The sequence below is a fragment of the Kitasatospora sp. NPDC059827 genome (genome assembly GCF_042731675.1).
Lineage (GTDB): Bacteria > Actinomycetota > Actinomycetes > Streptomycetales > Streptomycetaceae > Kitasatospora.
The window spans coordinates 1-41,186 of sequence record NZ_JBHWIV010000079.1 but is presented as its reverse complement, the minus strand read 5'-3'; the positions used below and the strand labels follow the sequence as shown (position 1 = coordinate 41,186).

42 protein-coding genes and 1 rRNA gene are annotated in these 41,186 nt (G+C 72.3%); 30 read left to right on the top strand and 13 right to left on the bottom strand.

The features are described 5' to 3' along the window. The 9 genes from rrf to pstB all read left to right on the top strand — a co-directional run. A 5S ribosomal RNA gene (gene rrf, locus ACFV8H_RS33360) occupies positions 1 to 83 on the top strand; the annotation flags it as partial. Positions 84 to 155: 72 nt separating this feature from the next. Beyond that, on the top strand, positions 156 to 1,160 hold the full coding sequence (gene mshD, locus ACFV8H_RS33355; RefSeq protein ID WP_380407389.1) for a mycothiol synthase: 1,005 nt from the start codon (positions 156 to 158) through the stop codon (positions 1,158 to 1,160). 368 nt (positions 1,161 to 1,528) lie between these two features. Beyond that, positions 1,529 to 3,706, top strand: a complete 2,178-nt coding sequence (locus ACFV8H_RS33350) for an RNA degradosome polyphosphate kinase (RefSeq protein ID WP_375888842.1) — start codon at positions 1,529 to 1,531, stop codon at positions 3,704 to 3,706. A gap of 121 nt (positions 3,707 to 3,827) precedes the next feature. Further along, the gene (locus tag ACFV8H_RS33345; protein WP_380407387.1) at positions 3,828 to 4,916 is read left to right on the top strand and encodes a CHAD domain-containing protein; all 1,089 of its coding nucleotides are present in this window, start codon (positions 3,828 to 3,830) and stop codon (positions 4,914 to 4,916) included. Positions 4,917 to 5,028: 112 nt separating this feature from the next. Further along, the gene (locus ACFV8H_RS33340) at positions 5,029 to 5,490 is read left to right on the top strand and encodes an NUDIX hydrolase (RefSeq protein WP_380407393.1); all 462 of its coding nucleotides are present in this window, start codon (positions 5,029 to 5,031) and stop codon (positions 5,488 to 5,490) included. A gap of 227 nt (positions 5,491 to 5,717) precedes the next feature. Then, positions 5,718 to 6,851 (top strand): phosphate ABC transporter substrate-binding protein PstS, encoded by a 1,134-nt coding sequence (gene pstS, locus ACFV8H_RS33335; RefSeq protein WP_380407385.1) that lies wholly within the window; start codon positions 5,718 to 5,720, stop codon positions 6,849 to 6,851. Between the two features lie 150 nt (positions 6,852 to 7,001). Then, positions 7,002 to 7,979 carry a phosphate ABC transporter permease subunit PstC gene (gene pstC, locus ACFV8H_RS33330; protein ID WP_375888832.1) on the top strand — a complete coding sequence of 326 codons (978 nt, stop codon included), beginning with the start codon at positions 7,002 to 7,004 and terminating at the stop codon, positions 7,977 to 7,979. Further along, the gene (pstA, locus tag ACFV8H_RS33325; protein WP_380407383.1) at positions 7,976 to 9,049 is read left to right on the top strand and encodes a phosphate ABC transporter permease PstA; all 1,074 of its coding nucleotides are present in this window, start codon (positions 7,976 to 7,978) and stop codon (positions 9,047 to 9,049) included. The genes pstC and pstA overlap by 4 nt, the downstream gene beginning before the upstream one ends. Before the next feature lie 68 nt (positions 9,050 to 9,117). Next, positions 9,118 to 9,894, top strand: a complete 777-nt coding sequence (gene pstB, locus ACFV8H_RS33320; protein ID WP_375888826.1) for a phosphate ABC transporter ATP-binding protein PstB — start codon at positions 9,118 to 9,120, stop codon at positions 9,892 to 9,894. A 121-nt stretch (positions 9,895 to 10,015) separates the two neighbouring features. Here pstB and ACFV8H_RS33315 read toward each other — a convergent pair whose 3' ends face one another. Further along, the gene (locus tag ACFV8H_RS33315) at positions 10,016 to 11,011 is read right to left on the bottom strand and encodes an anion permease (RefSeq protein ID WP_380407381.1); all 996 of its coding nucleotides are present in this window, start codon (positions 11,009 to 11,011) and stop codon (positions 10,016 to 10,018) included. 5 nt (positions 11,012 to 11,016) lie between these two features. Continuing rightward, positions 11,017 to 11,637, bottom strand: a complete 621-nt coding sequence (locus ACFV8H_RS33310) for a DUF47 family protein (protein WP_359914173.1) — start codon at positions 11,635 to 11,637, stop codon at positions 11,017 to 11,019. A 358-nt stretch (positions 11,638 to 11,995) separates the two neighbouring features. Between ACFV8H_RS33310 and ACFV8H_RS33305 the strand changes: the two genes are divergently transcribed. After that, a complete protein-coding gene (locus ACFV8H_RS33305) occupies positions 11,996 to 12,397 on the top strand; it encodes a metal-sensitive transcriptional regulator (RefSeq protein WP_380407379.1) in 402 nt (133 codons plus the stop codon). A 14-nt stretch (positions 12,398 to 12,411) separates the two neighbouring features. Here ACFV8H_RS33305 and ACFV8H_RS33300 read toward each other — a convergent pair whose 3' ends face one another. Beyond that, positions 12,412 to 12,600 (bottom strand): hypothetical protein, encoded by a 189-nt coding sequence (locus ACFV8H_RS33300; protein ID WP_375888817.1) that lies wholly within the window; start codon positions 12,598 to 12,600, stop codon positions 12,412 to 12,414. 183 nt (positions 12,601 to 12,783) lie between these two features. Further along, entirely contained in the window at positions 12,784 to 13,683 is a 900-nt protein-coding gene (locus ACFV8H_RS33295) for a hypothetical protein (protein ID WP_380407377.1), read from the bottom strand. Positions 13,684 to 13,860: 177 nt separating this feature from the next. On the opposite strand from ACFV8H_RS33295, the gene ACFV8H_RS33290 reads away from it, so the two are divergent. Beyond that, positions 13,861 to 14,052, top strand: a complete 192-nt coding sequence (locus ACFV8H_RS33290; protein WP_375888811.1) for a hypothetical protein — start codon at positions 13,861 to 13,863, stop codon at positions 14,050 to 14,052. Positions 14,053 to 14,103: 51 nt separating this feature from the next. On the opposite strand, the gene ACFV8H_RS33285 is transcribed toward ACFV8H_RS33290, so the two are convergent. Continuing rightward, positions 14,104 to 14,826, bottom strand: a complete 723-nt coding sequence (locus tag ACFV8H_RS33285; protein ID WP_375888808.1) for a phosphatase PAP2 family protein — start codon at positions 14,824 to 14,826, stop codon at positions 14,104 to 14,106. Positions 14,827 to 15,005: 179 nt separating this feature from the next. Beyond that, the gene (locus ACFV8H_RS33280; protein WP_380407374.1) at positions 15,006 to 16,163 is read right to left on the bottom strand and encodes an NlpC/P60 family protein; all 1,158 of its coding nucleotides are present in this window, start codon (positions 16,161 to 16,163) and stop codon (positions 15,006 to 15,008) included. 248 nt (positions 16,164 to 16,411) lie between these two features. On the opposite strand from ACFV8H_RS33280, the gene ACFV8H_RS33275 reads away from it, so the two are divergent. The 6 genes from ACFV8H_RS33275 to ACFV8H_RS33250 all read left to right on the top strand — a co-directional run bounded on the left by ACFV8H_RS33275 (position 16,412) and on the right by ACFV8H_RS33250 (position 24,110). Beyond that, positions 16,412 to 16,762, top strand: a complete 351-nt coding sequence (locus ACFV8H_RS33275) for a hypothetical protein (RefSeq protein ID WP_375888806.1) — start codon at positions 16,412 to 16,414, stop codon at positions 16,760 to 16,762. Positions 16,763 to 16,929: 167 nt separating this feature from the next. Then, a complete protein-coding gene (locus tag ACFV8H_RS33270; protein WP_380407373.1) occupies positions 16,930 to 17,745 on the top strand; it encodes a hypothetical protein in 816 nt (271 codons plus the stop codon). Between the two features lie 40 nt (positions 17,746 to 17,785). Beyond that, entirely contained in the window at positions 17,786 to 19,027 is a 1,242-nt protein-coding gene (locus tag ACFV8H_RS33265; RefSeq protein ID WP_380407371.1) for a hypothetical protein, read from the top strand. Between the two features lie 7 nt (positions 19,028 to 19,034). Then, positions 19,035 to 20,609, top strand: a complete 1,575-nt coding sequence (locus tag ACFV8H_RS33260; RefSeq protein WP_380407369.1) for an SCO6880 family protein — start codon at positions 19,035 to 19,037, stop codon at positions 20,607 to 20,609. 96 nt (positions 20,610 to 20,705) lie between these two features. Then, positions 20,706 to 22,055, top strand: coding sequence for an ATP-binding protein (locus ACFV8H_RS33255; protein ID WP_375888796.1), 1,350 nt, complete (start codon positions 20,706 to 20,708; stop codon positions 22,053 to 22,055). A 255-nt stretch (positions 22,056 to 22,310) separates the two neighbouring features. Further along, on the top strand, positions 22,311 to 24,110 hold the full coding sequence (locus ACFV8H_RS33250) for a bifunctional metallophosphatase/5'-nucleotidase (RefSeq protein ID WP_380407367.1): 1,800 nt from the start codon (positions 22,311 to 22,313) through the stop codon (positions 24,108 to 24,110). A gap of 88 nt (positions 24,111 to 24,198) precedes the next feature. On the opposite strand, the gene ACFV8H_RS33245 is transcribed toward ACFV8H_RS33250, so the two are convergent. The 5 genes from ACFV8H_RS33245 to ACFV8H_RS33225 form a co-directional block, all read right to left on the bottom strand. Next, entirely contained in the window at positions 24,199 to 25,572 is a 1,374-nt protein-coding gene (locus ACFV8H_RS33245; protein ID WP_380407365.1) for an ATP-binding protein, read from the bottom strand. Positions 25,573 to 25,679: 107 nt separating this feature from the next. Then, complete coding sequence (locus ACFV8H_RS33240; RefSeq protein WP_380407363.1) at positions 25,680 to 26,450, bottom strand: response regulator transcription factor; 771 nt, start codon at positions 26,448 to 26,450, stop codon at positions 25,680 to 25,682. A gap of 112 nt (positions 26,451 to 26,562) precedes the next feature. Next, entirely contained in the window at positions 26,563 to 27,771 is a 1,209-nt protein-coding gene (locus ACFV8H_RS33235; protein ID WP_380407361.1) for a S1C family serine protease, read from the bottom strand. A gap of 129 nt (positions 27,772 to 27,900) precedes the next feature. Beyond that, the gene (locus tag ACFV8H_RS33230) at positions 27,901 to 28,959 is read right to left on the bottom strand and encodes a LacI family DNA-binding transcriptional regulator (RefSeq protein WP_380407359.1); all 1,059 of its coding nucleotides are present in this window, start codon (positions 28,957 to 28,959) and stop codon (positions 27,901 to 27,903) included. Between the two features lie 137 nt (positions 28,960 to 29,096). After that, positions 29,097 to 29,828, bottom strand: a complete 732-nt coding sequence (locus ACFV8H_RS33225; protein WP_380407357.1) for a winged-helix domain-containing protein — start codon at positions 29,826 to 29,828, stop codon at positions 29,097 to 29,099. Positions 29,829 to 30,482: 654 nt separating this feature from the next. On the opposite strand from ACFV8H_RS33225, the gene ACFV8H_RS33220 reads away from it, so the two are divergent. The 7 genes from ACFV8H_RS33220 to ACFV8H_RS33190 all read left to right on the top strand — a co-directional run bounded on the left by ACFV8H_RS33220 (position 30,483) and on the right by ACFV8H_RS33190 (position 35,218). Then, positions 30,483 to 30,776 carry a MoaD/ThiS family protein gene (locus ACFV8H_RS33220; RefSeq protein WP_380407355.1) on the top strand — a complete coding sequence of 98 codons (294 nt, stop codon included), beginning with the start codon at positions 30,483 to 30,485 and terminating at the stop codon, positions 30,774 to 30,776. Positions 30,777 to 30,781: 5 nt separating this feature from the next. After that, positions 30,782 to 32,239: a hypothetical protein gene (locus ACFV8H_RS33215; RefSeq protein WP_380407353.1), complete on the top strand. Its 1,458-nt coding sequence runs from the start codon at positions 30,782 to 30,784 to the stop codon at positions 32,237 to 32,239. A gap of 132 nt (positions 32,240 to 32,371) precedes the next feature. After that, positions 32,372 to 33,094, top strand: coding sequence for a DUF2993 domain-containing protein (locus ACFV8H_RS33210; RefSeq protein ID WP_375888778.1), 723 nt, complete (start codon positions 32,372 to 32,374; stop codon positions 33,092 to 33,094). A gap of 257 nt (positions 33,095 to 33,351) precedes the next feature. Further along, positions 33,352 to 33,432: an Ms5788A family Cys-rich leader peptide gene (locus ACFV8H_RS33205; protein WP_350517234.1), complete on the top strand. Its 81-nt coding sequence runs from the start codon at positions 33,352 to 33,354 to the stop codon at positions 33,430 to 33,432. 253 nt (positions 33,433 to 33,685) lie between these two features. Then, a complete protein-coding gene (locus ACFV8H_RS33200; RefSeq protein WP_375888776.1) occupies positions 33,686 to 34,522 on the top strand; it encodes a sulfurtransferase in 837 nt (278 codons plus the stop codon). A gap of 37 nt (positions 34,523 to 34,559) precedes the next feature. Next, positions 34,560 to 34,850: a DUF1416 domain-containing protein gene (locus ACFV8H_RS33195; protein WP_030288989.1), complete on the top strand. Its 291-nt coding sequence runs from the start codon at positions 34,560 to 34,562 to the stop codon at positions 34,848 to 34,850. 101 nt (positions 34,851 to 34,951) lie between these two features. Then, complete coding sequence (locus tag ACFV8H_RS33190; protein WP_380407391.1) at positions 34,952 to 35,218, top strand: hypothetical protein; 267 nt, start codon at positions 34,952 to 34,954, stop codon at positions 35,216 to 35,218. Positions 35,219 to 35,222: 4 nt separating this feature from the next. On the opposite strand, the gene ACFV8H_RS33185 is transcribed toward ACFV8H_RS33190, so the two are convergent. Then, the gene (locus ACFV8H_RS33185) at positions 35,223 to 35,585 is read right to left on the bottom strand and encodes a DsrE family protein (RefSeq protein WP_375888771.1); all 363 of its coding nucleotides are present in this window, start codon (positions 35,583 to 35,585) and stop codon (positions 35,223 to 35,225) included. 369 nt (positions 35,586 to 35,954) lie between these two features. On the opposite strand from ACFV8H_RS33185, the gene ACFV8H_RS33180 reads away from it, so the two are divergent. The 3 genes from ACFV8H_RS33180 to ACFV8H_RS33170 all read left to right on the top strand — a co-directional run bounded on the left by ACFV8H_RS33180 (position 35,955) and on the right by ACFV8H_RS33170 (position 38,101). Beyond that, positions 35,955 to 36,557 carry an FABP family protein gene (locus tag ACFV8H_RS33180; RefSeq protein ID WP_375888866.1) on the top strand — a complete coding sequence of 201 codons (603 nt, stop codon included), beginning with the start codon at positions 35,955 to 35,957 and terminating at the stop codon, positions 36,555 to 36,557. Positions 36,558 to 36,636: 79 nt separating this feature from the next. Next, positions 36,637 to 37,119 carry a Fur family transcriptional regulator gene (locus ACFV8H_RS33175; RefSeq protein ID WP_380407351.1) on the top strand — a complete coding sequence of 161 codons (483 nt, stop codon included), beginning with the start codon at positions 36,637 to 36,639 and terminating at the stop codon, positions 37,117 to 37,119. A 19-nt stretch (positions 37,120 to 37,138) separates the two neighbouring features. After that, a complete protein-coding gene (locus tag ACFV8H_RS33170; RefSeq protein WP_375888864.1) occupies positions 37,139 to 38,101 on the top strand; it encodes a YgfZ/GcvT domain-containing protein in 963 nt (320 codons plus the stop codon). 85 nt (positions 38,102 to 38,186) lie between these two features. Here the strand turns inward: ACFV8H_RS33170 and dtd are convergent, their stop codons facing one another. After that, positions 38,187 to 38,627, bottom strand: a complete 441-nt coding sequence (gene dtd / locus ACFV8H_RS33165) for a D-aminoacyl-tRNA deacylase (protein ID WP_375888765.1) — start codon at positions 38,625 to 38,627, stop codon at positions 38,187 to 38,189. A 482-nt stretch (positions 38,628 to 39,109) separates the two neighbouring features. On the opposite strand from dtd, the gene ACFV8H_RS33160 reads away from it, so the two are divergent. From ACFV8H_RS33160 to ACFV8H_RS33150, 3 genes are all read left to right on the top strand, one after another. After that, a complete protein-coding gene (locus ACFV8H_RS33160; protein ID WP_380407350.1) occupies positions 39,110 to 39,727 on the top strand; it encodes an ABC transporter substrate-binding protein in 618 nt (205 codons plus the stop codon). 74 nt (positions 39,728 to 39,801) lie between these two features. Then, a complete protein-coding gene (locus ACFV8H_RS33155) occupies positions 39,802 to 40,761 on the top strand; it encodes an asparaginase (RefSeq protein WP_380407348.1) in 960 nt (319 codons plus the stop codon). Between the two features lie 118 nt (positions 40,762 to 40,879). Then, on the top strand, positions 40,880 to 41,089 hold the full coding sequence (locus ACFV8H_RS33150) for a dodecin (protein WP_375888757.1): 210 nt from the start codon (positions 40,880 to 40,882) through the stop codon (positions 41,087 to 41,089). The last annotated feature ends 97 nt before the right edge of the window (positions 41,090 to 41,186 follow it).

Below are 41,186 nucleotides of genomic sequence, written 5' to 3'. Positions count from 1 at the left end.
ACATTCCGAACCCGGAAGCTAAGCCTCACAGCGCCGATGGTACTGCAGGGGGGACCCTGTGGGAGAGTAGGACGCCGCCGAACAATCATTCAGAAAAGCCCCTGATCCCTTCGGATCAGGGGCTTTTCGCATTTCCGTTGACGTATCGTCAGGGCATGGACGATCAGACAGCGGTCATTGCGAGCAACGTGCTCCGCCCCGAGCAGCGCGACGGCGCCCTGCGTGTTCTGGCGGAGGCCCAGGCGGTCGACGGCCGAGCCGCGGTCTCCGAGCAGGGCCGGCTGCGGCTGCGGAACGCCGAGACTCCCCGGCCGGGCGTCACCCACCTCATCGTGACCGAGGCCGATGCCAAGACCGAGGCCGGGACCACGAGTGCGAGCGCCACCGTGGTCGGCTACGGCCAGGTGGAGGTGCCGGAGGCCGTGACGGCGAACCCGGCTGCCGAGCTGCTGGTCGACCCGGCCGCCCGCGGCCGCGGCCTGGCCCGCCCGCTGGTGGACGCCGTCCTGGAGCAGGCCCACCTGGTCGGCCGGGACGCGGTGGACTTCTGGGTGCACGGCGGTCACCCGGCAGCCCGGCACCTGGCCGGGGCCTACGGCGCCGAGCTGGTCCGGGAACTGCGGCAGATGCGCCGCACCGGTCCGCAGACCGAGGCCGTGGCCGTCCCCGAGGGGATCGAGCTCCGCACCTTCCGTCCGGGTGAGGACGACGCCGAGTGGCTGCGGCTTAACGCCCTGGCCTTCTCCCACCACCCGGAGCAGGGCTCCTGGACGCAGCAGGACCTGGCGGAGCGGATCGCCGAGCCCTGGTTCGACCCGGCCGGCTTCTTCCTCGCGACCCGGGGCGGCAAGGTCGTCGGCTTCCACTGGACCAAGGTGCACCCGGCCACCGCCACCGAGCCGGAGCTCGGCGAGGTGTACGTCGTCGGGGTGGACCCGGCCGAGCAGGGCAGTGGCCTCGGCCGCGCGCTGACCGCGGCCGGCCTATGTCACCTGACCGGGTCAGGGGCCGGTGGGCGTGGACTGGAGACGGTCCTCCTCTACGTCGACGCCGACAACCCGGCCGCCGTCCGGGTCTACGAGCGACTGGGATTCACCGTCCACGAGGTGGATCTGATGTACCGCGCCCGGTACCAGGCGGACCGGGCAGCCGACCGCTAGACCCGCAGCCGACCGCCGGACCCGCAGCCGACCGCCGGACCCACGCCCGGTCCCGCGCCGCAGGCGGCCCGGGGGTAACGGAGCGGTCGCGGGCAGGGGGCGGCGAGGCCCGCCACCCCTTGCTCCGACCGACTCAGCTTTCCTCCTGGCCATGCGGTGTTTACCGTGGATTCAATTGCTGCCGCGAAGATCACAGGATGAAGTCCGTAGTGTCTCGCTCGTGCAGAGTCGACCGCCATTCCCCGGCCGGTCCTGTACGGACCGCGCCCGGTGGGTGGGTGCTGTCCCCGGGGGCGACCCGGGGCGAGGACGACGGCCCGCAGAGCCATTCGTGTCCGGACGCCGTCCTGCTGGAGGAGCTGGAACCCATGAGCATCCCCCGCCCCGTCCCTGCCCCGCTGCCGCCCACGGCGCGGATGTCCAGTGCGCTGGGCGTCCCGCCGGAGCTGCCGGCCACGGACGAGCAGGAGTTCGAAGCACTGCCGCAGGGCCGCTTCCTGGACCGTGAGCGGAGTTGGCTCGCGTTCAACGAACGCGTCCTGGAGCTGGCCGAGGACCCGGGGATCCCGCTGCTGGAGCGGGCGAAGTTCCTGGCGATCTTCGCCAGCAACCTGGACGAGTTCTTCATGGTCCGGGTCGCCGGCCTCAAGCGCCGGATCGCCACCGGCGTGGCCCAGCGCAGCGCGTCCGGCCTCCAGCCGCGCGAGGTGCTGGACCTGATCTGGACCCGCTCGCGCGAGCTGATGGCCCGTCATGCCGCGGCCTTCCAGCAGGAGGTGCTGCCGGACCTCGCCGCCGAGGGCATCGAGGTGGTCCGCTGGCCGGAGCTGGCCGAGAAGGAGCAGGCCCGGCTGCACACCCTGTTCCGGCAGAGGATCTTCCCGGTGCTGACCCCGCTGGCGGTCGACCCGGCGCACCCCTTCCCCTACATATCGGGGCTGTCGCTCAACCTCGCCGTGGTGGTCCGCAACCCGGTGTCCGGCCACAAGCACTTCGCCCGGGTGAAGGTGCCGCAGTCGCTGGCCCGCTTCCTGGAGGCCTCGCCCCAGCGGTACGTCCCGCTGGAGGACGTCATGGGCGCGCACCTGGAGGAGCTCTTCCCGGGGATGGAGGTGCTGGCCCACCACGCCTTCCGGGTCACTCGCAACGAGGACCTGGAGGTGGAGGAGGACGACACCGAGAACATCCTCAAGGCCCTGGAGAAGGAGCTGATGCGGCGGCGCTTCGGCCCGCCGGTCCGGCTGGAGGTCGAGGAGTCGATCGACCCCTACATCCTGGACCTGCTGGTGCGGGAGCTGAACATCACCGAGGCGGAGGTCTTCCCGCTGCCCGGTCCGCTGGACCTGACCGGCCTGTTCGGGATCGCCGAGCTGGACCGGCCGGAGCTCAAGTACCCGAAGTTCGTGGCGGGTACGGCCCGCGGGCTGACCGACGTCGAGTCCGCCTCGCAGCCGGACATCTTCGCCGCGATGCGCGAGCGCGACGTGCTGCTGCACCACCCGTACGACAGCTTCTCCACCTCGGTGCAGGCCTTCCTGGAGCAGGCCGCCGCCGACCCGGACGTGCTGGCGATCAAGCAGACCCTGTACCGCACCTCCGGCGACTCGCCGATCGTGGACGCGCTGATCGACGCCGCCGAGTCCGGCAAGCAGGTGCTGGTGCTGGTCGAGATCAAGGCGCGCTTCGACGAGCAGGCCAACATCAAGTGGGCGCGCAAGCTGGAGGAGGCCGGCTGCCACGTGGTCTACGGCCTGGTCGGGCTCAAGACCCACTGCAAGCTGTCGCTGGTGGTCCGCGAGGAGGGCGACACCCTGCGCCGCTACTCGCACGTCGGTACCGGCAACTACCACCCGAAGACCGCCCGGCTGTACGAGGACCTCGGCCTGCTCACCTCCGACCCGCAGGTCGGCGCGGACCTCTCGGACCTCTTCAACCGGCTGTCCGGCTACTCGCGCCGGGAGTCCTACCGCCGGCTGCTGACCGCCCCGCGCGGCCTGCGCGACGGGCTGGTCTCCCGGATCCACAACGAGATCGCCCACCACAGGGCCGGCCGGCCCGCGTACGTGAAGATCAAGGTCAACTCGATCGTCGACGAGGCCCTGATCGACGCGCTCTACCGGGCCTCGCAGGCCGGGGTGCCGGTGGACGTCTGGGTCCGCGGCATCTGCGCGATCCGGCCGGGGGTGCCGGGGCTGAGCGAGAACATCCGGGTGCGCAGCATCCTGGGGCGCTTCCTGGAGCACTCCCGGGTCTTCGTGTTCGGCAACAACGGCGATCCCGAAGTGTGGATCGGCAGCGCCGACATGATGCACCGCAACCTGGACCGCCGGATCGAGGCGCTGCTCAGGATCACCGATCCGGCGCACCGGGCCGAGCTGTCCGGGCTGATCGACCTCGGGGTGTCGGACGAGACCGAGTCCTGGCACCTGGGCCCGGACGGTGCCTGGGAGCGCCGTTCGCAGGACGCCGAGGGCAAGCCGCTACGGCACGTCCAGGACCTGCTCATCGATTCGCGCCAGCGCCGCCGGGCCGCCACCTCGCGCTGACGCGTCCACTGATGCGAGCCGCCGGAGCAGTCGGGGCCCCCGGGGCCCCGGGGGGAGCTGCTCCGGCGGTCGGCCACCAGCCCCGGGGAAGGGCCCCGGGGGAACGGGGATCTACCACGCCATGACCGAAGCGCCGATGACGGCCCAGGCGGCCTCCACAGCGACCGCCGGGGACATCCTTTCCCGCCAACTCACCGCCCAGGCGGGCGCGTTCCTGCGCGCCCTGCCGCTCGCGGTGGGCGAGGTCGGCGCCAGACCGGGGTCGGCCGCGGCCGTTCCGGCGAGCGGCACCGCCGACCTGCTGCGGGCCGTGCGGCGGGTCGGCGGGCTGCTGCACACCTTCGGGGCCGTGTTCGAGCAGTCCTGGGCGCAGGAGTCGCGCACCGAACTGCGCTGGCTGCTCAACCTGTTGGCGCTGGAGCCCGGTTACGTCCGCCGCTCGGCCCGGCTGCTGGGCGCGGTGGACTCGCTGAGCGGCACCGACCCGGAGGGGACGGGCATGCTGGCCGGGCACGCGGGCGCCCCCAAGGCGCGGGCGCTGCTGGACCGGCAGCTGACCCTGGCCCGGACCAGGGCGCACTCCACGGTGCTCCAGGAGCTCCGCTCGGCCCGGCTGCACGCGCTGGCGGACCGGATGACCCTGCTGGTCGGCGAGGCGCCGCTGCTGGAGGCGGCCGGCGGCCGGGCGTCGGCGGTGCTGCGGCCGCAGGCGGCGGCCGCGTTCACCGCGCTGTCGGTGAGCGCCCAGCAGCTGCCGCTCCACCGGGCCGCGACCCCGTACGGCGGGGACGGGCTGCGCCGGCTGGGCGCGGTGCCGGCGGCGCGCGGGGCGGCGGACGCGGACTCCGCGCTGGCGGCCGACGACGCGCCCTGGTCGCGGCTGCGGATCCTGGTGAAGCGGGCCCGGTACGCGCTGGAGGTGTGCGCCCGGCCGTCCGCCGAGCTGGACGAGCTGGACGCGGTGCTGGCCCGGCACCAGGAGGCCGCGGACGCCGCGGTGACCGCCGCGACGGCGGCGCGCACCCCGCGGATCACCCCCGCGACCGCCTACGTGCTGGGCGTGGTGCATGCTGATCAACGACTGGAGGTCGAGGCGGCGCGGTACGCCTTCGGCCGCCGGTGGCCCGAGCTCCCGCCGTCCCCGGACGGCTGGCTGGAGCTCCCCCCTGCCGAGGGCCGGGGGCATTCCCCCGCACCACGGACGGCTTGAATTGCACGATCGCCTGCGCACCGGGCGGGCAGCGGACCCGACGGTGGGACCGGCCGTGGACCCGGCGGCGGCCCGCGCCGCGGGCCCGGCGGCCGCACCGGCCCGCGGCCCGGTGGTCCTGGCGGCGGGCGCGGTGCTCTGGCTGCCCGGCCGGCCGAAGCCCAGCGGTCGGCTGGGGCGGCCGCGGATCGCGGTGATCCACCGCCCGAAGTACGACGACTGGAGCCTGCCGAAGGGCAAGCTCGACCCGGGGGAGGGCGTGGTCGAGGCGGCGCTGCGCGAGGTGCGGGAGGAGACCGGCTTCGACTGCCTGCTCGGTCCGGAGCTGCCCGTCCAGCACTACCTGGCGCAGGGCCGTCCGAAGGAGGTCCGGTACTGGGCCGCGGTGCCGACCGTCGGGGCCTTCCGGCCCAACCGCGAGGTCGACCGCCTGGACTGGCTGCCGGCGGGCAAGGCCCGGGCGCGGCTGACCCATGACCGCGACCGGTTGCTGATCGACGCGCTGCTGGTGATCCTGGGTGCGAAGCCCGTACGGACGGGCGGGTCGGGGCCGGTGGAGGAACGGCGGAAGTGATCTCCCCGCGCCCGCGCCGTGACGCAACCGTTACTACGTGACGTAGTTTCCTGTCATCCGTTCGAGGTTCACTTCCCGTTCACTTGCGACCGGCTGTCGTGTCACTTACCCGGCCTAACTTCGGGACTACCGGCGGGCCGAACGGGCCCCGGACCACAGCAAAACCCATGCTCAGCCGTACTCCTGCGGCCTGCGCAGCGGGCAATGCCACAGAAAGGGACACCCCTGTGAAGCTCCAGCGGAACGGCCGCTCCAAGGCCCTCGCCATCGGTGCCATGGCGCTCGTCAGCTCGCTGTCGCTCGCTGCCTGCGGGTCGGACGACAACAACAAGACGGCGTCCAGCGGTTCCAGCGGCTCCTCCGCGGCCGGTGCCGCGATCAACTGTGGCAAGGCCGGCACGCTCCTGGGCGCCGGTTCGACCGCGCAGGCCCCGGCGATCGACGTGTGGAAGACCAACTTCGGTGCCTCCTGCTCCGGTACCACCGTGAACTACAGCGGCGGCGGCTCCGGTGCCGGTGTCCAGCAGTTCACCCAGGGCAAGGTCGCCTTCGCCGGCACCGACTTCGCCCTCAAGCCGGCCGACGTCGACGCCTCCAAGGCCGTCTGCACCGGTGGCAAGGCGATCGACCTGCCGATGGTGGCCGGCCTGGTCTCGCTGGTCTACAACGTCGAGAACGTCGACAACCTGGTCCTGGACGGCCCGACCGCCGCCAAGATCTTCGACTCGCAGATCACCAAGTGGAACGACCCGGCCATCGCCGCCCTGAACCCGGGCGCCAAGCTGCCGGACGCCGAGATCCAGAGCTTCCACCGCTCCGACGACTCCGGCACCACCTTCAACCTGACCTCCTACTTCGCCAAGACCGGTGGCGGCGCCTGGAGCGCCGAGCCGAACAAGGCGTGGAAGGGCAAGGGCGGCCAGTCCGCGAACGGCAGCGCCGGTGTCTCGGCCCAGATCAAGCAGGTCAAGAACTCGATCGGCTACGCCGAGCTGTCCTACGCCCAGACCAACAACCTGAAGAGCGCCCAGATCTCCACCGGTGCCGCCAAGCCGGTCGAGGCGACCGCCGCCAACGCCGCGCTCACCATCGCCTCCTCCACCGTCACGGGCACCGACGGCGACCTCGCCCTCTCCCTGGACTACGGCACCAAGGCCGACAACGCCTACCCGATCGTCCTGGTGACCTACGAGATCGCCTGCGACAAGGGCAACAAGGCCGAGACGCTGGACACCCTCAAGTCCTTCCTGAACTACACCATCAGCGACGCCGCCCAGAAGTCGATCGGCGACAAGGGCTACGTCCCGATGCCGGCCGCGATCGGCGACAAGGTGAAGGCCGCGGTCGGCACCCTCGCCTGACCCGACAGGACCCCCGGTGGGACGGCCCCGTGAGCGAGGGGGGCCGGGGCCGTCCCGCCGGAACGCACCAACCCAGCACCAACGTCCGGGGCACCGCCGCCATGGTGCCGACCCCCTACCGGGGCGGCACCACCAGACCGGAGTAGACCAATGACTTCATCCTCCCCTGCCGCCCCGCGAGGCAGGGAACGCCGACAGCGCGACAGCCGCGTCGGCGACAAGATCTTCATGAACCTCGCCCGCGGTGCGGGCATCCTGCTGCTGGTCATCATGGCCGCGATCGCCGGCTTCCTGGCCTGGCGCTCGGTCGTGGCCCTCGGCAACAACGACGGCAACTTCCTCACCACCTTCGAGTGGACGCCGGACGCCCCGAAGCCGGTCTTCGGCATCGCCGTCCTGGCCTTCGGCACGATCGTCAGCGCCGTGATCGCGATGGCGATCGCCGTCCCGGTGGCCATCGGGATCGCGCTGTTCATCTCGCACTACGCGCCGCGCCGGATCGCCCAGCCGTTCGCCTACCTGGTCGACCTGCTCGCCGCCGTCCCCAGCATCGTCTACGGCCTCTGGGGCGCGCTGTTCCTCGTCCCGCACATGGACGGGCTGACCAGCTGGCTCAACCAGTACCTGGGCTGGACGTACATCTTCGACCAGACCAGGACCGGCACCCCGCGCAACCTGTTCACCGTCGGCATCCTGCTGGCGATCATGATCCTGCCGATCATCACCGCGGTCTCCCGCGAGGTGTTCCGCCAGGTGCCGCGGATGCACGAGGAGGCGGCGCTCGCCCTCGGCGCGACCCGCTGGGAGATGATCCGCACCGCGGTGCTGCCGTTCGGCCGCCCCGGCATCATCTCGGCCTCGATGCTCGGCCTCGGCCGGGCGCTCGGCGAGACCATCGCGGTCGCGGTGGTGCTCTCCGCCAACAGCGTCCTGTCGCTGCACATCCTGGACGCCGGCGGCGGCACCTTCGCGCAGAACATCGCGCTGAAGTTCGCCGAGGCCGGCAACAACGGCCGTGACGCCCTGATGGCCTCCGGTCTCGTCCTGTTCGTGATCACCCTGCTGGTGAACGGTGCCGCGCGACTGATCATCGCCCGCCGCAAGGAGTACTCGGGGGCCAACGCATGACCACCGTCACCGTCCCCGAGGACGCCCGGCCGCAGGTCGGCCCGAAGCTCACCGCCAACCGGCTGCCCAAGTGGACCCCGCCCGTCGTCGCCGTCGGCTCGATCGCGGTCGGCTGCGGGATCGGCGCCGGCGCCGGCCTGGAGAGCCACCTCCAGTGGGGCCTGATCTCGGCCCTGCTGTTCCTGGCCGGCAGCTACCTGATCTCGGCCCAGGTCGAGGGCCGCCGACAGGCCAAGGACCGCTTCGCCACCTCGGTGGTCTGGGTCGCCTTCATCCTGGCCGTCGTCCCGCTGGCCTCGCTGACCGTCTACACGGTCCAGCAGGGCATCGGCGTGGTGAACGGGAACTTCCTGAGCCACTCGATGAAGGGCGTGATCCAGAGCGGCCCCGGCGGCGGCATCTACCACGCGCTGCTCGGCACCCTCCAGCAGGTCGGTCTGGCCACCGTGATGGCCGCCCCGCTCGGTCTGCTGACCGCCGTCTACCTGGTGGAGTACGGCCGCGGCCGGCTCGCCAAGGCGGTCACCTTCTTCGTCGACGTCATGACGGGCGTCCCGTCGATCGTCGCCGGTCTGTTCATCCTCTCGCTCTGGAACCTCGCCCTGGGGTTCAGCTACTCCGGCTTCTCGGGCAGCCTCGCGCTGGCGATCCTGATGATCCCGGTTGTGGTCCGGTCGACCGAGGAGATGCTCAAGCTCGTCCCGAACGAGCTGCGCGAGGCCTCGTACGCCCTCGGTGTGCCGAAGTGGAAGACCGTCCTGCGGATCGTCCTCCCCACCGCGATCGGCGGCATCACCACCGGTGTGATGCTCGCGGTCGCCCGCATCACGGGCGAGACCGCCCCGGTGATGATGCTGGTGTTCGGCGCCGACTACATCAACAGCAACCCGTTCGACGGACCGCAGCAGTCCCTGCCGATGTACATCTGGCAGCAGTACTCGGTGGTCAACAACGACTTCGGCTACGCCCGCGCCTGGGGCGCCGCGCTGGTGCTGATCGCCTTCGTGATGGGGCTCAACCTCATCGCCCGGGGCATCGCACGCTGGCGCTCGCCCAAGGCCGGGCACTGAGCGACCGACTGACGTACGACACAGCATTCATTAGCGGCCCCTGGCCGCGGGCGAGAGAAGCAACGATCATGGCCAAGCGCATCGACGTCAGCGGACTGTCGGCCTACTACGGCACCACCAAGGCCATCGAGGACATCTCGATGAGCATCGAGCCCCGCTCGGTGACCGCCTTCATCGGCCCCTCCGGCTGCGGGAAGTCCACCTTCCTGCGCACCCTCAACCGGATGCACGAGGTGATCCCCGGCGCCCGGGTCGAGGGCAAGGTCCTCCTGGACGACGAGAACCTGTACGCCTCCAACGTCGACCCGGTCGCCGTGCGCCGCTCGATCGGCATGGTCTTCCAGCGTCCGAACCCGTTCCCGACCATGTCGATCTACGACAACGTGGTCGCCGGGCTCAAGCTCGCCGGCGTGCGGAAGAAGGCCGTCCTGGACGAGGTGGTGGAGCGCTCGTTGAAGGGCGCCAACCTCTGGAAGGAGGTCCACACCCGACTGAACAAGCCGGGCGCCGGCCTCTCCGGCGGTCAGCAGCAGCGCCTGTGCATCGCCCGCGCGATCGCGGTCGAGCCGCAGGTCCTGCTGATGGACGAGCCCTGCTCCGCGCTCGACCCGATCTCCACCCTCGCCATCGAGGACCTGATCGGCGAGTTGAAGTCGCAGTTCACCATCGTCATCGTGACCCACAACATGCAGCAGGCGGCCCGCGTCAGCGACCGCACCGCCTTCTTCAACCTGGCCGGCGTCGGCCAGCCGGGCAAGCTGATCGAGCTGGACGACACCCAGCGGATCTTCTCCAACCCGTCGGTGCAGGCGACCGAGGACTACATCTCCGGCCGCTTCGGCTAGACCGACCCCAGCTGTCCCGCGGTGCTGCATGGCGGTGCCGCCGCGGGGCATGAAGAAGGGCCCGCCCCCGAGATGTGGGGGCGGGCCCTGTCAGTTGTCGGCCGGGGCGGAGCGTCGGCGGTCAGCCCCAGAAGAGGTGGACGAACCAGTACATCAGCGCTGCGACGACGGCGGCCGCCGGCATCGTGATGAACCAGCCGAGCACGATGTTCTTGGCGACGCCCCAGCGCACCGCGCGGATCCGCTTGGTGGCCCCCGCGCCCATGATCGCCGCGGTGATCACGTGGGTGGTGGAGATCGGCGCCTTGAAGACGAACGAGGTGATGTACATGATCACCGAGGAGGTGGCCTCGGCCGCGAAGCCCTGCGGCGGGTCCAGCTCGATGATCTTCCGGCCGAGGGTCCGCATGATCCGCCAGCCGCCCGCGTAGGTGCCCAGCGAGAGCATGGTCGCGCAGGAGATCTTCACCCAGACCGGGATGTCACCGGTGGTCTGGTGGCCGGAGATGGTGAGCGCCATGACCACGATGCCCATGGTCTTCTGGGCGTCCTGCAGACCGTGGGCCAGCGCCATCGCGGCGGCCGAGGCGGTCTGGGCGACCCGGAAGTTGCGCTTGGCCTTGTGCGGGTTGGCCCGGCGGAAGATCCACAGGATCGCCAGCATCACGATGAAGCCGCCGACCAGGCCGACCACCGGCGAGACGATCATCGGGACGACGATCTTGTCGATCACGCCGCTCCAGATCACCTTGGTGCCGCCGGCCAGGGCCGCACCCACCAGGCCGCCGAACAGCGCGTGCGAGGAGGAGGACGGCAGACCGAAGTACCAGGTCACCAGGTTCCAGGTGATCGCCCCGACCAGGGCCGCGAAGAGGATCGCCATCCCCTGGTTGCCGGTCGGCGTCTCGATGATCCCGCTGGAGACGGTGTGCGCCACCCCGCTGCCCAGGAAGGCACCGGCCAGGTTCATCACGGCGGCCATCGCGAGCGCGGCCCTCGGGGTCAGCGCCCGGGTGGAGACCGACGTGGCGATCGCGTTCGCCGAGTCGTGGAAGCCGTTGGTGTACGTGAAGAAGAACGCAACGCCGATGACGGCGATGAGTGCAGCCATGTCCACGAGGGTCAGGACTCCTTGACGGCGATGGTCTCCACCGTGTTGGCGACGTGCTCGAACGCGTCCGCCGCCTCCTCAAGGACGTCCACGACCTGCTTGAGCTTGAGGACCTCGATGGCGTCGTACTGACCGGAGAACAGGTGGGCGAGCAGCTTGCGGTGGATCTGGTCGGCCTGGTTCTCCAGCCGGTTGACCTCGATCCAGTACTCGGTCAGGTTCGACATGCTGCGCAGGTTGGGCATCGCCTCGGCGGTGAGCTCCGCGGCGCGCGCCAGCACCTCGATCTGCTGCTCGACGCCCTTCGGCAGGGTCTGGATGTCGTAGAGGACGACCAGGTCGACGGCCTCCTCCATGAAGTCCATGATGTCGTCCAGCGACGAGGCGAGGCTGTAGATGTCCTCGCGGTCGAAGGGCGTGATGAAGGAGGAGTTCAGCTGGTGGAAGACGGCATGGGTGGTGTCGTCCCCGGCGTGCTCGGCGGCGCGCATGCGCTCGACGATCTCCGCGCGGGCCGACACGTCTGATCCCAGCAGTTCGAGCAGGAGCTTCGATCCGACGACGAGGTTCTCCGCGGCGGCGGCGAACATGTCGTAGAAACTCGTCTCCTTCGGGGTCAGGCTAAAACGCACGGAATTCTCCGATGTGCGGGGTACGGACTGAACGATGCTAGGTGCAACCGAGCGCGATCGCGCAAACGGGGTGGTGACCGGGGAGGCGGAACCTCCCCTTCCGTTCGGCTGCCGCACGGGCTGTCCCGGACCGCGCCGCCAGGTGCGGACGCAAGGACTCAGTCTGACGGAACCTCGACGCGTTTGCCCCGTCCCGCGTGCGGAAGACCGGGGCGCCGCTCAGACGGGTTAACCCCGCCGCGACCCCGACCAGGCCGTTCGGCACATGCCGGGTGGGCCGTCGGAACACCACGCGGGGCCCCGGTGTTGGACACTGGAGGCCGACGCAGCCACCAGGCACCCAGACGAAGGCGGGCCGATGACCACGACGCAAGCGCGCACCGAGCCGGACCACGCGCCCGGGACCGGCCCCGGGGCCGACACCCCCGCCGGCGAGGGCCACGGCGACGCGGACCACGGCGGGCACGGCCCGCACGGCCCGCACGGCTACAGCGCGCAGAAGGACGCCCACCTCAAGCGGCTGCGCCGGATCGAGGGCCAGATCCGCGGCCTCCAGCGGATGGTGGACGAGGACGTCTACTGCATCGACGTGCTCACCCAGGTCTCGGCCGGCACCAAGGCCCTGCAGTCCTTCGCGCTCTCCCTGCTGGAGGAGCACCTGCGGCACTGCGTCGCCGCGGCCGCCGAACAGGGCGGCGCCGAGCTGGACGCCAAGGTGGCGGAGGCCTCGGCCGCGATCGGCCGACTGCTGCGCAGCTGACCCCCCCGGGGCCGTCAGCCCTCGCCCTCCCGCTCGGTCCGGGCCGGGTCCACCCGGTCCAGCAGCACCTCGTCGATCCGCTCGGTCGGCAGCCGGTCACCGGCGCTGGCCGTCGCGGCGATCATCAGCTCGCCGGCCAGCTCGATCTCGTCGAGGGCCGCGTCGTCGTGGCCGCCGCTGCGGCCGCCCGTGGACGACACCACCTGCACCACCCCTTCAGTGCCTCGCCAGCCCGGGCGGCAGCCACCCGACGTCCAGCCTAGGCACTCCGGGGCCCGTCCACATGGCACGGACGGGCCATCTCGGCGCCGCCGAAACGGGTGGCCGTCGCTCCCCGGACGGCCACCCGCGCCGGCGGCGCCCCGTTCCGCCCCGGCGTCGGGGCGCTACTTCGGGCTCTCCGTCGGCTTCATCTGGTAGATGTCCGAGGCCGGCGGCTCGGCCGCCTCGACCGGCTTGCCGAAGTCCGACAGGGCGGTGGTCGAGGTGACCTTCACCTGGTCCTTGGCCTCCTTCGAGCCGGCCACCCCGGCGAAGGTGAACACCTCCACCACCTTGTGCAGCCGCCCCTGGTCGTCCAGCCAGGCGTCGTACGGGACCTCCTTGACGGTGAAGGTCTGCCCGCCCATCCGCAGGCCGTCACCGCCCCGGCCGCCGGTGGCGTCGGCCGCCTTGGCCAGGTCCAGGGTGCCGCGGTAGTGGTGCAGCGGGGTGCCGTCCACCGTCTCGGTGCCGACCAGGTCGGCCTTCTGCACCCCGCGCAGCGCCCCCGCCGCCGTGGCCGGATCGGTGGCGCCGCTGCTGACCAGGTTGCCGTCCGGCAGCTGGCGCACGTCCAGCTTCACCCACTTGCCCTCGGGCACCTTGGCACCGCTGTTCTGCAGGTAGACGGTGCCCGGCAGGACCACCTCGACGATCTTCCCGGTGGTCGCCGCCCCGGGCGGCACCTGGACCTCCAGCCGGCCGATCCGCTTCACGTAGTCGTAGCCGCCGGTGCCGGAGAAGGACGCCTTCTTGTCCGCGGACTCCGTGACCAGCTCGGTGGCCGCGTGCGCGGAGCCGGTGCGCCCGGTGATGTCCGCCGCGCTGCGCACCGCCGCCACCGGGTCGGCGGCCAGCTGGTCGGGCGCGTTCGACTGCTGGTCGGAGGAGCCGCCACCGGAGTGGGCCGAGCACCCGGCCGCCCCCGCGGCCAGCGCGGCGGCGAGTACGGCGGCGCCGGCCGCCGCGCGCAGGCGCGGCCCCGGACGGCGCGCCGGCCGCCCGGTTCGCTGCTGGTCGGTCATCTTCATCCTCGCGACAACCCCCTCGGGACCGACTGCCCCGCCGACTGCGGCACCGGCTGGGGCGCCGGGAGGGCAGAGCTCTTTCCGGGCAAACGAGTTGGCTCGCGAAGGGTTACGGGTCCGGCGGGAACCGACGGGTGTCGCGCGCGGGTCGCCCGGCGCGTTACGGTGAATCCCGTGCACAGTGAGCTGCCGGTCGCCCCCGGCACCACCCCGATGCCCGAGCACCGCGTCGCGCTCAGCGAACGCGGTTCCTTCGCCTTCGCGACCTGCAGCTGCGGCTGGTACTCCGCCGCCCGCCGCTCCCGGGACCTGGCCCGCCGCGAGGGGGCCGACCACCTCGCCGAGTACGGGGCCGACGCACCCTAGGGGGCGTCGGCCCCGTCCGGACCGTTCGGTGCGGCGGGGTACCCCGGGCCCTCAGGCCGCGAGGTCGGACTCCGGCGGCTGCTCCTCCCGGCGCACCGCTCCCCGCCCACGGCGCCGGCCGCGCCGCTCGGTGCCCCGGCCGGCGGCGGCGCCGCGCTCCGGGGCCCGGACCAGCGGGGCCACCGCCGTCCGGGTCAGCGCGTGGCAGAACGGGACCAGCACCGCCATCGCGATCGGCGCCAGCAGCAGCACCACGGCGACGGCCAGCGCGAAGCCGCCGATCACGTCCGTCGGGTAGTGGACGCCCATGAACATCCGGCAGAAGCCCTGGAGCAGGGCCAGGCCCCCGGCGATCCAGCCCAGCTTCCGGTTCACCAGGAACAGCGCCACCGCCACGGCCATCGTCATGGTCGAGTGGTCGCTGACGAAGGAGTGGGTGCCGGCCTTGCCGTCCACCAGCACCAGCAGCCCCGGGTGGTCGACGAAGGGCCGCGGCCGGTCCACGATCGCGGCGATCGGCAGGTTGGCCAGCTCGGCGACGGCCACCGAGAGCGGCACCCAGAGCAGCCCGGCGATCGCCACCGGCGCGTCCGGGCGGCGTCTGGCCTGCAGCCAGCCCACCAGCCCGAGCAGCGCGAGGCCGATCAGGATGCCGTACTCGCCGATCCACGACACCGCGTGGTCCAGCCACTGCGGGGAGCGCTTGGCCAGGCCGTTGACGGCGTAGAGCAGACCGAGGTCGGGGTTGGTCGTGTCGGCAAGCGGCGTCGACACGCCGCACCTCCTTCTGGTCCGCTGCACCTGTTCGATCCCGCCGGGGCCCGCCCGGCGGGCGAAGCTGACGAGGGACCACCGGACCCAACGTCATCGCCGGGACCCAGCGTTCCACGGAAACGCGCGGTTATGGAAACTTGACTCAGCGTCCACAGGCCGCACACAGATCGGTGGACGACTCAGCCGGTCCCACCGGTTGCGGCGGCCCCGCCGACCCGCCCCGCGGCCGTCGGGGCGGCCGGTGCGGCGGCCGCGGGCCGGCTGGCGGGGGCGGTCGGGGCCGGGGTCGGGGCCGTCGCGCCCGGGCGGCTCGGGGCGTTGACCGCGCCGCTGGTGTTGTTGCGCGTCGGCAGCGCCTGGGCGCCGTCCGTGGTGACCCGGGTCGCCCCGATGTACTCCTTGGTGTCGATCTTGTCGTAGCGGATCACCGCCCCGGTGTGCGGCGCGTTGATCATGTAGCCGCCGCCGACGTAGATCCCCACGTGGTGGATGCTCCGCGGATCGCTCAGGTCGGTCGCGAAGAACACCAGGTCGCCCGGCCGGAGCTGATCCCGTGACGGGTGCGGTCCGGCGTACCACTGGTCGTTGGCCACCCGGGGCAGGGCGATGCCCACGGTGGCGAACGCGGCCACGGTGAGCCCGGAGCAGTCGAACCGCCCGTTCTGCCAGGCCGCCCCGTCCCCGCCCCACAGGTACGGCGTGCCGAGCTTGGTCTGCGCGAAGTAGATCGCGGCGGCCGACTGCGCGGACACCTCCACCGGCGCGGTCGGCGCGGCGAAGCTCCGGGCCATCGCCTGGATGTTCCGCACGTACCCCTGGGTCTCCCTGTACGGCGGGACGCCCCGGTTCGACGTCACCGCGTACGGGCCCGCGTTGTAGGCGGCCAGCATGTTGGCCTGCGGATCGCCCGGCACGCCGGCCACGTCCTTGGCGAGCGCGCAGTCGTAGACCGCCGCGGTGGCGATCGCGTCGTACGGGTTCCAGACGTCCTTCTTGCCGTCCCCGTCACCGTCCGTGGCGTACATCGGCCAGGTGCCCGGCATGAACTGCGCCATTCCCTGTGCCCCGACGCCGGATTGGGCCTTGGGGTCGAAACCGCTTTCCTGGTACAGCTGCGCCGCGAGCATCGGCGGGGAGATCTCCGGGCAGAGCGAGCCCCACTTCTGGATCGCGTCCTGGTAGGCCGCCGGAACGGTGCCGGGGGAGAGGGCGGAACGATTCGCCGCCAGTTGCGGTGTCCCACCCGCCGCATACGTCCCCATCGTCACCAGACCGAGGAACCCGAACGCGACAACTCCCGCCGCAGCGGCGGCCGTACCGGCCTTCCGGAGTACCATCAGCACCATCCCGACGAATCGTCAGTCGAAGTGTCCCGGAAGGCGTTGCTCACCGCAATCATCAGAGATACAAAGAGTGAGCGCTATCCTTCGTACGGTGGACATCCTCGCGTACGTGTCCGATGCCTCACGACCAATCCGCGAGAAGTAGCCAAGTCGACATCAGATCTGGCCAAGAATAGGCACCGACCCTTCGCGCGGGCGGGGTCCGGGCCCTTGAATTTGCCTGATCGGGCGGTGAGATGGAAATGAACCTGAGCAGCGTGCACACCTATGCGGTCGGCCACCTGGCCGAGGACCCTCCCAAGAAGCCGAATATCGACACCATCATCGGCGGGATCGCCCCGGACTGGGGCCCCTTCGCCAGCCTCGGGTCGGAGGCCCGGGTGATGGTCGAGGTCATCATGGCCGTCGCCATCCTCGTCTGCCTCGGCCTCGCGGTGTGGGGTGCGGCCAAACAGCGGATCGGCGCGACCGCGATGCGGGACAGCTTCGGAGCCGAACAGGGCAAGGGGCTGATCATCGCCGGGCTGACCGGCGTGTTCATCATTGGATCACTCGGCACTCTGTTCACCATTGTCTACGGCATGGCTATCTGACGATCGGACAGCAGTGACCCGGCCCGTCTGACGGCAGGTTCCCGCCCGGACCTCCCCAGTGGGCCGACCCGCCAGGAGTCCACCCCCCGTTCCCACCCCCCGTCCGCGCCCGCCCCCGGACGGAGGGCCCCCGGAGCCGCCCGGCTCCCCGCACCAGGAGGGCCGCCGTGCCGTTGTCCGACGACCAGCCGCACACCCGTACGCGGCTGCCGGTCGACGAACAGCCCTCCGCACTGCCGACCAGCCGTCAGTCCAGGCCGCTGCGCACCCTGCTGACCGTCCTCGTCGTCGTCACCCTGCTCGTCGTCGCCATCTCCGTCGCCAACCGCGGCAAACCGGACCCCGGCAGCGGCGGCAGCTCCGCCGACCGGGCGGCCCCCAGCGCCGGCTCCGGCGCCGGCCCCGCGCCCAGCGGCGACCAGCCCGTCGGCACCACCGTCAACGGCATCGCCTCCGGCTACCCGCACAGCGACCAGGGCGCCCAGTCCGCCGCCGCCAACTACGCCGTGGCGATCGGCTCCGCGGACATGTTCCGCGCCGACAGCCGCCACACCATCGTCGCCACCATCGCCGACCCGGGCTCCGCCGCGGCCCTGCAGAGCCGGTTGGACCAGGGCTTCGGCGGCGACACCGTCGCCCGCTACGGCCTCGACGCCCAGGGGCACGCGCCCAAGGGCCTCACCTTCGTCAGCCGCACCGTCCCCGTCGGCACCAAGTCGACGGCCTACGCCGACCAGGACGCCAAGGTCGAGGTGTGGTGCACCGGCCTCACCGGCCTCGCCGGCCAGAGCTCCGTCCAACCGGTGACCGCCAACTGGTTCACCCTCACGCTCTCGCTCCATTGGACGGGGAGCGACTGGAAGCTGACCGACTTCACCCGCAAGGCAGGCCCGGCCCCCATGCCAGGTGACCAGCAGGCCGCCACGGCCGACGAGATTGCCGGAACAGCAGAGCAGTTCGGAGGCTTCCGCTATGCGCGTTGACGGTGGGATAGGGCGATGGCTACCCCGGTTCGGCGGGGTCATGGCCGCCATCAGCTTCGCGCAGATGGTGGTCATCGGTATGGCTTCGCGTGCCTTCGCCGTGGATCCGACCCCGACCCCGACTCCGACCCCGACTCCGTCCGCGAGCAACAACTGCGACGTACTGCCGTTGCCCGGCAGTGACGTCTACTGCGCCTCCAAGCCTGGGGGAACGGTCCCCGGCGGCGGCGTCAGCAACGTGACCGATCCGCTCGGGTCGCTCGCCAAGGGGTGTGCCCAGGCGGCGGCGTGGGTGGTGCGGAACCTGTCGGGGGCGATCGACGGGACGACGTCGGTGGACTTCACCAACCAGTCGTTCCTGCAGCAGTACGCCGTGGTGTTCGCCGTGTCGACGGTGATCACGCTGGTGCTGTGGCTGCTGGCGGTGACCAAGCGGGCGGTGCGCGGGGCGTCGTTGACGACGGCGATCTCGGAGGCGGTCGGCTTCCTGTGGCTGACGGTGGTGGCCTCGGCGTTCACGCCGTTGATCCTGTTCACCGTGGTGAGCGTGACGGACGGGCTGACGAAGGCGATCGCGGTCGGGACGAAGTCGGACACCGGGACGTACCTGGGTGGGTTCGCCGACACCCTGGAGAAGGGGAACGTCGGCGGCGGCCCGCTGATCCTGGTGCTGGTGTCGCTGGTCGCGGTGCTGGCGGCGGCGGTGCTCTGGATCGAGCTGGTGATCCGGGCGGCGATGCTGTACGTGGGGGCGCTGCTGGGGACGGCGGTGTACGCGGGGCTGGTGGACCGGCAGTTGTGGAAGCACGTGCGCCGGTGGGCCGGGATGATGCTGGCGGTGGACCTGGCGAAGCCGATCATCGTGATCATCCTGGGTCTGGCGGGCGCGGTGGCGACCGGTGCCGGGGCCAACGACGACTTCGCCCGGGTGCTGTCCGGGCTGGCGATCCTGTTCCTGTCGATCTTCGCGAGCGCCGCGGTGTACCGCTTCGTCCCGACCTTCGGCGACGAGATGCTGAACATGCGCGGGGCCCGGGCCAGTGCGGTGCAGGCCGGTTCGGCGATGATCAACGGGACCGCGAACCTGATGAAGCAGGGCATCTCCACCCACGGCGACCGCGGTCCGCAGGGGGCCGGGGGCGGCGGGGGCGCGGGCGGCGGCTCGGTCGCGCCCGGCATCGCCGCGCACGCCGGCCGGACGCCGGCCCCGCCGCCGCAGGCCGGGCCGCCGCCGCAGGCCTCGGTTCCGAACCGCGACAGCAATCCAGCGAAGGGAGGGTGACGGGTAAGTGAGCAGCGAACCGCTCGGCCAGTACGGGGCCCAGTACGCCCAGCCGTACGTGCACCAGCGCCGCACCTACCTGATCGGCAAGGCCCGCCCGAACGCGGTGATCGGCCGCAACCGGGAGTCCGGGGAGATCATGCTGATCATCTTCGGGGCGTTCCTCGGGATGCTCTGGGGTCTGCTGATGCCGGTCCTGGCGCTGCGGATCGCCGGTCTGATCGGCCTGCCGCTGCTGGCCATCGCGGCGGTCTACGTGCCGTACCGCAAGCGGACGTTCTACCGGTGGGTGGAGATCAACCGCACCTACCGCAGGACGGTCCGCAGCGGGCGCGGGCTGTGGCGTTCGGACGCGATGGACGCGGGCACCCGGATGGACGGCCGGGAGGTGGAGGTCGGTCCGCCGCCCGGGGTGGGGCGGCTGCGCTGGCTGACCGCGCCGTTCGGGCCGGACGAGGTCGGGGTGCTGATGCACCTGGAGCGGCGGACGGTGACGGCCGCGATCGAGATCGAGGGCCCGGGCGTCGGGCTGCGCGACTCGGAGGACCAGGAGGCGCTGGTCGACCGGTTCGGCACGCTGTTGAAGCACGTCGCCAACGGGGACGGCTTCGTGACCCGGCTGCAGATCCTGGCCCGCACCCTGCCGGCCGACCCGGACGCCCACGCCAAGGACGTCGAGCGCCGCGGCGACCACGACGCGCCGCGCTGGCTGCAGGACTCGTACGACCAGCTGCAGTCGATGGTGTCGACCTCCTCGGAGCAGCACCGGGCGTACCTGGTGGCGTGCATGCACTACACCCGGGACCTGGCCGCCGAGGCGCACGCGATGGGCCGCACCGCGACCGGCGGGCGGGCCCGGGACGACGACGGGCTGGCGGCCGTGATGGCCCGCGAGCTGACCGACATCTGCGCCCGGCTGGCGGAGGCGGACATCCGGGTGCGCCAGCCGCTGGGCCAGGCCCGGCTGTCCTCGCTGCTGCACTCGATGTACGACCCGGACCACCCGATCGACCACATCCAGGCGATGTCCCGGCGCAACGCCTGGCCGGCCGAGCTGGACGCGACCCACCCCCAGTACCTGACGGCGAAGACCCGGGAGTCGGTGACCCGGGAGCCGTGGTGCCACGCCACCGCCTGGGTCAAGGAGTGGCCGCTCACCCCGGTGGGCGTCAACTTCCTGGCGCCGCTGCTGGTGCACACCCCGGACGTGATCCGGACGGTGGCGGTGACGATGGACCTGGAGCCCACCGACGTCGCGATCGAGCGGATGCTGACCGAGAAGACCAACGACGAGGCGGAGGCCAGTCGCGCGGCCAAGATGAACCGCACGGTCGACCCGCGCGACCTGGCCCACACCGGCCGGGTGGACCAGCGCGGTGACGACCTGGCCTCCGGCGCGGCCGGGGTGAACCTGGTCGGCTACATCACGGTCTCCTCGCGCAACCCCGACGCGCTGGCCCGCGACAAGCGGACCATCCGGGCCTCGGCCGGCAAGAGCTACCTCAAGCTGGAGTGGTGCGACCGCGAGCACCACCGGGCCTTCGTCAACACCCTGCCGTTCGCCACCGGCATCCGCCGCTGACTCCCGCGCCGGTCCTCCGGGACCGGGCCCGTCCGCCTGCCGCTCCCGACCACCCACCGCGCCCGACCACCCCTCGCCGGCACCAGGAGGCCACCCATGGCGATCGGCAACCTCACCGACGCGTTCACCAGCCTGATGTTCGGCAAGGTGGAGACCACCCGGCTGCCGGTGCGTACCTCCACCGGTCAGGCGCAGGCGGTCTACCTGCCCACCGCCGCACCGGGGTTGGGCGACTCGGGCGTGATCATCGGGCGCGAGGTGTACAGCGGCAAGGGGTACGTCTACGACCCCTTCCAGCTGTACGGGCAGCAGCTGCCCGCCCCGCACTGGCTGGTGCTGGGGGAGTCCGGCAACGGCAAGTCGGCGCTGGAGAAGACCTACGTGCTGCGGCAGTTGAGGTTCCGTGACCGGCAGGTCGTGGTGCTGGACGCGCAGGGCGAGGACGGCGTCGGCGAGTGGAACCTGATCGCCAACGCGCTGGGCATAAAGTCGATCCGGCTGGACCCGATGGCGGCCAGGGACGGCGGGGTGAAGCTCAACCCGCTGGATCCGGCGATCACCCAGACCGGCCAGCTGTCGCTGCTGCGCACCATCATCGAGGTGGCGATGGGGCGCGGCCTGGAGGAGCGGGCGGGCTTCGCGTTGAAGGCCGCGCACGCCCATGTGGTCGCCTCGGTGACGGACCGCCAGCCGGTGCTGGACGACATCATCGACACCCTGCGCAGCCCCGAGCTGTCCTCGGTGGAGTCGCTGGGCGTGGCGGTGGACGAGGTGCAGTCCTGGGGCCTGGACGTGGCGCTGGTGCTGGACCGGCTGGTCGACGGCGACCTGCGCGGCATGTTCGACGGCCCGACCACGGACGGCATCGACCTGGACGCGCCGCTGATCGTCTTCGACCTCTCGCACATCGACCGCAACTCGATCGCGATGCCGATCCTGATGGCGATCGTCGGGGTGTGGCTGGAGCACACCTGGATCCGGCCGGACCGGAAGAAGCGCATCTTCCTGGTCGAGGAGGCCTGGCACATCATCAACAGCCCGTTCGTGGCCCAGCTGTTCCAGCGGCTGTTGAAGTTCGGCCGCCGGCTCGGGCTCTCCTTCGTGGCGGTGGTGCACCACCTGTCGGACGTGGTGGACGGCGCGGCGGCCAAGGAGGCGTCGGCGATCCTGAAGATGGCCTCCACCCGGACGATCTACATGCAGAAGGCCGAGGAGGCGCGGGCCACCGGCCGGGTGCTGGGCCTGCCGCGCTGGGCGGTGGAGATCATCCCGACCCTGTCGCCGGGTATCGCGGTCTGGGACGTCAACGGCAACGTGCAGGTGGTGAAGCACATCATCACCGACACCGAGCGGCCGCTGGTGTACACCGACCGCGCGATGACCGAGGACGCGGTGGCCGAACGGGTCCGGGCCGAGCGGCACTTGGCGGCCGAGCCGGGGGTCTGAGCAGGCGCCGCTGCTGGGGGGCGGGCCGGGGACCGGGCCGGGCGTCGGGCGGGGTGTCGGGCGGGGCCGGGGGATCGTGTGCAGGCGGTCCGTCCCGGTCCGACGGCGGTGGTTCGTCAGCAGGTAATCCTCTCGTTACGTTCGACGTCCTGACAGCTACGCGCGTTGACCCTAGGCTGCACTCGCGCAACACATTGCCCACGCGCCGGCGCGCTCCGCCGCCCGCGTGCTCCTCCGAGGTGCAGGGGATCCCTCATGCTCACCGTCAGATCCCGACGGGCGGCGTTCGCCGTCGTCGCCGCCGCAGGTCTGTTCGGCACGGTGGTCGTGCCGACGGCCGCTCAGGCCGCCGACGCCAACGCCAAGCGTCACAAGACCGTCAACCTCCAGCTGCTGGCGATCAACGACTTCCATGGCAACCTGGAGCCCCCGGCGGGCTCCTCCGGCACGATCAAGGAGATCGACCCGGCCACCGGCAAGGAGGTCTCGACCCCGGCCGGCGGCATCGAGTACCTGGCCACCGAGCTGCGCAAGGCGCGGATCCCGGCCGACGACTCGATCACCGTCGCGGCCGGCGACATCGTCGGTGCCAGCCCGCTCACCTCGGCGCTGTTCCACGACGAGCCGACCATCGAGGCGATGGACAAGCTCGGACTGGACGTCACCTCGGTCGGCAACCACGAGTTCGACCAGGGCGCGACGGAGCTGCTGCGCAAGCAGGAGGGCGGCTGCCACCCGACCGACGGCTGCTACGAGCCCGGCCGGACCTTCAAGGGCGCCAACTTCAACTACCTGTCGGCCAACGTCACCGACGAGCAGTCCGGCAAGCCGCTGCTGCCGCCGTACTGGGTGACCAAGTCGCAGGGCGTCAAGATCGGCTTCATCGGCGTCACCCTGGAGGGCACGCCGAACATCGTCACCGCCGAGGGCGTCAAGGGCCTCAAGTTCGCCAACGAGGTCACCACGATCAACAAGTACGCCGCGGAGCTCAAGGCCAAGGGCGTCAACTCGATCGTCGCGCTGATCCACGAGGGCGGCTACCCGGCCAGCGGCGTCTACAACTACGACTGCGGCGCGGCCGGTCAGGGCATCTCCGGCCCGATCGTCGACATTGCGAAGAAGATCGACCCGGCGGTCGGCGCCATCGTCACCGGCCACACCCACAACGCGTACGCCTGCAGCATCCCCGACCCCAACGGTGTGCCGCGCTCGGTGACCAGTGCCGCCTCCTTCGGCCGGCTGTTCACCGAGATCGACATGAAGCTGGACAAGACCACCGGCGAGATCGTCCGCCCGTCGGTCAAGGCCGAGAACCACGTGGTGCGGCGCACGGTCGAGAAGGCCCCGGACATGACGGCGCTGATCGACCACTACTCCAAGCTGGCCGCCCCGAAGGCCAACCGGCCGATCGGCTACATCGCCTCGGACATCAACGGCCGGGGCAGCAGCGACCTGGAGAAGCCGCTCGGCGACGTGATCGCCGACGCGCAGCTGGAGGGTCTCGCCCCGGCCGACAAGGGCGGCGCCCAGGTGGCCTTCATGAACCCGGGCGGGCTGCGCTCCGACCTGGTCCACAAGGCCTCGGGCAGTGAGGGCGACGGCGTGGTGACCTACGGCGAGGCGTTCACCGTCCAGCCGTTCACCAACATGATGCAGGTCAAGACGCTGACCGGCGCCCAGCTGGTCCAGTTGCTGCAGCAGCAGGTGAGCGGTCTCAACGACGCGGCGCCGAAGATCCTCCAGGTCTCCTCGAACCTCCACTACACCCTGGACATGCGCAGGACCGGCGCGGCCCGGGTGGTCCTGGACTCGATCCGGCTGAACGGCGCACCGGTCGACCCGGCCGCCAAGTACCGGGTCGCCGCCAACGAGTTCCTGGCCGGCGGCGGCGACGGCTTCCCGGCCTTCGCGGCCGGCACCGACAAGCTCGTCGGCGCCTCCGACCTGGACGTCTTCACGGCCTACCTGACGGCCCACAGCTCGGCGGCCTCGCCGTTGAAGCCGCCGGCGCAGGACCGGGTCAAGGTCCTCGGCCCGGGCAGCGACATCGACTGACCGAGAGCCGGACACCGGCCCCGGTGACGGGGCCCGGGACGGGCGGGGCGCTGTCGGGGCGCCCCGCCCGTCCTGCCGTTCCCGGCGGCTACTCGGGGGCGGGGCCGCCGGGAAGTCGTACGGTCGCCAGCGCGCCGGGGCCGCCGTCCTGGGCCGGGCCCAGCGTGACCTCGCCGCCCGCCTCCCGGACGCTCTGCGCGACGATCGACAACCCCAGGCCGGAGCCTGGGAGTTGACGCGAGGACGGGGAGCGCCAGAACCGGTCGAAGACGTACTGGAGCTCGTCCGGCGGAATGCCGGGACCGTGGTCGCGGACGGTCAGCACGCCCTGCTGGAGCCGGACCTCGATGGTGCCGGCGGGCGGGCTGTACTTCACCGCGTTGTCCAGCAGGTTGATCACGGCCCGCTCCAGGCCCGCCGCGTCGCCGTGCGCGTACCAGGGCTCGACGGTCGTCTCGAAGACCAGCCCGGGGCCGCGGAGCTTCGCCCGCTCGACCGCGCGCCCGGCGATCTCGTGCAGGGCGACCACGGTCAGGTTCGGGCCGGCCTTCGGGGTGTCGGGGCGGGAGAGCTGGAGCAGGTCGCCGATCAGCACGGTGAGTTCCTGCATCTGGGCCTTCATGTTGCCCAGCAGCTTGGTCTTGGTCGCCGGGGGCAGCGGGCGGCCGGTGTCGTTGCTGCGGATCAGCAGGTCGACGTTGGTGCGCAGGGAGGTGAGCGGCGTGCGCAGCTCGTGGCCCGCGTCGGCGATCAGCCGGGTCTGGCGCTCGCGGGAGTTGGCGAGGGCGGTGCTCATCGAGTTGAAGGACGTGGACAGCCGGGCGATCTCGTCGTCCCCGTTCACCGGGATGGTGCTGCCGACTTCCTCGGTGCGGGCGATGTGCTCGACGGCGTCGGTGAGTTGGTCGACCGGCTTGAGGGAGGAGTGGGCGACCAGGCGGCCGGCGACGGCGGCGAGCAGGATGCCGCCGAGGGAGACGGCGCCGAGGAGGATGGCGAGGCCCTGGAGGGATTCCTCGATGGGCTGGGTCGGGGTCGCGACCATGGCGACGGTGGGCTGCGAGACGTGCTGCACGGAGCTGAGCCGGACGAGCGCCGGGTCGCCGTTCGTGTAGTGCCCGTCCCGGACGATGTACTGGCCGGGCTTGAGCTGAAACGCGGCGGCGTCCTCCGGCTTGATCACGATCGCCCGGTTCGAGCCGGGGGGCAGGCCCACGCCGTTCGGGGTCACGAACTGGGTGTCGCGGGGTGCCGCACCGCTGAACTCCGGTGTGCCAGGACGGGGTTGGTTGGCGGCGAGCGCGGCTTCCGGGTTCGCGTACAGGTTGAGGTTCTTCCCGACCATGGCGGGGGGTGCGCTGACCAGGTCGGTCTTGACCTGGCTGTACAGCTGCTTGTCCACGATGAACCAGCAGGCCAGCGCGGACAGCGCGATGGCCACGGCCACTGCGGCCGCGCTCATGAAGGTGAGGCGACCGCGCAGGGAGCGGGAGCGGTACCACTGGACCACGCGCTGGCGTCTGCCGGGCACCACCCGCGGCGGGGCCAGCGGCGGGGGCGGAACAGCGTTCACGCGCTGGTGCCGGCGGCCGGGCGGAGGGCGTAGCCGACGCCGCGGACGGTCTGGATGAGGCGCGGCATGCCGCCCTGCTCGGTCTTGCGGCGCAGGTACATGACGTACACGTCAAGGGAGTTGGAGGAGGGCTCGAAGTCGAAGCCCCAGACCGCCTTGAGGATCTGTTCGCGGGTGAGGACCTGCCGGGGGTGTGAGAGGAACATCTCCAGCAGCATGAACTCGGTGCGGGTGAGTTCGACGGGCTTGCCGGCCCGGGTGACCTCGCGGGTGGCGGTGTTCATCCGCAGGTCGGCGAAGGCGAGGACCTCGCTGTCGTCCTCGGCGGCGGCGCGGGCGGCGGCCTCGGTGGCGAGGGCGTTGCGGCGCAGCAGGGCGCGGACGCGGGCGAGGAGTTCGTCGAGTTCGAAGGGCTTGGCGAGGTAGTCGTCGGCGCCGACGTCGAGCCCGGTGACGCGGTCGCCGACGGCGTCGCGGGCGGTGAGCATCAGGACGGGGACGGTGTCGCCGCGGGAGCGCATCCGGCGGACGGCGGTGAGGCCGTCCATCCGCGGCATCATGATGTCCAGCAGGACGAGATCGGGCTTGTCGCGCTCGACGGACTCCAGGGCCTCGTAGCCGTCGGTGGCGGTGGCGACCTCGTAGCCCTCGAAGGCGAGGCTGCTCTCCAGGGCGTCCCGGAGGGCGGGTTCGTCGTCGACCACGAGGAGCCGGGCGGAGGGGTGGCCGGCCTCGGCGGGGGTGCGGTCGTCGGCGGACGGGGTCATGGGCTGCTGCCCTTTCTCGTCGGGTGGAGGGCCCGCTGTCGGGTCTGCTGGGTCTGCTGCTGGTGGCAATTGTCCGCCTCGCGGACGTTCACCGGCTCCTACGGATTGTGGCTCACAGGCTCTGGCCGGATTCGAGCTTCGGCAGGACCTGCTTGATGTCGTTCATCGGGATGGCGAAGCCGAGACCGACGCTGCCGGCGCCGCTGCTGCCCGAGGAGCCGGAGCCGCTGGGCGCGTACATCGCCGAGTTGATGGCGATGACCTGGCCGTTGGCGTTGATCAGCGGGCCGCCGGAGTTGCCGGGGTTGAGGGCGGCGTCGGTCTGGAAGGCCTTGTAGGTGGTGCTGCTGCCGCTGTTCTGCTGCTGCTGTTGGGCGCCGCCGCCGCGCAGGCCGGGCATGCCGGGCAGGAACGGGAGGCCGAAGCCGCCGTTGCCGCTGGTGGAGCCCTCGTCGAGCTGGACGGTGACGTCGCGGTTCTCGGCGCTGATGATGCCGGAGGTGACGGTGCCGGTGAGGCCGTCGGGGTTGCCGATGGCGACGACCGGGTCGCCGATGGCGACGGTGGAGGAGTCGCCGAGGACGGCGGGGGTGAGGTTCTTGGCGCCGCTGGCGGTGATCACGGCGACGTCGAGGTTCTTGTCGGTGCCGGTCACGGTGGCGGGGGCGGTGGAGCCGTCCTTGAAGGTGACGGTGATCCGGCCGCCGGCCGACGCGCCGTCGATCACGTGGAAGTTGGTGAGGATCTGGCCGTCGGCGTTGAGGACGACGCCGGTGCCGGTGGCGGTGCCGTTGCTCTCCTTGACGGTGATCTGGACGACGCTGGGCGAGACGGCGGCGGCGATGGCGGGCACGTTGGCGGTGCCGTCGGTGCGGGCGGAGACGGGGCTGGCGATCGTTCCGACCCGGTTGTCGGAGGACTGCCGGTCGGCGGCGATGACCCCGCCGGTGACCCCGCCGATGACGGCGGCGATCGCGGCGACGGCGGTCACCAGGGCGAGCCGCCCGCGCAGCAGGCCGCGCCGGGCCCGGCCGCCGTGGCGGCCGGGGCCCTCGGGGCCGGAGGGGTGGCCGAGCAGCGTCGGGGGCTCGGGCGGCATCGGCGGCGGAGGGGGCGTCGCGCCGAAGGCGGCACCGGAGTGGTCCTGGTGGTGGCCGTACCCGGCGTACGGGTCGGTGCCGTCCTGGTGGTGGCCGTACCCGGTGCGCGGGTCGGTGCGCGGGTCGGTGCCGTCGGTGTCGGAGCCCAGCACGGTGCCCTCGATGACGCGGGGCTCGTACGGACCGTACTGCTCGCTGGGGTTGTGCCGCTGTTCGCTCATGCCGACCAAGTTCCGCCCGGTGGATGAGGACGGGATGAGAAGCGGCTCAGAACGCGGCGAGAAGCCCGTTGACTTCTCATAAAGCCTGGTCAGGCAGCTCTTGGAGCGGAACCGGCGGTTCCGCTCCGGCTAGTCCAGCGGGGCCCGGTCGGGTGCGGCCCCGCCGCAGCCGCAGGAACGGCGGATGACCAGGCGGGACGGGAACTTGCGGACCCGCTCGGTGTCCGAACCGGGCACCATCAGCGAGTCGTCCAGCACCAGGTCCACGGCGGCCCGGGCCATCGCGTCGCGGTCGGAGGCGACGGTGGTCAGCGGCGGGTCGGCGAGCGCGGCCTCGGGCACGTCGTCGAAGCCGGCCACCGCGAGGTCCTCGGGGACGCGCAGGCCGACCTCGCGGGCGGCCCGCAGCACGCCGATCGCCTGGTCGTCGGTGGAGCAGAAGACGGCCCGGGGCCGGTCGGGCGAGCGCAGCAGCCGCAGCGCGACGTCGTACGCGCCGTAGCGGTGGAAGGGGGCGTCGATCAGGTGCGGTTCGGTGGGGATGCCGTGGGCGTCCATGGCGCGCTGCCAGCCCTCGACGTGGTCGATGACCGGGTCGCCGGGGGCGGGGGACTCCACCGGGCCGCCGAAGCAGGCCACGTACGGGTGCCCGTGCACCTCCAGCAGGTGGCGCACGACGGCCTCGGCGCCGCCCACGTCGTCGGTGACCACCGCGACGTCGTCGATCGCCTCGGGGCGGCGGTGCAGCAGCACCACCTTCGCGCCCTCCATCGCGGCGAACTCCTCGGCGGCGCGCTGGGAGGGGCCCTGGCTGACCAGGATCAGCCCGGAGACCCGCATGCCGAGGAAGGCGCGGACGTAGTGGACCTCGCGGTCGTCGACGTAGTCGGAGTTGCCGATCAGGACGAGCTTGCCGCGCTCGGAGGCGGCCCGTTCGACGGCGTGGGCCATCTCGGCGAAGAAGGGCTGGCGGGCGTCCGGGACGACCATGCCGATCAGGTTGGTCCGGCGGGAGGCCATCGCCTGGGCGACGCTGTTCGGCCGGTAGCCGAGCTGTTCGATCGCCGCGAGGACCTTCTCCCGGGTCGCGGGCGCGACCGGGCGCGGCCCGTTGTTGATCACGTAGCTGACGACCGCGGTCGAGGTCCCAGCCAGTCGGGCTACATCGTCGCGCGTCACCTTGGCCACGGGGGGAGTCTACGCGTGTGGTCCCCGGGGCGGCAGTGGGAGCTGGGGCCGTTCCGGGGCGGGACCGGGAGCAATCCGGACGAGCCGGACGGGCCGACGGCCCGCCCGACCCGCCCGGCTCCTCGGGCCGGTCCCCGTCAGGCCTCCAGTGGGGCCGAGGGGCGCTGGGAGAGGTCCGGACGCTCGCTCTTGTCGGCCTTCTCCGGGACGACGAAGCGATAGCCGACGTTGCGCACGGTGCCGATCAGCTGCTCGTTCTCCACGCCGAGCTTGGCGCGCAGCCGCCGGACGTGCACGTCCACCGTGCGGGTGCCGCCGAAGTAGTCGTAGCCCCACACCTCCTGGAGCAGCTGGGCCCGGGTGAAGACCCGGCCGGGGTGCTGGGCGAGGTACTTGAGCAGCTCGAACTCCTTGAAGGTGAGGTCGAGCGCCCGGCCCTTGAGCTTGGCGGAGTAGGTGGCCTCGTCGACCGAGAGGTCGCCGTTGCGGATCTCCATCGGGCTGTCGTCGGCGGCGACCTGGAGGCGGCCGAGCGCGAGCCGCAGCCGGGCCTCGACCTCGGCCGGGCCGGCGGTGTCCAGCAGGACGTCGTCGATGCCCCACTCGGCGGTCACGGCGGCCAGGCCGCCCTCGGTGACCACCAGGATCAGCGGGGAGCCGATGCCGGTGGAGCGCAGCAGCTGGCACAGGCTGCGGATCTGCGGCAGGTCGCGCCGCCCGTCGACCAGGATGACGTCCGCGCTGGGGGTGTCGACCAGGGCGGATCCCTCGGCGGGGGCCACCCGGACGTTGTGCAGCAGCAGGCCGAGGGCGGGTAGCACTTCGGCGGACGGTTGCAGTGCGTTGGTGAGGAGGAGCAGTGAACTCATACCCGGGGGTCCCCTTTCCGGGTCGTCGCGGTCGCGCCCAGGCTGCCGCCGCAGCCGGTGGGCGCAGGTGCTGAGGGGAGGGGGGAGGACGCCCCGGGGGTCTCGTGGGAGCACTCGGCGCACCGGGGGTCCCGCAACCCGCGGCGCACCGTTTCTGCCCTGTTCATCCCGCGAACCCTCCGGTCTGGTCCGGTCCCGGGTGGCGGCCCGGTGCCGGGTGGCGACACCCCGGCAGGCCCGGCACGTCCTTGTGCCGCGAGAGCGGGGCGGTTCCCGCGATGCGCCGGGGGTGGGCCGACGAATCGCACGAACGTCCGTACTGGCGTCCTGAAAGCACAAAAGGACCCGGGGGCGACTCTGCCCGGATCCCTCTTGGAGGTCGAGGATAGCCGACCGCTCCGCGTGCCGGGAGTGCGCGAATCCGACGGTTCGCCCAATCCGGGCGTGCGCCGGGTGAGCCTGGCCACAGCTTCGAGCGCCGCTGCGGGCCGGTCGGGCCAGGGCGATTGCCGCTCGCACCGGCGGACACGCCATCATGGGACGCACATCGGCGGCGCTGCCCGGGTCCATCGTTCGAGTGGTCGGGGCAGCTCCGGTGGCGAGCCGGACCGGGTCACCGGGGCCGGGCGAGGACGAACGGAATGGGGTGGCCCGATGGGCGCGACCACCGAGCCCGCGAGCGGCGCCCGGGCGCGCGGGACGATCCGCTACTGGGCGGCGGCGAAGTCCGAGGCCGGGCTGGCCGAGGAGCCGTACGAGGCGGCGACCCTGGCGGAGGCGCTGGCCACGGCCAGGCAGCGGCACGCCGACCGGCCGAAGCTCGTCCAGCTGCTCGGGCACTGCTCGTACCTGGTCGACGGCGCGCAGGTCGGCGGCCGGGACCACGCGACGGTGGCCCTGACCGAGGGCGGGACGGTCGAGATCCTCCCGCCGTTCGCGGGAGGCTGAGCGGCGTGACGGACATGAACGACCCGAACCACGGCGGCGGCTACGGCAACTGGCCGCAGCAGCCGCAGCAGCCCTATCCGCATCCGCAGCAGTACCAGCAGCAGCACGCGCCGCAGCACCCGCAGCAGCCGCAGCACCCGTACGGCTATCCGGTGGACGACGCCGACGCCACCACCGTGCTGCCGCCGGTGCCCCCGCTGGACGACGCGGCGACCACGCTGCTCCCGCCCGTCCCGCCGCTGGACGACGCGGCGGCCACCACGCTGCTGCCGCCGGTGACGGTCTCCGGCGCGATGCCGGTCGCCCCGCCGCCGCAGTACGGCCGGCCGCCGGTGCAGCAGCCCCCGGCTGCGCAGCCGTACCCCCGGCAGGGCCCGGCGCAGCCGTACCCGCCGCAGCCTCCGGCGGCGCAGCCGTACCCGCAGTCGTACCCGCCGCAGGCCCCGCCGCCGCCCTCCCGGGCGCGGCACGCGGCTCCGGCCGGGGCGCCCGCCCCGGCGCCGCGGACCGCCCCGCAGCAGGGTTTCCCGGAGCACGGTGCCCCGCAGGGCGCGCCGGTCGGGCATCCGGCGGCCGCAGTGCCGCCCGTCGGGGCGCCCGACGCCGGGCCGGGCTTCGACCCGCCGACCATGACGCTCAAGCGCCCGGACCTGCCCGCCACCCCGTCGTACGGCGCCGTCCCGGTGCAGCCGGTGCCGGGCGTCCCGTTCCCGGGGGCCCTGTCCCCGGCCGCGGCAGCGGCCCCGGGCGGTCGGACCGGTTCGCCGATCATCGATCCGGGCCTCCAGCCCGCCCTGATCACCGCCGCCGTGGCCGCGCTGCTGGCCGGCGGTGCCGCGCTGGGGCAGGTGGCGCTGGCCCTGGTGGTGGCGGCGCTGCAGCTGCTCACGGCGGCCGGCTGGTTCCGGCTGAACGGCATGTGGCCGGCCCGGCAGGGCATCCTGCTGGCCGCGCTGTCCGGGCTCACCGCCGACGTGGCGGTGCTGCTGGCGGACGCCGACGGCGGTGCGGCGGCCGTGGTGGGCGCCCTGGGCGGGTTCTTCCTGCTGGTGCTGGTGCTCCAGACGTTCCGCCCGTCGGACCCGAAGGAGCGGTTCTACGCGCTGACGGTGCTGGGGTCGGCCACCGTGGTGACGGCGCTGTGCACCACGCTGCTGCTGGCCGACTGGGTGCCGGCGGGGGTGGGCGCGGTCGCGCTGGCCACCGTGCTGGCGGCGGCTCCGCTGCCCGGGCCGAAGCAGCTGGGCCCGGTGCTGGGTCTGGTCGCCGCGGTGCTGCTGGGCCTGCTGGTGGGTGCGCCGCCGGCGCTGGGCGCGCTCGCCGGCGTGGGGGCGCTGGTCGGCCGCCGGGTCGCGGCGTACGACTTCCCGTCCCGCTTCGTGCACATGACGGCGGGCGTCGCGCTGCCGCTGGCGGTGGCCGCGCCGCTGATCTGGATGGCCACCGGGCTGCTGGCCGGCTGAGTCGGGTACGTCACGACCGCGTCCCGCCCCGGAACCACCGTCCGGGGCGGGACGTCGTACGGTCGTGCGGGAGGGTCGCGCCCGGCGCGGCTCCGGGACGGACGACGGCGACCGGCGACGACGGGGGACACGATGCGCGGATGGCTGAAGGCGACGATCGGCCTGGTGGTGCTCTCCGGGCTGCTGGTGGGCGCGGACCGGATCGCGGTCGGAGTGGCCGAGGACGAGGCCGCCGACCAGCTGGTGAAGAACGGCCGGATGAGCCAGCGCCCGGACGTCACGATCGAGGGCTTCCCGTTCCTCACCCAGGTGGTCTCGAAGAAGCTGGACGACGTCCGGATCTCCTCGGACGGGCTGACCGTCCGGAACAACGGGCAGCAGGTGGCGCTGCACTCCTTCAAGGCGAAGCTGTCCGGGGTCGAGGTGAGCGACAGCCTGAACAGCGCCACCGTGGACAGCGGCGCCGGCAGCGGCGTGATCAGCTACCAGGACCTCGCCCAGCTGCTGCCCCCGGCCTCCCAGCTGATGGGCGGCGCCTCGCTGCCGGTCGGCGGCAACGCCCGGCTGAGCCTGTCGTACGGCGGCCCGGGCAAGGTCAAGGCCTCGCTGGGGCCGGTCTCGGTGGGTGAGGCCACCGTGCATAACACGGGCAACACCATCACCGTGGACGGTCTCAAGCTGAGCTCGCTGGCCGAGATGGTCGCCGGGCTGGGCAACCGGAAGATCGAGCCGGCCAGCTTCACCCTGGACTCGATGCCGGCCGGCCTCCAGCTGGCCGCGAAGGACGGCGTGGCGCCGCTGCCGGAGGGCCTCCAGCTGTCCTTCGAGGGCAAGGACGTCAAGCTGCTGGGCTGACCCGCCGCCCGCCTGCTGCCCGCCCGCCGGCCGCCGCCGGCCGTTCCGAAGGGGCACCCCCCGTTCCGCTCCGCGAGACGCGCTGTCCAGCGCGGACCGCGGGGCGGTGTCGTTTCCGCCCGTTGTGGGCCGTCGGCGGGGGCCGGCCCGCCGCCCGGCGGGCCGCACCGAGGGCGAATCCCAGTATCCGGTCGTTCTGGTCTCGACATTCGATACGCTGATGACAGCGGGCCTCCGGTGTCCTTAGCATCGTCGGCATGAAGCGACAGACGGATCTCACGAAGCGGCGGGCGGTCGACCTGTGCCGCGTGGCCGCCTGTCTGTGTCGAATGCGCTGAGTCGGCATTCTGGCAGGGCAGTTCGTGCCCGCCGCCGACCTTCCGGTGACCTCGTCCGGCCCTCGGGGCCGATGGTCCCCGCCGTACTCCGCAGTCCTCCGCCCGGTCGTCCCGGTTCTCCTCCTCCGTCCCATCATTCGGACAGGATTTCGGACCGCCTCCGTTCGGGCACCCCGGCAGCACCCCGGCAGCACCCCCGCTGAGCAGCTGAGCAGCACCTTCCGCAAACCGCCCTCGGATGGAGAACACCACCATGAGCCGCAGCGACGTCCTGGTCGACGCCGACTGGGTCCAGGCCCGCCTGGACGACCCGAAGGTCGTCATCGTCGAGGTCGACGAGGACACCTCCGCGTACGACAAGAACCACATCCGCAACGCCGTCCGGATCGACTGGAAGCAGGACCTCCAGGACCCGGTCCGCCGCGACTTCATCGACCAGGCAGGCTTCGAGGCGCTGCTCAGCGCCAAGGGCATCGCCAACGACGACACCGTCGTCCTGTACGGCGGCAACAACAACTGGTTCGCCTCGTACGCCTACTGGTACTTCAAGCTGTACGGCCACGGCGACGTCCGCCTGCTGGACGGCGGCCGCAAGAAGTGGGAGCTGGACTCCCGCGACCTGGTCGCCGAGGTCCCGGCCCGTCCGGCCACCGCATACCAGGCGCAGGCCGTGGACTCCTCGATCCGCGCCTTCCGCGACGACGTGATCGCCGCCATCGGCACCCTCAACCTGGTCGACGTCCGCTCGCCCGACGAGTTCTCCGGCAAGCTGCTCGCCCCGGCCCACCTCCCGCAGGAGCAGTCGCAGCGCCCCGGCCACGTGCCGAGCGCCCGCAACATCCCGTGGGCGAAGAACGCCAACGACGACGGCACCTTCAAGAGCGACGACGAGCTCAAGGCCCTCTACGAGGCCGAGGGCATCGACCTGGCGAAGGACACCATCGCCTACTGCCGGATCGGCGAGCGCTCCGCGCTCACCTGGTTCGTGCTGCACGAGCTGCTCGGCCAGGAGAACGTGAAGAACTACGACGGCTCGTGGACCGAGTACGGCAGCCTGGTCGGCGTGCCGATCGAGCTCGGCAGCAACTGAGCCCCCGGCTCGACCCGTAAGTCAGAAGGAGACAGACATGTGCGGTGCGAAGGCCGGCGGGCCGGACCTGGCAGGAGTTGACGTGGCGAACGAGACGATCATCCAGGGTTCGGTGACCCGCGACGGTGAGCCGGTCAACGGCTACGTCCGGCTGCTGGACGAGAACAACGAGTTCACGGCCGAGGTGCCCACCTCGGCGACCGGCCAGTTCCGGTTCTTCGCCCGCCCGGGCAAGTGGACCCTGCGGGCGCTGGTCCCGGGCCAGACCGTGGACCGTCAGGTGGTGGCCTCCCAGGGCACCGCCGTCGAGGTCGCGATCGCGGTCTGACCGGCACGGACGATCACGCCGAGGGCCCCTGCCGCGCGGGGGCCCTCGGTCGTACCGTGGAAGACGTGCAGACGAGGCGTCGGCGGCGCTACTACTACGCCATGATGGGCGTGTGCCTGGGCCTGTTCGTCCTGGCCTGGGGCGTGGTGCGGTTCTTCTCGGTGGGAGCCGCGGTGGGGCTGTGCGTGGTCGCGATGGTCATCCCGCCGGCCGCCGCGGTGTTCGCCAACAAGCGGGACCCGGACGACGACTGGTGGAACGACCCGCGCTGGGAGGACCCGAAGTGGGACGAGCCCGGCCACGACCGGGACCGCCCCGACCGGGACCGCCCCGACCGGGACCGCCCCGACCACGAGGAACGCCCGTAGGGCGTCAGTAGACGAGCGCCTGGACGTTGTCCGCCATGATCTCGCTGACGAAGACCTGCGCCCCCGCGATCCGGACGCCCTCGACGGTGTCCTTCTGGGTGATCCCGCGCCGGGCCGCGCACTGGGTGCACAGCGTCACCGAGCCGGAGGCCAGGATCGACTCCAGCAGGTCCGGCAGCGGTGCGGCGTGCGGCAGCTCGAACTCCGCGGCCCTCCCCGGCACCGCGAACCAGGAGGACTCCCCGGTCAGCCACAGCGAGACGTCGATCCCGCTGGCGACGGCCACGGCCGCCACCGTGAAGGCCTGTGAGCACCGCTCGGGCGCGTCCGCACCGGCGGTCACCTTGATGACGAGCTTCTTCGACATGGCGCCACCTTAGAGGTCCCGCCGCCCCCGTCCGCCGTCATCGTGGAATCCCGTGGGCAAACCTTGAACGGCGCCCGGGGGAGGCGGCGCGGCGGCTACGCTGCGGCGCGGAAGCCGACGTGGTGGGGCTCACCGCGACCGACCGTAGCCCTCCGGATAGAGTGAGCGCGAGCAAAATCCACCACACTGTCGCCGCCTGGGAGCCCCCCGTGTCCGGTCTGGAAATCTTCTTCGACGGTCTGCTGGCCCTGATGGCCGTGCTGATCACCTGGTTCGCCATCTTCTCGGTGATGAAGCTGTACCAGGGCCAGCGCTGACCCTGCCGTACGGTTGAGGCAGACCGCACCGACCACGACAGCGACCAGGAACATGATCGAGATCCCCTCTGACCTCCACAGGGACGTCGTCCCGCTCGCCTTCCTCCTTGGTACCTGGGAGGGCGCGGGCGTCTACGCCCCTCTGCCCAATGAGGCGGGCCCCGGCACGGAGAAGTGCAACTTCGGCCAGGAGATCGTGATCCGTCACGACGGCCGCCCCTTCCTGGAGTTCCGCTCCCGCACCTGGGTGCTGGACGAGGAGGGCGAGAAGGTCCGTCCGCTGGAGAACGAGCACGCCTTCTGGCGCATCACCAGCAACCACGACGGCACCAGCGGCGTCCGCGGGATCGAGATCTCCTCGGTCCGCGACGACGGCACGGTCGAGATCTGGTACGGCGAGCTGGCCGACGGCAAGCCGCAGGTCGACGTCTCGACCGACGCGGTGGCCCGGATCGAGGGCTCCCCGGAGTACTCCGGCGGCAAGCGGCTGTACGGCTTCGTCAACGGCGAGCTGCTCTGGGTCGGCGAGAAGGCCGCCCCGAACGTGCCGCTGCGCCCGTACATGTCCGCGCAGCTCAAGAAGGTGCTCAGCCCGGCCCAGCTGATCAAGGACATCAACGACCTGCCGGACGACGGCATCGCCTTCTTCAAGTAGGCCCGTCCCGGGACGTTCTGCGTACGAGGTAGGGACCGGCCGCCGGCCGGTCCCTACACTTGTCCCAGGACCCCCGACCTTGGCAGGGACAGAAACCGTGGCGGACACCGGCACCACCGACTGGCAGCTCTCGGGCGACTGGAAGACCGACCTGCGCGAGCGCGGCTACCGCCTCACGCCGCAGCGGCAGCTGGTGCTGGAGGCCGTGGACGCCCTCGACCACGCCACCCCCGACGACATCCTCTGCCACGTCCGCAAGACCGCCAGCGGCATCAACATCTCCACCGTCTACCGGACCCTGGAGCTGCTGGAGGAGCTGGGCCTGGTCTCGCACGCCCACCTCGGCCACGGCGCCCCGACCTACCACCTGGCCGGCCGCCACCACCACCTCCACCTGGTCTGCCGGGACTGCGAGAAGGTCACCGAGACCGACACCGAGATCGCCCAGCCGCTGATCGACCGGCTGCGCGAGCAGCACGGCTTCGACACCGACCTCAAGCATTTCGCCATCTTCGGCCGCTGTGCCGACTGCGCCGCCGGGCGGGCCGACGAGCGGTCGTAAGCTGGCCGGTATGACCGGTGTGAAGAGCCCGCTGCTTGCCCTGCCCGGAGCCGTCCCCGCCGAGGGGGCCGACGAAGGCGTCGCCGCCCACTACGGCGACATCTTCCGCGAGCAACGGAACCTGTCCCGGGGCACCGGCTTCGTCGACCTCTCGCACCGCGGTGTGCTCACCGTCACCGGCGCGGACCGCCTCGCCTGGCTGCACCTGCTGCTCACCCAGCACGTCAGCGGGCTGGAGCCGCAGCACGCCACCGAGGCGCTGGTGCTCTCCCCGAACGGGCACGTCGAGCACGCCCTCTACCTGGTCGACGACGGCACCACCACCTGGGCGCACGTCGAGCCCGGCACCCAGGAGGCGCTGATCGGCTACCTGGAGAGCATGAAGTTCTTCTACCGGGTGGAGGTCGTCGACGCGACCGCCGACTACGCCGTGGTCCACCTGCCGGCCGGCTCCACCGGCTCCGTCGAGGGCGCCGCCGCCGTCCGCGAACTCCCGTACGGCCGCGACCTGTTCGTGCCGCGCGCCGAGCTGGCGGAGCGCACCGCCGGGTACGGCCCGGCGGCCGGCGTCTGGGCCTACGAGGCGCTGCGGATCGAGGGCCACCGGCCCCGGCTCGGCTTCGAGACCGACCACCGGACCATCCCGCACGAGGTGGACTGGCTGCGCACCGCCGTCCACCTGCAGAAGGGCTGCTACCGCGGCCAGGAGACCGTCGCCCGGGTGCACAACCTGGGCCGCCCGCCGCGCCGGCTGGTCTTCCTGCACCTGGACGGCACCGAGGAGACGCTGCCCCCGCACGGCACCGAGGTGCGGCTGGCCTCCGACCCGGACGGCCGGGCGCTGGGCCTCGTGACCTCCTCGGCCCGGCACCACGAGCTGGGGCCGATCGCGCTGGCGGTCGTCAAGCGGAACGTGCCGGTGGACGCGGTGCTGCTGGCCGGCACGGTGCCGGGCACCCAGGACGTGATCGTCCCGCAGTAGGCCGGGCAGGGGCCGGGGCGGGCCGGGGCGGGACCGGGGCCTCACGGCGCCGGCCCGGGGCCCGGCCCTCGGGCGCTCCGGGGCCTCAGACCTCGACGAGGACGGTGAACGGGCCGTCGTTCACCAGCGCCACCTGCATGTCGGCGCCGAACCGGCCCGTCTCCACCTTGGCGCCCAGCGCGCGCAGTTGGGCCACGACCTCGTCCACCAGCGGTTCGGCGACCGGCCCGGGGGCGGCGGCGGTCCAGGTGGGCCGACGGCCCTTGCGGGCGTCGCCGTAGAGGGTGAACTGGCTGATCACCAGCAGCGGGCCGCCGATGTCCGAGCAACTCTGCTCCACGCCCTCGCCGTCGACCGGCAGGATCCGCAGCGTCCAGAGCTTGCGGGCCAGTTGGGCCGCCTTGGCCGGGGTGTCCTCGTGGGTCACGCCGACCAGGACGCAGAGCCCGGGCCCCTCGATCGCGCCGACGGTCTCTCCGGCCACGGTCACCCGGGCCTCGGTCACTCGCTGCACCACTGCTCGCATGCCGCCATTGTGCCGGAGCACCGGGGCGCGCCGTGGGGTCTCGGGGGAATCCGGGGGCGTACACCCGGGGCGCGCACAAGGGTGGCGCACGCCGTGCAGTGCGCGCCTGCGCAGGTTCGGGCGCTGCTCCTGCTGCGGAAAGGCCCGGTCATATCAGCCACCCCCGTTCGCCAGGGGGCCGTTCGGGTGCACGGGCGGTGCGCGCGCGCCGGGTGGGGTGGCACGCTGGGGGACCGCACGAAGGCCCGGCGCGCCTGGAGGTCCGCCGCACCGGGCCGGGTTCGGCCGGGCGGTCGAGCCGGTAGGTCAGGCGTTCTGTCGGGGTCGCCCCGGCGGGTGGTCCCGGCCGGGGAGTGGAACCCTTCGGGGCCCCCGGGCGTGCCAACGGACGGGACGCACGAGCCCGTCGGGGGACGGGCCGGGCCGGCGGCAGGGACGGGGTGCCGCGAGCGGGCGGGATCGGACGACGGCAGGTGGGCTGGATGATGGACGCGAGCAGCGCGGCGTGGAGCCGTTCCGGACCGGTGGCGCAGGCCGCCGGGGACCGGTCCTGGACGGCCGTCCAGGGCGGTGAGCCGGACTTGGAGGCGCTGGGCCTGGACCAGCTGCGGATCCTGCGCCGGGAGACCCTGGCGCAGGAGGCCGACCTGTCCTACCTGCGGCGGCTGCTGCACGGGCGGATGGACATCCTGCGCGCCGAGCTCGACCGGCGCCCCGGCGGCGGCCCCGCCCACCCGTCCCCGGCGGTCGGCGAGGAGCCCGGCGGTGACCTGCTGGACCGGCTGCCGGCCATCCTGACCGACGCGCCCTCCACGGTGCGGCGCTCGGCCCGGCACGTCACCCTCGGGCCGCCGCGCACCCAGGAGTCCCAGCTGGAGGCGGACGCGCTGATGGGCGACGTCCAGCTCGCCGACCTGGCGGCCCACCCGGCGGAGGAACTTCTGGCCGCCCTGGAGCGGCTGCGTGCCCACGAGCGCGAGGTGTCCGGCCGCCGCCAGCGGCTGCTGCGGACGGCGGACGGTTGCAACGCCGAGATCACCCGCAGGTACCGTGATGGGGAAGCACGGGTCGACGACCTGCTCTCGGAGAGGCCGCTCTAGACCGGGTGAGTCGTCGCGGGGTGGGTGGGGTCCGGCTTCCTCCCGGCCCACCCTCGCCCCCGGAAGGCTCCGCGATGTCCCAGTCCGCCACCCCGCCCGTGCTCGCCGAGGTCATACGCTCGGGCTTCACCGAGGGCCGGCACCACGGCTCCCTGGTCCTGCTGGCCGCCGACGGTTCGGTGGAGTTCTCGCTCGGCGACCCCGACGCGCCGGTCTTCCCCCGCTCGACCGCCAAGCCGTTCCAGGCGATGGCGACCCTGCGGGCCGGGCTGGCGATCGAGGGCGAGCTGCTGGCCCTGGCGGCCTCCAGCCACTCCGCGGAATCGTTCCACCTCGACGGCGTACGGGCCATCCTGAGCTCCGCCGGCCTCGACGAGTCCGCCCTGCGCACCCCGGCCGACCTGCCCCTGGACGAGACCGAGGCGGAGCTGCTGCTCGCCGCCGGCGGACGGCGCGCCCCGATCCTGATGGACTGCTCCGGCAAGCACGCCGGCTGGCTGGCCGCCTGCGTCGCCAACGGCTGGGACACCGAGACGTACCTCGACCCGGCGCACCCGATCCAGGAGCTGGCCCGCGAGGCCCTCGCCGAGGGCACCGGCGAGACCCCGGCGCACACCGGGGTGGACGGCTGCGGCGCCCCGCTGCTCGCCGTCACGCTGACCGGCCTGGCCCGCGGCTACCGCCGCCTGGTGCTGGCCGGGGAGGGCACCGCGCAGCGGCGGGTGGCCGACGCGATGCGCGCCCACCCCGAGTACGTGGCCGGCACCCGCCGGGCCGACACCCTGCTGATGCGGTCCGTTCCGGGCGCGCTCTCCAAGATGGGCGCCGAGGCCGTCCAGGTGGTCGCGCTGGCGGACGGCCGGGCCCTCGCCTTCAAGATCGACGACGGCTCCGAGCGGGCCCGCGGCCCGGTGCTGGCGGCGGCGCTGCGCCGGCTCGGGGTGACCGGCGCGGACGACGCGGTCGAGCGGATCGGCGCAGCCCCGCTGTTCGGCGGCGGCGCCCCGGTCGGCGAGGTCCGCGCGGCCTTCTAGGAAGCGCCTCGGCGGATCCGGCTTCCGGTCGGCCTTCGGTCGGCCGTCGTCGGGGTGCGGGCGGGGCGGGGGCGGTGCACGGTGGACGGGGGCCGTCGCACAGCTGAGGGAGTCCGCCATGACCGACCACGTGTACCGGGTGACCGAGATCGTCGGGTCCTCGACCGAGAGCGTCGCCTCGGCCATCCGCAACGGGGTGGAGCGGGCCTCCCGGACGCTGCGCAACCTCGACTGGTTCGAAGTCACGGAGATCCGCGGCCACATCGAGGAGGGCCAGGTGAAGCACTACCAGGTCGGGTTGAAGGTCGGCTTCCGGCTGGAGGACTGAGCCTCCCCGAACGCCTCCCCGAACGCCTCCTCGAACGCCTCCCGGAACGGCAGGGGCCGGGGCCCGCGGATCGGTCCGCGGGCCCCCGCCCCCAGGC

Coding starts and splice junctions, on each gene's coding strand:
- mshD (WP_380407389.1), top strand. CDS start 156: ATGGACGATCAGACAGCGGTCATTGCGAGCAACGTGCTCCGCCCCGAG.
- ACFV8H_RS33350 (WP_375888842.1), top strand. CDS start 1,529: ATGAGCATCCCCCGCCCCGTCCCTGCCCCGCTGCCGCCCACGGCGCGG.
- ACFV8H_RS33345 (WP_380407387.1), top strand. CDS start 3,828: ATGACCGAAGCGCCGATGACGGCCCAGGCGGCCTCCACAGCGACCGCC.
- pstC (WP_375888832.1), top strand. CDS start 7,002: ATGACTTCATCCTCCCCTGCCGCCCCGCGAGGCAGGGAACGCCGACAG.
- pstA (WP_380407383.1), top strand. CDS start 7,976: ATGACCACCGTCACCGTCCCCGAGGACGCCCGGCCGCAGGTCGGCCCG.
- pstB (WP_375888826.1), top strand. CDS start 9,118: ATGGCCAAGCGCATCGACGTCAGCGGACTGTCGGCCTACTACGGCACC.
- ACFV8H_RS33305 (WP_380407379.1), top strand. CDS start 11,996: ATGACCACGACGCAAGCGCGCACCGAGCCGGACCACGCGCCCGGGACC.
- ACFV8H_RS33295 (WP_380407377.1), bottom strand. CDS start 13,683: ATGACCGACCAGCAGCGAACCGGGCGGCCGGCGCGCCGTCCGGGGCCG.
- ACFV8H_RS33280 (WP_380407374.1), bottom strand. CDS start 16,163: ATGGTACTCCGGAAGGCCGGTACGGCCGCCGCTGCGGCGGGAGTTGTC.
- ACFV8H_RS33275 (WP_375888806.1), top strand. CDS start 16,412: ATGAACCTGAGCAGCGTGCACACCTATGCGGTCGGCCACCTGGCCGAG.
- ACFV8H_RS33265 (WP_380407371.1), top strand. CDS start 17,786: ATGGCCGCCATCAGCTTCGCGCAGATGGTGGTCATCGGTATGGCTTCG.
- ACFV8H_RS33255 (WP_375888796.1), top strand. CDS start 20,706: ATGGCGATCGGCAACCTCACCGACGCGTTCACCAGCCTGATGTTCGGC.
- ACFV8H_RS33250 (WP_380407367.1), top strand. CDS start 22,311: ATGCTCACCGTCAGATCCCGACGGGCGGCGTTCGCCGTCGTCGCCGCC.
- ACFV8H_RS33245 (WP_380407365.1), bottom strand. CDS start 25,572: ATGAGCGCGGCCGCAGTGGCCGTGGCCATCGCGCTGTCCGCGCTGGCC.
- ACFV8H_RS33240 (WP_380407363.1), bottom strand. CDS start 26,450: ATGACCCCGTCCGCCGACGACCGCACCCCCGCCGAGGCCGGCCACCCC.
- ACFV8H_RS33235 (WP_380407361.1), bottom strand. CDS start 27,771: ATGAGCGAACAGCGGCACAACCCCAGCGAGCAGTACGGTCCGTACGAG.
- ACFV8H_RS33225 (WP_380407357.1), bottom strand. CDS start 29,828: ATGAGTTCACTGCTCCTCCTCACCAACGCACTGCAACCGTCCGCCGAA.
- ACFV8H_RS33220 (WP_380407355.1), top strand. CDS start 30,483: ATGGGCGCGACCACCGAGCCCGCGAGCGGCGCCCGGGCGCGCGGGACG.
- ACFV8H_RS33210 (WP_375888778.1), top strand. CDS start 32,372: ATGCGCGGATGGCTGAAGGCGACGATCGGCCTGGTGGTGCTCTCCGGG.
- ACFV8H_RS33205 (WP_350517234.1), top strand. CDS start 33,352: ATGAAGCGACAGACGGATCTCACGAAGCGGCGGGCGGTCGACCTGTGC.
- ACFV8H_RS33200 (WP_375888776.1), top strand. CDS start 33,686: ATGAGCCGCAGCGACGTCCTGGTCGACGCCGACTGGGTCCAGGCCCGC.
- ACFV8H_RS33195 (WP_030288989.1), top strand. CDS start 34,560: ATGTGCGGTGCGAAGGCCGGCGGGCCGGACCTGGCAGGAGTTGACGTG.
- ACFV8H_RS33190 (WP_380407391.1), top strand. CDS start 34,952: ATGATGGGCGTGTGCCTGGGCCTGTTCGTCCTGGCCTGGGGCGTGGTG.
- ACFV8H_RS33185 (WP_375888771.1), bottom strand. CDS start 35,585: ATGTCGAAGAAGCTCGTCATCAAGGTGACCGCCGGTGCGGACGCGCCC.
- ACFV8H_RS33180 (WP_375888866.1), top strand. CDS start 35,955: ATGATCGAGATCCCCTCTGACCTCCACAGGGACGTCGTCCCGCTCGCC.
- dtd (WP_375888765.1), bottom strand. CDS start 38,627: ATGCGAGCAGTGGTGCAGCGAGTGACCGAGGCCCGGGTGACCGTGGCC.
- ACFV8H_RS33160 (WP_380407350.1), top strand. CDS start 39,110: ATGATGGACGCGAGCAGCGCGGCGTGGAGCCGTTCCGGACCGGTGGCG.
- ACFV8H_RS33155 (WP_380407348.1), top strand. CDS start 39,802: ATGTCCCAGTCCGCCACCCCGCCCGTGCTCGCCGAGGTCATACGCTCG.
- ACFV8H_RS33150 (WP_375888757.1), top strand. CDS start 40,880: ATGACCGACCACGTGTACCGGGTGACCGAGATCGTCGGGTCCTCGACC.